55 protein-coding genes, 2 pseudogenes and 1 riboswitch (2 of these 58 cut by a window edge) are annotated in these 54,907 nt (G+C 65.3%); of the genes and pseudogenes, 25 read left to right on the forward strand and 32 right to left on the reverse strand.

Annotation, left to right across the window (positions count from 1 at the left end; translation table 11 throughout):
- Together KSS93_RS05940 and KSS93_RS05945 are read right to left on the reverse strand one after the other, a co-directional pair.
- Positions 1-919, reverse strand: partial view of an asparaginase gene (locus KSS93_RS05940; protein ID WP_217887517.1) — the 5' portion only. It extends 71 nt beyond the left edge of the window; the window shows 919 of its 990 coding nt (coding positions 1-919); it begins with the start codon at positions 917-919; its stop codon lies beyond the left edge, outside the window.
- A 150-nt stretch (positions 920-1,069) separates the two neighbouring features.
- Positions 1,070-2,512 (reverse strand): alanine/glycine:cation symporter family protein, encoded by a 1,443-nt coding sequence (locus KSS93_RS05945; protein ID WP_217887518.1) that lies wholly within the window; start codon positions 2,510-2,512, stop codon positions 1,070-1,072.
- Between the two features lie 179 nt (positions 2,513-2,691).
- Between KSS93_RS05945 and KSS93_RS05950 the strand changes: the two genes are divergently transcribed.
- Positions 2,692-3,504: a helix-turn-helix domain-containing protein gene (locus tag KSS93_RS05950; protein ID WP_217887519.1), complete on the forward strand. Its 813-nt coding sequence runs from the start codon at positions 2,692-2,694 to the stop codon at positions 3,502-3,504.
- Between the two features lie 88 nt (positions 3,505-3,592).
- Here the strand turns inward: KSS93_RS05950 and KSS93_RS05955 are convergent, their stop codons facing one another.
- Together KSS93_RS05955 and KSS93_RS05960 are read right to left on the reverse strand one after the other, a co-directional pair.
- Complete coding sequence (locus KSS93_RS05955) at positions 3,593-4,432, reverse strand: alpha/beta hydrolase (RefSeq protein WP_217887520.1); 840 nt, start codon at positions 4,430-4,432, stop codon at positions 3,593-3,595.
- 372 nt (positions 4,433-4,804) lie between these two features.
- Positions 4,805-5,599 carry a TSUP family transporter gene (locus KSS93_RS05960; RefSeq protein ID WP_217887521.1) on the reverse strand — a complete coding sequence of 265 codons (795 nt, stop codon included), beginning with the start codon at positions 5,597-5,599 and terminating at the stop codon, positions 4,805-4,807.
- Positions 5,600-5,879: 280 nt separating this feature from the next.
- Here KSS93_RS05960 and KSS93_RS05965 point away from each other — a divergent pair, with 280 nt between their 5' ends.
- Positions 5,880-6,764, forward strand: coding sequence for a sugar nucleotide-binding protein (locus KSS93_RS05965; RefSeq protein ID WP_217887522.1), 885 nt, complete (start codon positions 5,880-5,882; stop codon positions 6,762-6,764).
- A complete protein-coding gene (locus KSS93_RS05970; protein ID WP_217887523.1) occupies positions 6,757-7,689 on the forward strand; it encodes an NAD-dependent epimerase/dehydratase family protein in 933 nt (310 codons plus the stop codon). The genes KSS93_RS05965 and KSS93_RS05970 overlap by 8 nt, the downstream gene beginning before the upstream one ends.
- A gap of 51 nt (positions 7,690-7,740) precedes the next feature.
- On the opposite strand, the gene KSS93_RS05975 is transcribed toward KSS93_RS05970, so the two are convergent.
- Positions 7,741-8,181, reverse strand: coding sequence for a winged helix-turn-helix transcriptional regulator (locus KSS93_RS05975; protein WP_217887524.1), 441 nt, complete (start codon positions 8,179-8,181; stop codon positions 7,741-7,743).
- 101 nt (positions 8,182-8,282) lie between these two features.
- Between KSS93_RS05975 and KSS93_RS05980 the strand changes: the two genes are divergently transcribed.
- Positions 8,283-9,503, forward strand: a complete 1,221-nt coding sequence (locus KSS93_RS05980; RefSeq protein ID WP_225917294.1) for an MFS transporter — start codon at positions 8,283-8,285, stop codon at positions 9,501-9,503.
- On the opposite strand, the gene KSS93_RS05985 is transcribed toward KSS93_RS05980, so the two are convergent.
- The 5 genes from KSS93_RS05985 to KSS93_RS06005 form a co-directional block, all read right to left on the reverse strand.
- The gene (locus tag KSS93_RS05985) at positions 9,500-10,183 is read right to left on the reverse strand and encodes an OmpW/AlkL family protein (protein WP_217887526.1); all 684 of its coding nucleotides are present in this window, start codon (positions 10,181-10,183) and stop codon (positions 9,500-9,502) included. The genes KSS93_RS05980 and KSS93_RS05985 overlap by 4 nt on opposite strands.
- A gap of 109 nt (positions 10,184-10,292) precedes the next feature.
- On the reverse strand, positions 10,293-10,772 hold the full coding sequence (locus KSS93_RS05990) for a DUF3299 domain-containing protein (protein WP_217888686.1): 480 nt from the start codon (positions 10,770-10,772) through the stop codon (positions 10,293-10,295).
- 179 nt (positions 10,773-10,951) lie between these two features.
- Positions 10,952-12,217 (reverse strand): ABC transporter permease, encoded by a 1,266-nt coding sequence (locus KSS93_RS05995; protein ID WP_217887527.1) that lies wholly within the window; start codon positions 12,215-12,217, stop codon positions 10,952-10,954.
- A complete protein-coding gene (locus KSS93_RS06000; protein WP_217887528.1) occupies positions 12,217-12,927 on the reverse strand; it encodes an ABC transporter ATP-binding protein in 711 nt (236 codons plus the stop codon). Before KSS93_RS06000 ends, KSS93_RS05995 begins: the two co-directional genes overlap by 1 nt.
- Positions 12,928-13,509, reverse strand: coding sequence for a DUF2796 domain-containing protein (locus KSS93_RS06005; RefSeq protein WP_217887529.1), 582 nt, complete (start codon positions 13,507-13,509; stop codon positions 12,928-12,930). It abuts the gene before it with no gap.
- 132 nt (positions 13,510-13,641) lie between these two features.
- Here KSS93_RS06005 and KSS93_RS06010 point away from each other — a divergent pair, with 132 nt between their 5' ends.
- The gene (locus KSS93_RS06010; RefSeq protein WP_217887530.1) at positions 13,642-13,989 is read left to right on the forward strand and encodes a hypothetical protein; all 348 of its coding nucleotides are present in this window, start codon (positions 13,642-13,644) and stop codon (positions 13,987-13,989) included.
- A 72-nt stretch (positions 13,990-14,061) separates the two neighbouring features.
- Here the strand turns inward: KSS93_RS06010 and trxA are convergent, their stop codons facing one another.
- From trxA to KSS93_RS06025, 3 genes are read right to left on the reverse strand one after another with little or no spacing between them, the layout of a single operon-like run.
- Positions 14,062-14,934 carry a thioredoxin gene (gene trxA / locus KSS93_RS06015; RefSeq protein ID WP_217887531.1) on the reverse strand — a complete coding sequence of 291 codons (873 nt, stop codon included), beginning with the start codon at positions 14,932-14,934 and terminating at the stop codon, positions 14,062-14,064.
- Between the two features lie 31 nt (positions 14,935-14,965).
- Positions 14,966-15,625, reverse strand: a complete 660-nt coding sequence (locus KSS93_RS06020; RefSeq protein ID WP_217887532.1) for a class I SAM-dependent methyltransferase — start codon at positions 15,623-15,625, stop codon at positions 14,966-14,968.
- Positions 15,626-16,078: a YbaY family lipoprotein gene (locus tag KSS93_RS06025; protein ID WP_217887533.1), complete on the reverse strand. Its 453-nt coding sequence runs from the start codon at positions 16,076-16,078 to the stop codon at positions 15,626-15,628.
- A gap of 106 nt (positions 16,079-16,184) precedes the next feature.
- Between KSS93_RS06025 and nrdR the strand changes: the two genes are divergently transcribed.
- The 12 genes from nrdR (at position 16,185) to KSS93_RS06085 (ending at position 25,032) form a co-directional block, all read left to right on the forward strand.
- A complete protein-coding gene (nrdR, locus tag KSS93_RS06030; protein ID WP_009685710.1) occupies positions 16,185-16,649 on the forward strand; it encodes a transcriptional regulator NrdR in 465 nt (154 codons plus the stop codon).
- Positions 16,650-16,651: 2 nt separating this feature from the next.
- Positions 16,652-17,782 carry a bifunctional diaminohydroxyphosphoribosylaminopyrimidine deaminase/5-amino-6-(5-phosphoribosylamino)uracil reductase RibD gene (gene ribD, locus KSS93_RS06035; RefSeq protein ID WP_217887534.1) on the forward strand — a complete coding sequence of 377 codons (1,131 nt, stop codon included), beginning with the start codon at positions 16,652-16,654 and terminating at the stop codon, positions 17,780-17,782.
- Between the two features lie 41 nt (positions 17,783-17,823).
- A complete protein-coding gene (locus KSS93_RS06040; protein ID WP_217887535.1) occupies positions 17,824-18,489 on the forward strand; it encodes a riboflavin synthase in 666 nt (221 codons plus the stop codon).
- Positions 18,490-18,507: 18 nt separating this feature from the next.
- Positions 18,508-19,599, forward strand: a complete 1,092-nt coding sequence (gene ribBA / locus KSS93_RS06045) for a bifunctional 3,4-dihydroxy-2-butanone-4-phosphate synthase/GTP cyclohydrolase II (RefSeq protein WP_217841566.1) — start codon at positions 18,508-18,510, stop codon at positions 19,597-19,599.
- 91 nt (positions 19,600-19,690) lie between these two features.
- Complete coding sequence (gene ribH / locus KSS93_RS06050) at positions 19,691-20,167, forward strand: 6,7-dimethyl-8-ribityllumazine synthase (protein ID WP_217841567.1); 477 nt, start codon at positions 19,691-19,693, stop codon at positions 20,165-20,167.
- Positions 20,164-20,664, forward strand: a complete 501-nt coding sequence (nusB, locus tag KSS93_RS06055) for a transcription antitermination factor NusB (RefSeq protein ID WP_217841568.1) — start codon at positions 20,164-20,166, stop codon at positions 20,662-20,664. Before ribH ends, nusB begins: the two co-directional genes overlap by 4 nt.
- Positions 20,665-20,682: 18 nt before the next feature.
- Positions 20,683-21,639: a thiamine-phosphate kinase gene (gene thiL / locus KSS93_RS06060; protein WP_217887536.1), complete on the forward strand. Its 957-nt coding sequence runs from the start codon at positions 20,683-20,685 to the stop codon at positions 21,637-21,639.
- The gene (locus KSS93_RS06065) at positions 21,636-22,139 is read left to right on the forward strand and encodes a phosphatidylglycerophosphatase A family protein (RefSeq protein WP_217841570.1); all 504 of its coding nucleotides are present in this window, start codon (positions 21,636-21,638) and stop codon (positions 22,137-22,139) included. The genes thiL and KSS93_RS06065 overlap by 4 nt, the downstream gene beginning before the upstream one ends.
- Positions 22,140-22,155: 16 nt before the next feature.
- Positions 22,156-22,899 (forward strand): substrate-binding periplasmic protein, encoded by a 744-nt coding sequence (locus KSS93_RS06070; RefSeq protein ID WP_217887537.1) that lies wholly within the window; start codon positions 22,156-22,158, stop codon positions 22,897-22,899.
- 293 nt (positions 22,900-23,192) lie between these two features.
- Positions 23,193-23,810, forward strand: coding sequence for a GTP cyclohydrolase II (gene ribA / locus KSS93_RS06075; protein WP_217887538.1), 618 nt, complete (start codon positions 23,193-23,195; stop codon positions 23,808-23,810).
- Positions 23,807-24,226, forward strand: a complete 420-nt coding sequence (locus KSS93_RS06080) for an MFS transporter (RefSeq protein WP_217887539.1) — start codon at positions 23,807-23,809, stop codon at positions 24,224-24,226. Before ribA ends, KSS93_RS06080 begins: the two co-directional genes overlap by 4 nt.
- Complete coding sequence (locus KSS93_RS06085) at positions 24,226-25,032, forward strand: cobalamin-binding protein (RefSeq protein WP_217887540.1); 807 nt, start codon at positions 24,226-24,228, stop codon at positions 25,030-25,032. Before KSS93_RS06080 ends, KSS93_RS06085 begins: the two co-directional genes overlap by 1 nt.
- On the opposite strand, the gene KSS93_RS06090 is transcribed toward KSS93_RS06085, so the two are convergent.
- The 4 genes from KSS93_RS06090 to KSS93_RS06105 all read right to left on the reverse strand — a co-directional run bounded on the left by KSS93_RS06090 (position 25,010) and on the right by KSS93_RS06105 (position 30,220).
- Positions 25,010-26,884: a TonB-dependent receptor plug domain-containing protein gene (locus KSS93_RS06090; RefSeq protein WP_217887541.1), complete on the reverse strand. Its 1,875-nt coding sequence runs from the start codon at positions 26,882-26,884 to the stop codon at positions 25,010-25,012. The two genes, KSS93_RS06085 and KSS93_RS06090, sit on opposite strands and share 23 nt — an antisense overlap.
- Positions 26,885-26,964: 80 nt before the next feature.
- On the reverse strand, positions 26,965-28,860 hold the full coding sequence (dxs, locus tag KSS93_RS06095; protein ID WP_217887542.1) for a 1-deoxy-D-xylulose-5-phosphate synthase: 1,896 nt from the start codon (positions 28,858-28,860) through the stop codon (positions 26,965-26,967).
- A gap of 233 nt (positions 28,861-29,093) precedes the next feature.
- The gene (gene ispA / locus KSS93_RS06100) at positions 29,094-29,981 is read right to left on the reverse strand and encodes a (2E,6E)-farnesyl diphosphate synthase (protein WP_217887543.1); all 888 of its coding nucleotides are present in this window, start codon (positions 29,979-29,981) and stop codon (positions 29,094-29,096) included.
- Positions 29,978-30,220, reverse strand: coding sequence for an exodeoxyribonuclease VII small subunit (locus tag KSS93_RS06105; protein WP_217841578.1), 243 nt, complete (start codon positions 30,218-30,220; stop codon positions 29,978-29,980). The genes ispA and KSS93_RS06105 overlap by 4 nt, the downstream gene beginning before the upstream one ends.
- Before the next feature lie 240 nt (positions 30,221-30,460).
- Between KSS93_RS06105 and KSS93_RS06110 the strand changes: the two genes are divergently transcribed.
- The 3 genes from KSS93_RS06110 to KSS93_RS06120 are packed head-to-tail and all read left to right on the forward strand — an operon-like array spanning position 30,461 to position 34,206.
- Positions 30,461-31,864, forward strand: coding sequence for an MBOAT family O-acyltransferase (locus KSS93_RS06110; protein ID WP_217887544.1), 1,404 nt, complete (start codon positions 30,461-30,463; stop codon positions 31,862-31,864).
- On the forward strand, positions 31,851-33,014 hold the full coding sequence (locus KSS93_RS06115) for an SGNH/GDSL hydrolase family protein (RefSeq protein ID WP_217887545.1): 1,164 nt from the start codon (positions 31,851-31,853) through the stop codon (positions 33,012-33,014). The genes KSS93_RS06110 and KSS93_RS06115 overlap by 14 nt, the downstream gene beginning before the upstream one ends.
- 1 nt (position 33,015) lies before the next feature.
- On the forward strand, positions 33,016-34,206 hold the full coding sequence (locus KSS93_RS06120; RefSeq protein WP_217887546.1) for an SGNH/GDSL hydrolase family protein: 1,191 nt from the start codon (positions 33,016-33,018) through the stop codon (positions 34,204-34,206).
- 313 nt (positions 34,207-34,519) lie between these two features.
- Here KSS93_RS06120 and KSS93_RS06125 read toward each other — a convergent pair whose 3' ends face one another.
- The 7 genes from KSS93_RS06125 to rtcR all read right to left on the reverse strand — a co-directional run bounded on the left by KSS93_RS06125 (position 34,520) and on the right by rtcR (position 40,532).
- Entirely contained in the window at positions 34,520-35,005 is a 486-nt protein-coding gene (locus tag KSS93_RS06125) for a hypothetical protein (RefSeq protein WP_217887547.1), read from the reverse strand.
- 70 nt (positions 35,006-35,075) lie between these two features.
- Positions 35,076-35,681: a hypothetical protein gene (locus tag KSS93_RS06130; RefSeq protein ID WP_225917296.1), complete on the reverse strand. Its 606-nt coding sequence runs from the start codon at positions 35,679-35,681 to the stop codon at positions 35,076-35,078.
- Positions 35,682-35,707: 26 nt separating this feature from the next.
- Positions 35,708-36,286 (reverse strand): hypothetical protein, encoded by a 579-nt coding sequence (locus tag KSS93_RS06135; protein ID WP_217887548.1) that lies wholly within the window; start codon positions 36,284-36,286, stop codon positions 35,708-35,710.
- Entirely contained in the window at positions 36,267-37,529 is a 1,263-nt protein-coding gene (locus KSS93_RS06140; protein WP_217887549.1) for a PAAR domain-containing protein, read from the reverse strand. The genes KSS93_RS06135 and KSS93_RS06140 overlap by 20 nt, the downstream gene beginning before the upstream one ends.
- Before the next feature lie 288 nt (positions 37,530-37,817).
- Positions 37,818-38,468 carry a 3,4-dihydroxy-2-butanone-4-phosphate synthase gene (ribB, locus tag KSS93_RS06145; protein WP_217887550.1) on the reverse strand — a complete coding sequence of 217 codons (651 nt, stop codon included), beginning with the start codon at positions 38,466-38,468 and terminating at the stop codon, positions 37,818-37,820.
- An 80-nt stretch (positions 38,469-38,548) separates the two neighbouring features.
- Positions 38,549-38,690, reverse strand: a riboswitch (FMN riboswitch).
- A gap of 62 nt (positions 38,691-38,752) precedes the next feature.
- Positions 38,753-38,887 carry a hypothetical protein gene (locus tag KSS93_RS26630; RefSeq protein WP_263975042.1) on the reverse strand — a complete coding sequence of 45 codons (135 nt, stop codon included), beginning with the start codon at positions 38,885-38,887 and terminating at the stop codon, positions 38,753-38,755.
- Positions 38,888-38,954: 67 nt separating this feature from the next.
- Positions 38,955-40,532 (reverse strand): RNA repair transcriptional activator RtcR, encoded by a 1,578-nt coding sequence (rtcR, locus tag KSS93_RS06150; RefSeq protein WP_217887551.1) that lies wholly within the window; start codon positions 40,530-40,532, stop codon positions 38,955-38,957.
- A gap of 1,225 nt (positions 40,533-41,757) precedes the next feature.
- Here rtcR and KSS93_RS06155 point away from each other — a divergent pair.
- The 5 genes and pseudogenes from KSS93_RS06155 to KSS93_RS06170 form a co-directional block, all read left to right on the forward strand.
- Positions 41,758-42,675: pseudogene (locus KSS93_RS06155) on the forward strand (slipin family protein); the annotation flags it as partial.
- A 76-nt stretch (positions 42,676-42,751) separates the two neighbouring features.
- Positions 42,752-43,957: an RtcB family protein gene (locus KSS93_RS06160; RefSeq protein WP_217887552.1), complete on the forward strand. Its 1,206-nt coding sequence runs from the start codon at positions 42,752-42,754 to the stop codon at positions 43,955-43,957.
- 18 nt (positions 43,958-43,975) lie between these two features.
- Positions 43,976-44,782 (forward strand): nucleotidyltransferase domain-containing protein, encoded by an 807-nt coding sequence (locus tag KSS93_RS06165; RefSeq protein ID WP_217887553.1) that lies wholly within the window; start codon positions 43,976-43,978, stop codon positions 44,780-44,782.
- A gap of 112 nt (positions 44,783-44,894) precedes the next feature.
- Positions 44,895-45,179 (forward strand): annotated as a pseudogene (locus KSS93_RS26635) (transposase); the annotation flags it as partial.
- A complete protein-coding gene (locus KSS93_RS06170; protein WP_263975038.1) occupies positions 45,179-46,249 on the forward strand; it encodes an IS3 family transposase in 1,071 nt (356 codons plus the stop codon). The pseudogene KSS93_RS26635 and the gene KSS93_RS06170, both read left to right, overlap by 1 nt.
- A gap of 392 nt (positions 46,250-46,641) precedes the next feature.
- On the opposite strand, the gene KSS93_RS06175 is transcribed toward KSS93_RS06170, so the two are convergent.
- The 8 genes from KSS93_RS06175 to KSS93_RS06210 form a co-directional block, all read right to left on the reverse strand.
- Entirely contained in the window at positions 46,642-47,529 is an 888-nt protein-coding gene (locus tag KSS93_RS06175; RefSeq protein ID WP_217887554.1) for an alpha/beta hydrolase, read from the reverse strand.
- Between the two features lie 66 nt (positions 47,530-47,595).
- The gene (locus tag KSS93_RS06180) at positions 47,596-49,824 is read right to left on the reverse strand and encodes a TonB-dependent siderophore receptor (RefSeq protein ID WP_217887555.1); all 2,229 of its coding nucleotides are present in this window, start codon (positions 49,822-49,824) and stop codon (positions 47,596-47,598) included.
- Between the two features lie 75 nt (positions 49,825-49,899).
- The gene (locus KSS93_RS06185; protein ID WP_217887556.1) at positions 49,900-51,246 is read right to left on the reverse strand and encodes a HAMP domain-containing sensor histidine kinase; all 1,347 of its coding nucleotides are present in this window, start codon (positions 51,244-51,246) and stop codon (positions 49,900-49,902) included.
- Complete coding sequence (locus KSS93_RS06190) at positions 51,246-51,938, reverse strand: response regulator transcription factor (RefSeq protein ID WP_217887557.1); 693 nt, start codon at positions 51,936-51,938, stop codon at positions 51,246-51,248. Before KSS93_RS06190 ends, KSS93_RS06185 begins: the two co-directional genes overlap by 1 nt.
- A gap of 430 nt (positions 51,939-52,368) precedes the next feature.
- Entirely contained in the window at positions 52,369-53,070 is a 702-nt protein-coding gene (locus KSS93_RS06195) for a LexA family transcriptional regulator (RefSeq protein WP_217887558.1), read from the reverse strand.
- 161 nt (positions 53,071-53,231) lie between these two features.
- On the reverse strand, positions 53,232-53,759 hold the full coding sequence (ppa, locus tag KSS93_RS06200; RefSeq protein WP_003255365.1) for an inorganic diphosphatase: 528 nt from the start codon (positions 53,757-53,759) through the stop codon (positions 53,232-53,234).
- A gap of 93 nt (positions 53,760-53,852) precedes the next feature.
- The gene (locus KSS93_RS06205) at positions 53,853-54,668 is read right to left on the reverse strand and encodes a M90 family metallopeptidase (protein WP_217887559.1); all 816 of its coding nucleotides are present in this window, start codon (positions 54,666-54,668) and stop codon (positions 53,853-53,855) included.
- Positions 54,669-54,675: 7 nt separating this feature from the next.
- On the reverse strand, positions 54,676-54,907 hold the 3' end of the coding sequence (locus tag KSS93_RS06210; RefSeq protein ID WP_217841597.1) for a DedA family protein. 416 nt of this gene lie beyond the right edge of the window; the window shows 232 of its 648 coding nt (coding positions 417-648); its start codon lies off the right edge, out of view — the gene reads right to left on this strand; it ends in the stop codon at positions 54,676-54,678.

A 54,907-nucleotide genomic window follows, 5' to 3' on the forward strand; every position in this document is an offset into this window, starting at 1 on the left:
ACAGCGCGAACAACTTGCCCAGCGCCGCCTCACGGGTCATGCCACCACCACTGACCAGCCCGGTATCGCGCAGCCGGCTACCGGCAGCATAGGTGTCGAACACCACCGAACCTTCCGCGCACTGGCTGATGGCGACGATCACCACTCCACGCTGGCGCGCCCCGTGCAGGGCATCCAGCAGCGCCTGGTCGTCCGACGGCCCGGTGCCGCTGCCGTAGCATTCCAGCACCAAGCCCTGGATGCCGCTGGCCAACAGCCCGTTCAGGTGCTCGGCCGCAAGCCCTGGGAACACTGGCAGCACCGCCAGCTTCACCGGCTGGCGCACCTGGCGGTAGCTCAGCACCGCCGGCAGTTCAGCAGCCCGCTCGCCTTCGCGGTGACGGGCCGGGGCGGTAAAGGCATCGAACGCTTCGCTGCGCAGCTTGGAGGCGCGGCAGCCATGCAGCAACTGGCCATGGAAGTACAGCTGCACGCCGTCGGCCAGGCCCTGTTCGAACTGGCGCAGGGCGCCCACCAGGTTGTCCCAGGCGTCGCTGTCCGGTGCGCCGGCCGGCAGCATCGAGCCGGTCAGCACTACCGGCACCGGCAGGCCCAGCAGCAGGAACGACAGCGCCGCAGCGCTGTAGGCCAGGGTGTCGGTACCGTGCAGCACCAGCACACCGTCGTGGCCGCCGTGCACCACGGCGTCGACGATGGCATCGCGCATCGCCAGCCAGTTGGCTTGTTGCATGTTGGCGCTGTCGATCAGCGGGTTGAGTTCGCGCAGCTGCCATTGCAGTTGGGGTGCATCGCTGCACTGGGCCAGGTGTTCACGCATGCGCGCATCGAAACCACCGGCCGGCGCCAGGCCTTGCGGGGTTTCCAGCATGCCGATGGTGCCACCGGTGTAGAGGACGAGGAGATTCTTGACTGCACGCATGGAAGCATTCCGAAGCGATGTCAGGCCCTGTCGCAGCGTATGCCCGAGGCGACGGGTAACCCTGCAGGAGCCGGCTTGCCGGCGATAGGGCCCGAAGACGAAGAAAGAGTCAGCCGCCCACGAACGGGGCGGCTGCGGCAGCGCAGAATATCAGCGCTGGGTCTGCGCTTGGGCAGCGCTATTGTCAGCGGCTGTTTCAACCTGCGGGTTGGTCGGCCAGGCGGCGCGGTCCAGGTCCAGGTCGGCGAACTTGCTCGAGTCGAACACCGGCTGCTTGATGCCGGCCTTGCGCTGTTCGTCGTAGTCGCGCATTACCCGCAGGCCGACCTTGAACAGCAGGGCCAGGGCCACCAGGTTGACGAACGCCAGGCAAGTCATGGTGATGTCGGCGAAGGCGAATACGGTCGACAGGTCCTGCATCGAACCCCACACCACCAGTGCCAGCACCAGGCCACGGAAGCCCATCAGCACCGCACGGTTGCGGCTCAGGAACTGCAGGCTGTTCTCGCCCAGGTAGTAGTTGTAGAGGATGCAGGTGAACACGAACAGCGACAGCGCGACACTGACGAACAGGCGGCCCCAGTCACCGACCACGGCGGCCAGCGAGTTCTGGGTCAGCACGATGCCGTCACCTTCGAAGCCCGGGGTGTAGAAGCCCGACAGCAGAATCAGCAACGCGGTGCAGGTGCAGATCACGAAGGTGTCGAGGAACACGCTGAACGCCTGAACCACGCCCTGGGCGCCCGGGTGCTTCACGGCAGCCACGGCGGCCACGTTCGGTGCACTGCCCAGGCCCGCTTCGTTGGCGAACACGCCACGCTTCACGCCCATCACGATGGCGCTGCCGAGCAGGCCGCCGAACGCAGGGTCAAGGCCGAAGGCGCTCTTGAAGATGGTTTCCAGCATGGCCGGCACGTGTTCGATCTGGGTGCCGATCACGTACAGGGTGACGCCGATGTAGGCCAGGGTCTTGATCGGTACCAGCAGGTCCGATACTGCCGCGATACGCTTGATGCCACCGATGAAGGTGATCGCCAGCAGCACGGCCAGGACGATGCCGGTGTGTTGCGGGTCGAAGGCAAAGGCGTTCTGCAGCGAGTGGGTCACGGTGTACGACTGCAGGCCGATGAAGGCGAAGCCGTATGTGACCAGCAGCAGGATCGAGAACACGATCGCCATGCTCTTGTTCTTCAGGCCGTGCAGGATGTAGTACGCCGGGCCGCCGCGGTACAGGCCATCGCCATCGGCGCGCTTGTAGACCTGGGCCAGGGTGCACTCGAAGAACGAGCTGGACATGCCCACCAGTGCGGTGACCCACATCCAGAACACAGCACCCGGGCCACCCAGGGTAACGGCAATGCCGACACCTGCGATGTTACCGGCGCCGACGCGCCCGGCCAGGCTCAGCATAAGGGCCTGGAACGAGCTCAGTTGGCCTGCCTGGCCGCGAAGGGATTCCTTGAAGACACCGAACATGTGGCCGAAGTGGCGGAACTGCACGAACCGCGAGCGGAGGGTGAAGTAGCTGCCGAGTCCGACGATCAGCACGATGAGGACCTTCCCCGAGAGGAAGTCGTTGATTAATTCGAGCATTGGAAATGACCTCGATTCTTATTCTTCGTATGGAATGACCAGCGGACGGCAGGCGCACCGCTATTCGTTAGCGCGCATGGTTGGCGATGACACCCGTAGTTACAATTTCGCGGGTTGCTCCATTTTGGTGCGACTTGATGCTACACTGGCATCACTCGCATCATCTGGAACCCGGCATAATGGGCGATCACTTCGCTACCAACCTCAAATTGGCCTGCAGCCACTACCGCTCTATCTCCGAGGTTTGCCGGCAGCTGTCGATCAACCGGGCGCAGTTCAACAAGTACCTGAGCGGGCAAAGCCGTCCGACGGCCTACAACATGAAGCGCATCGGCGACTTTTTTGGCGTTGAGGACTACGAGCTGGGTTTGCCGCCCGAGCAGTTCGCCCGCCTGATCGGCGCACGTACCCCCAGCGAGCAGCCAGGGCAAGCCAACGACCCGATCAGCGAGCTGTTCAAGCCACTGCACAAGGAAGCCGGCAACCTGTCGCGCTACTGCGGCTACTACTTCGAATATTCCAACTGCATGTCGGTGCCGGGCTCGATCCTGGTGTCGCTGGTGCACCTGCGCGAGGAGCGCGGCAGCTTCCTGTTCGAGCGCCAGGAGCGCCAGGAACGCAGCAGCGCCAACGACGTGCACGCCGAGGTGCGCTGCCGCTACCTGGGGGCGGCGTTCCAGTTGCAGGACCGCATGTTCCTGATCGACTACGAGTCGCTGACCCTCAACGAGATGAGCCAGACCGTGCTCATCCCCAGCTTCAAGAGCCGCATCAGCCGCCTCAACGGCCTTAAGACCGGCGTGTCCAGCGGCGACCGGCGCAACCCTGCGTGTACCCGGGTGGTGTGGGAGTACCTGGGTGAGGAGATCAACCGCATCAACGCCTACCGCCAGGTGCGCCTGTACCGCCCGGACGACCCGCGCATCGACGACGACATCCGCGACCGCCTGAGCGCCGGCATGGTCAGCAACGGCCTGTTCGAGATCGAATAGCGCGCGCAATTTCTAAAAGCTGGTGCGATCCCTGTAGGAGCGGGCTTGCCCGCGATCACCGGCGCAGCCGGTGCCACGCCCATCAACCTCACCCCAGGATAAACGCCCCCACCGCCTGCGCCACCTGGTCCGCCACCGCCGGCCGCTCGCGCAGATGCGCGGCAATCCCATGGTCGCAGTCGGTCAGCATCAGGCATTCCACATCCGCCGCCGGCACCGAGCGCAGCAAGCTGTGGGTCACTTCTTCAGGGATCGGGCTATACCGCTCCACCCCCGCCATGCGCCGCACCCCGGCCGAGGTCCCGGCGCCCTGGCCATGCACTTTGGAGTTGAGCCCGTCGTACTCGCCGATCACCAGCAGCACCCGCCCCTGGAACTGGCGCAAAAAGGCATAGCTGTCGCAATCCAGAAAGGCGAAGGGCTTGCGAATGGCCGCCGTGAACGCCGGCCCGAACGGCGCACTGTGCGCTGCATCCGGGTACACCGCCGGGCAGATCAGCACCAGCTTGCGCACGCTCGGGCGCTGCGCCGCCAGCTTCAAGGCGATGGCTCCGCCCAGGCTATGCCCGACCAAGGTGTCGCTGCGCGCATCCAGGTGCCGGTGAAAACGCAGCGCTTCGGCCAGGTTGCTCGCCAGCGAGGCATCCGGTGCCCCAGGCTCAGCGGCCTGGCTGTGCCCCGACAGGTTGCCGGTCAGCGACCCGATGCCTTGTTGCTGCAGGCGGTACAGCAAGGGGTTGAGCCGGGTGAAGTCCGAACGCGCCCCGCCCACCACGAACACCGGCGCCGCACGCTCCTTCCCCGGCACCAGCAGCCGGGCCTGCTGGCGGTAGCCGCCAAAGCTTTCCTCGATGAAACGCTCCGCGCCAGGCGCGGGTTCGTCGTACTGCCATAGCCCGCGTTGCGCGGAGTCCGAGCCCAGCTCCATCCGTACTCTCCCGAAACAGCACATCAATAGTCGATTTGGCGGGCACCTGTAGGAGATCACCCAGCCCTTTGGGCTGCGCTGTCGCGCAGAGAACTAGTCTCGCAGATGCACTGCGGCCCCTGTGGGAAGCGGCCTTGTGTCGCGATGGGCTGCGCAGCAGCCCCGGCAATTTTGCATGAAGCCGAGATCTTGGGGCTGCTGCGCAGCCCATCGCGACACAAGGCCGCTTCCCACGGGGACCTTGTTAAATCAATGAGTTGCAGTTTGTTCTATGAGAGCAGGCTTGCCTGCGATGAGGCCAGCACAGGCAGCAAAGAGCTCGGCTCCACACTGCATGTGACGTGCTCAAGCCCCCGGTTTTTTCGCAACGCCTCAGGAGAAAACGTTCTTCAACCACTCCCCCAACGGATTGCCAGCCGTACCCAGCAGTTTTACCGCCATCACACAGCACACGACCACCAGCATAGGCCGGATCAGCCCTGGCCCGAAACGCACGGCGCAGCGGGCGCCCAATTGCGCCCCGACAATGGCCGCTGCAGCCATGGCCAGCGCCAACGGCCAGATGATCGCACCGCCCAGCGCGAACACCGACAGCGCACCAAGGTTGCAGGCCGCATTGAGCAGCTTGCTGGTGCACACCGCAGCCATCAACTGCTGGCCCAGCAGAAGCACGCAGGCGAGCATGAAGAACGAGCCGACGCCCGGGCCGAAAATGCCATCATAAAAGCCGATCAGCGGCGCTGCCGTCAGACAGAACAGGCTGCGGCTGACCCGGGCCCTGCGCGGCATATCCTGCAACTTGGGCGTGAAGGCAAACCAGGCCGCAACCGCTATCAGCAGTACCGGCACGCAGGCCTGCAACAGCACCTGCGGCACCAAACTGACAGACAACGCCCCGGCTGCACCACCGACAAAGGCCAAGGCTGCCATGGGCAGGCCGCTGCGCCACTCGATCATGCCCTTGCGGGCAAACGCTGCAGTGGCAGAAACCGTGGCCGAGGCGGCCTGGAACTTGTTGGTGGCGATCGCGGCCACCGGCTCGAGCCCCGCAATGAACAGCACAGGCAACGTGAGCAAGCCACCGCCGCCGGCGATCGCATCGAAAAAGCCTGCCAGCAGCGCGACTGCAGCAAGGGCGAGCAGCAGCTCGAGGCCGGGTTCCAGCATGGTGAAATCTCCTGTTCAGCCGCGTACCAGCAGCGGGTCATCGTTGAGCACCACAGGGCGCCTTGGCGCCAGGCATCGAACGCTATTGGAGGGATATGTGGGCGAGCCGAATAGTCAGACCGTTCCGACACTGCTATCAGCAGTTTCCTAAGAGGTGCCAGGCATTACCCGGGCGTGAGAGGGCCGCAAACACAGCGACAGCGGCCCCGGTTGCACTTCCCCCCGCACAAACCGCAAAATGCCCCTTTCCCCAATCGACCAGACCGGACCTTCTGACTCTATGCGTATGCGCCTGATGCTGTTGGGTGGTGGCAATGCCCTCGGGCAAGCGCTGATTCGCCTCGGGGCCGAGGAAGACATCGCCTTCCTGGCGCCGCGCCCGCCGGAAGGCGGCTGGGACGCGGCCAGCCTGACCTTGCTGCTCGACGAGCAGCGCCCGGATGCGCTGGTCAATCTGGCCTACTACTTCGACTGGTTCCAGGCCGAGTCGGTCAGCGAACCGCGTCTGGCGCAGCAGGAACGGGCGGTGGAGCGGTTGGCCGAACTGTGCCAGCACCACGAGATCGTTCTGGTGCAGCCCTCCAGCTACCGGGTGTTCGACGGCTCGCGGGCCACCGCCTACAGCGAAAAGGACGAACCTGTGCCGCTGGGCCTGCGTGGCCAGGCGCTGTGGCGCATAGAGCAGAGCGTGCGCGCCACCTGCCCGCAGCACGTGCTGCTGCGCTTTGGCTGGCTGCTCGACGAAAGCCGCGACGGCTCGCTGGGGCGTTTCCTCACCCGCGCCGAGCAACCCCAGGAACTGCTGCTGGCCGATGACCGGCGCGGCAACCCGACCCCGGTGGATGACGCTGCGCGGGTGATCCTCTCGGTGCTCAAGCAGCTCGACTGCAAGGCGCCGCTCTGGGGTACCTACCACTACGCCGGCAACGAGGCGACCACGCCGTTGGCGCTGGGCCAGGCGATCCTCACCGAGGCTGCGCAGTGGCACCAGTTGGCCGTGCAGCAACCCACCGCCCAGGCCCACGCCGCGCGCCCCGACGCCAGCGAAGAGCCGCAGCACGCGGTGCTGGCCTGCAAGAAAATCCTTCACACTTTCGGCATCAAGCCACGCGCCTGGCGCGCCGGCTTGCCGCCCCTACTGGACCGTTTCTACCGACATGGCTGATGCCCCCATCCTGATCACCGGCGGCGCCGGCTTCATCGGCTCCCACCTGTGCGATGCGTTGCTGGAAAAAGGCTACGCGGTACGTATTCTCGACGACCTGTCCACCGGCAAGCGCAGCAACTTGCAGTTGGGCAACCCGCGGTTGCAACTGATCGAAGGCGATGTCGCCGACGCAGCGCTGGTGGTGCGCGCCACCGAAGGTTGCCAGGCAGTGGTGCACCTGGCCGCCGTGGCCTCGGTGCAGGCCTCGGTCGAAGACCCGGTGAAAACCCACCAGAGCAACTTCATCGGCACCCTCAACCTGTGCGAGGCCATGCGCCTGAACGGTGTGCGCCGGGTGCTGTTCGCCTCCAGTGCGGCGGTGTACGGCAACAACGGCGAAGGCCAGTCGGTCCATGAGGACTCCCCGAAAGCGCCGCTGACCCCTTACGCGGTGGACAAGCTGGCCAGCGAGCAGTATCTGGACTTCTACCGCCGCCAGCACGGCCTGGAGCCGGTGGTGTTCCGCTTCTTCAACATCTTCGGCCCGCGCCAGGACCCGTCCTCGCCGTATTCCGGGGTGATCAGCATCTTTGCCGAGCGCGCGCTCAACGGCCAGCCGATCATGCTGTTCGGCGATGGCGAGCAGACCCGCGACTTCCTCTATGTGGGCGACCTGGTCCAGGTGATGGTGCAGGCCATCGAAATGCCGCAGGTGGAGGAGGGCGCGGTGAACATCGGCCTGAACCAGGCCACCTCGCTGAACCAGTTGCTCAAGGCTATCGAGCAGGTGGTCGGCAGCCTGCCCCCCGTTAGCCACGGCCCGGCGCGTTCGGGCGACATCCGCCACTCGCGGGCCGACAACAGCCGCTTGCTGGCGCGCTTCGATTTCCCCGAGCCGACGCCGTTCGTGGACGGCGTGGCGCGGTTGCTGGGCAAGGCCTGACGTGTCGTGACGCCTGTACCGGCCTCATCGCCGGTGCAAGGTTTCGGGCCATCACGAATGCCGAATCACCCGCCGCTGGCAATCCCCAGCCTGCAGCACCCGCCCATCAATGGCCTGCACCTGCAGGGCCGCCAGCGCCTGCCCACGCTCATCCACCAGCTCTGAACGCGCCTCGCCTGCGCTGAACAGAAATCGCTCCCCCCACTGGCGCAAGCCGATCACCACCGGGAACAGCGCCTGGCCCTTTTCTGTCAGCACATACTCCTTGTAGGCACTGCCATCAGAGGCCGGTTGCTGCGCCAGCAACCCGGCCTCCACCAGCAGTTTCAGGCGTGAGGCGAGGATGTTCTTCGCCAGCCCCAGGTTTTTTTGCCATTCGCTGAAGCGCCGCGCGCCGTCGAAGGCATCGCGCAGGATCATCAGCGCCCAGCGATCACCGATCACGTCAAGGGCGCGGGCCACGGGGCATTGCAGGTTGTTGTCATCGAGCATGGGCGGTATCCGCAAGTAGTCTGGTTGCAGATTAAAACCACATTTGCTAGAAAGCCAACATGTGGTTTCAATTCGAAACCAGATTGATTGAGGATGTTGCCATGACCGGTACTGCCGAACCGCTCGGCCGCGGCCTGACCTGCCTGCTCGCCGCTGCCTGCGCCCTGGCCGTGGCCACGGTGTACCTTGCCCAGCCGCTGCTGGCCGCAATGGCCTTGAGCCTGGGCGTGCCCCAGGCGCAGGTGGGCCTGGTCGTCGGCGCCACCCAGGCCGGCTATGCGGCGGGGCTGTTGTTGATCGTGCCGTTGGGCGACTTGCTCGACCGCCGGCGGCTGATCGTCACGCAACTGCTGCTTGGCGCCGCTGCGTTGCTGGCCGTGGCCCTGGCCCCGGGTTGGGCCGCGCTGCTGGCGGCCATGGCCATGGTCGGGCTGATGGCGGTGGTGGTGCAGGTGATGGTGGCCCATGCCGCCACCCTGGCCACGCCGGCCCGGCAGGGGCAGGTGGTGGGCACGGTAACCAGCGGCGTGGTGCTGGGCATTCTGTTGGCGCGGCTGGTGTCGGGCTTGGTGGCCGACCTGCTGGGCTGGCGCGGGGTGTATGCCGGGGCGGCGGGGGCAGCGCTGCTGATGGCCCTGCTGCTCGCCTGGCAGTTGCCTGCGGCGCAGCCACGGGCCGGCGGTGACGGGTATCGGGCGTTGTTGCTGTCGACCTTGCGCCTGTACCGCGATGACCGCCTGTTACGCCAGCGGGGCGTGTTGGCGCTGTTGATATTCGCCGCGTTCAGCGTGCTGTGGAGCGCAATGGTGCTGCCGCTCAGTGCCCCGCCCCATGGGCTTGGGCCGACCCAGGTCGGGCTGTTCGGCTTGGCTGGCATCGCCGGCGCCCTCGCCGCCGCACACGCGGGCCGCTGGGCCGACCAGGGGCGCGGCCAGCGCACCACGGGGTGGGCATTGGCGCTGCTGACGCTGTCATGGCTGGCCAGTGCGATGCCTGGCGCTTCGCTGCTGGCGCTGGTGGCCGGCGTATTGCTGCTGGATTTTGCGGTGCAGGCGGTGCACGTCACCAACCAGAGCCTGTTACTGGCCGGGCGCGGGGCAATGGCCAGCCGGCTGATCGGCGCCTACATGTGCTGTTATTCGCTGGGTAGCGGGCTGGGCGCGGTGGCCGCGAGCTGGGTGTACGGGCAATGGGGGTGGGAGGCGGTGTGTGCGTTGGGAACTGCAATCAGTGCTGGCGCCTGGGGTTGCTGGCGCTGGCAGCAAGTGCGGGGCAAGCCCGCCCCCACGCATGGGGAGCAGGCTGCTGGCGGGAGGGCTTAGAACTTGTAGCCGATACCGACCATGTACACCCATGGGTCTACTTCCACATCCACCTTGGTTTTGCCCACGCCCAGGGCGCTCGGGCCGTCGATGGTGGCCTTGGTGTCGATGTCGACGTACCAGACCGCGGCGTTCACCAGCAGGTTCTCGGTGAGCATGTAGTCCATGCCCAGCTGGCCGGCGATACCGACAGAGTCCTGCAGCTTCATGTTGCTGAAGCCTTGCGCCTTGCGGTTGCTGCTCAGGTCTTCATCGAAGAACAGGGTGTAGTTGATGCCCACGCCTGCGTACGGCTGGAACTTCGAGTTCGGCTCCATCGGGTAGTACTGCAGCGACAGGGTCGGTGGCAGTTGCTTGATGTCGGCCAGCTTGCCGTCCAGGCCAGGGCCGAGGCCTTTCACGCCGACGGTGTGCTGGAACGGCGTGGCGGCCAGCAGCTCCAGGCCGATGTGGTCGGTGAGCATGTAGGCGAAGGCCAGGCCCAGTTGGGTGTCGCTGTCCAGGGTTGCCTTGGTGCCCGAGGCCTTGGCGCCGTCGAGCTTGATCTCGCCGCTGTCTTCGTTTGGCGCGGTGGTGATGGCGCCGGCGCGCAGGATGAAATCACCCGCCTGGTGGGCGTGGGCAACGGGCGCTGCGAGCGCCAGGGCAACGAGCGAGGCGCCGAGCAAGGACTTGTTCATGGAAGCTCCCAAAGGACGTGAGTAATCGAGTAGTCCAATGGTACGGAGCTGTCTAAACCGAAAGTTTGACCCAGCTCAACGAAGCAGTTTCATTCCGCGCAATCAGATTTTACTGAAGTTCATACGCGTAAATTTTCTCGGCTTCCATCTGGTAGCCGGCATCGGCCAGCTCGCTGCTGCTGGCTTTTACCTGCATCGTGCCTTCGATCCAGTAGGGCTGGTACAGGTCCTCAACGCGCACACCCATCTCGCTGAAAATATGCACGATCTGGTTCGACGGTGGCGGCGGCACGTGGATGCACGCGCCGTAGTAGGGCACCAGCAAGAACTCCGTGGTACGGCCTTCCTCGCTTACCTCCAGCGGCACGATGTAGCCGGGGATCTTCACCTGCTGGCCATTGAGCGCCTTCACCACCGGTGCATCGGGTGCTTGCTGGCGAGCGGCGGGGGCCGACTCGGCCGCCAGCGCATTGCCGATCTGCGACAGGTCGTGCAGCGGCACCAGTTGCGGTGGGATCACCGGCGCGCCCTCGGGGATCAGCGCCGGCCAGTCCAGCTCGCGCGGTTCGCCAGCCCAGGCAGCAGGCATGATCAACAGCAAGGCGGCCAGCACCGCAGCCCCTGTGGGAGCGGCTTTAGCCGCGAAGCAGACGGCGCGGTGGATGACACCAGCGTTGCTGGTGTTCGCGGCTAAAGCCGCTCCTGCACGGGCCGATGAAGCTTGCCGGCGAAGGCGGGCGAAGCTGAAACAACGCAACATGAACACCCTCACAGATGAATCGACAAACCATCGGCCAGCGACTGCCGGTAGGCGCGCCAGGCCGGCACGCTGCCCATCAGCAGCGCCGCGCCGAGGATGATAGCCAGCAAGGTCCATTCGTGCGCGCTCGGCCAGGCCAGCGGCAGGTACAGCCCGTAGTTGGCCTGCACATAGCCCTGGGCCAGCGCGATACCCGCATACAGCAAGCCCAGCCCGGCAGCGATGCCGGCCACGGCCAGGGCCAGCGCCTCGAGCACCAGCAGCCCGCCGATATGCCAGGGCCGCGCGCCCACCGAGCGCAAGATGGCCATTTCGCGGCGGCGCTCGTTGAGGCTGGTGAGGATGGCCGTGAGCATGCCGATCAACCCGGTCAGCACCACGAACAACGACACCACGAACAGCGCCTGCTCAGCCGTGCCCATCAGGCTCCACAGCTCCTGCAGGGCAACGCCGGGCAAGATCGCCAGCAATGGCTCGCTGCGGTACTCGTTGATTTCGCGCTGCAGGCTGAAGGTGGCGATCTTGTTGTTCAGGCCCAGCATGAAGGCAGTGATGGTCGTGGGTTGCAGGTCCATGGTGCGCGCCTGCTCGGCGCTGATGCGCCCGGCGCCGCGGGCCGGCACGCCGTTGTGCCAGTCAATGTGGATCGCCTCCATGCCGCCCAGGCTGATGTGCAGGGTGCGGTCCACCGGGGTGCCGGTGCGCTTGAGCACGCCGACCACAGTGAACGGCTTGTCGTCATGCTTGACCAGGCTGATGGCGGCCACGCCGTGGGCCAGCACCAGCTTGTCGCCCAGCTTGTAGTGCAGCGCCTCGGCTACCTCGGCGCCCAGCACCACCTCGAACGGGTCGCTTTCGAACGGGCGGCCCTGGCTCAGCGCCAGCTGCTGCTTGCGGCCGTACTGGTAGTGGTCGAAGTAAGCGCTGGTGGTGCCCATTACCCGGTAGCCGCGGTGCGAGTCACCCAGCGAAATGGGGATCGCCCATTTCACCCGCGGGTCCTGGGCGTAGTGCTGGTAGCTGTCCCAGCGGATGTTGTTGGTGGCGTTGCCGATGCGAAACACCGAATACAGCAGCAGGTTCACCGAACCCGAGCGGGCGCCGACGATCAGGTCGGTGCCGCTGATGGTGCTGGCGAAGCTGGCGCGGGCCTCGGTGCGTACCCGCTCGACAGCCAGCAGCAGGCACACCGACAGGGCGATGGCAAAGGCGGTCAGCAGGGCGGTGAAGCGGCGGTTGGCAAGGCTTGCCAGGGCAAGGCGGAGCAGGTACATCAGGCCTCCCGGGGCTTGGCGGCGCGGTTGAGTTCGGCCAGGGACAGGTTGCGGTCGAACAGCGGTGCCAGGCTCTGGTCGTGGCTGACGAACAACAGGCTGGAGCCGGCGGCGCGGCATTCGTCGAACAGCAGGCGGATGAACGCTTCGCGGGTGTCGGCATCCAGCGCCGAGGTGGGCTCGTCGGCGATCACCAGCTCCGGCTGGCCGATCAGCGCGCGGGCGGCGGCCACCCGTTGCTGCTGGCCGATTGACAGGCTGCCGGCGCGCCGCGCCAGCAGGTCGGGGTCATTCAGGCCCAGGTGCGCCAGCAGGTGTGCGGCGGCCTGGTCGATGCTGCCATGACGCTGGCTGGCGCGTTCGGCACGGGACTTCGAGAAGCGGCAGGGCAGCTCGACGTTTTCGCGTACCGACAAAAACGGCAGCAGGTTGAACTGCTGGAAAATGTAGCCGGTATGGTCGACCCGAAAACGGTCACGGGCGCCCTGGCTCAAGCTGGCCAGGTCCTGGCCAAGCAGCTGGATACGCCCCTGGCCCGGGCGGTTGACCCCGCCCAGCAGACCCAGCAGGGTGGTCTTGCCACTGCCGCTGGGGCCCTTGAGGAACAGCGCCTCGCCGGCCTCCAGGCGAAAGCTCGGGATATCCAGCAGCGGCGCCTGCCCGGGCCAGGCGAACACCAGGTCATGCAGCTCGATCAGCGCCTGGCTCATTCAGAACGCGACCACGGCCTTGGCCGCAGAGGCCTCCACGCCTTTCTGGCCATTCGGGCCGATCAACTGCACGTTGACCTTTTGCGTTTGCGGGAAAGTCTTGAACAGCGGGCCGAGGTCGAGCTGAGTCAGCTTGCCTGGGGTGGCGCAGGTGAACTGGTAGTGGGCGTTCACATCGGCGTGCTGGTGGCCGTGCTCATGTTCGTGCTCGTCAGCATCGTCGTCGGCGTGGGCGGCGTCGCCGAACAGCGGGCTCTCTAGCTCCTGGGCGTCATCCTTGCAGCCGGCAGCCTGGGCCAGGCCAAACAGCTTCTGCGGTTGCTCGAGCAGCTGGCGCGCGGCGGCGACCTTGGCCTTGTCGGCGTCAGTGCTGGCGGCGTGCTCGAAGCCGACGATGTTCATCGCCGGGCTGTCCAGCTCAAGCTCCAGGGTGTTGCCGTCGAGTACCACGTTGAGCTTGGCCACGCCATGCTCGTGGGCGCCGAGGGTGCCATGGGCGTGATCGTGGTCATGGTCGTCGTGGGCATGGGCCACGGCCAGGGGCAGCAGGGCGAAGGGCAGGGCGAGCAGCAGACGACGCATGGACGGCTCCAGAAGCGGCTTTGAATGATTTGGTAATGTTATAACAACTTTTCTTTGTGCCGCCAGACGTTCCCGTGCAGGTTTCATGTTGCGGTAGCATGGCCTGATTGACCTGCGTGCAAGGAAAACATCGTGAGAATTCGTGGACAGATTGGTGATTGGCCGGTGGACCTGACCGTTGAACTGGAGCCCCATGAGTGGGCGCAGTTGGGCCGTCAGGTGGTGTTGCCGGTGGCCGCCGAGGCCGCACAACCCGTTACCGCCAGCGCGGCGCCGCGTCAGGATGACGGGCAGTGGGCAGCGGCGCGCGAGGTGCTGCGCACGGCAGGGCAGATGAGCGGGCCGCAGTTGCTCGACCGGCTGGAAGCGTTGGCGGGCAGTACCGCTGCCGGCAAGCGGCTGCTGGTGCGGTTGCGCCACAGCAGTGAGGTGAAGGTGGAGAGCGGCGTGGATGCGCCGGTGTATCACTGGGTGGGGTGAAGCAGGCATCGCGGGGCAAGCCCGCTCCCACGCTGTGACTCTGCGTGGGAGCGGGCTTGCCCCGCGATAGCGTCAGAACATCGCCGAAGACAGGCGACGGCGGTAAACGCCCACCAACGGGTGCTCGTTGCCGAGCAACTCGAACACCTGCAGCAGCGCTTTTTGCGGCAAACCGTTCTCGTACGCGCGGTTACGCTGGAACAGCTTGAGCAGCCCGTCCAGCGCTGCTTCGTACTGCTGGCGCGCCAGTTGCTGGATGCACAACTGGTAGTTGGCCTCGTCATCCTGCGGGTTTTGCGCCAGGCGGCTCTTGAGCTCGGCGGCCTCCGGCAGGCTGGCGGCCTGGCGCAGGAAGGTCAGCTGGGCCTTGGCACCGGCCAGGGCGGCCTTGTGCTCGTCGGTCTTGACCGCGTCCAGCACCACCTGGGCCTCACCCAGCTCGCCGCGTTCGGCCAGGCAGCGGGCGTACAGGATCAACGCCTCGGCGTTGCTGTTGTCTTCGCCCAGCAGCACCTGCAGCAGCGCTTCGGCCTCGCTGAAACGGCTCTCGGCAAACAGCGCCTTGGCCTGCTCCAGCGGCGCGGCGGCGGGCGGGGCGGGCATCTGTACATGGGGTTCGAGCATGGCGCGAATGGCCGATTCCGGTTGCGCGCCGGCAAAGCCGTCCACCGGCTGGCCGTCCTTGAACAACACCACGGTCGGCAGGCTGCGGATGCCGAACTGGGCCACCACCTGCTGCTCTACGTCGCAGTTGATCTTGGCCAGCAGCAATTCGCCCTGGTAGCCCTCGGCGATTTTCGCCAGCAGCGGCATCAGCGCCTTGCACGGCGCGCACCATTCAGCCCAGAAGTCCACCAGCACCGGCTTGTGGAAGGAGTTCTCGATCACCAGTTGCTGGAAGGTGGCATCGGTGGCGTCGAAGATAAACGGGGTTTCCTGACTCATTACGACTCTCGCAAAACCGTGAATGGCACCACTATAAAGGCTCGCGACTGGCGTGGTACAGGCTGACCCGGCGGAATTCGTGGGGCTCGGCCAGGTCTGGCAAGGTCAAGGCGTCGAGCACCCCCAACGGGCGGTACAGCGGGTGGCTGAAGTCGCGCACCCGCGAGTCGGCCACCAGCGCCTGGCGGGCGCGGCTGAGGAAGTGGTCGAGCAGCGGCAGGTTGGCGCGGTCGTAAAGCACGTCGGCTACCAGAACCAGGTCGAAGCGGTCGGCCTCGGCGAAAAAATCGTTGCTGTAGTTCAGTGCCACATCGTTCAGCGCGGCATTGGCGCGGCAGGCATCCAGTGCCAGCGGGTCGAGGTCGCAGGCCACCACCTCCAGCGCACCGGCCCGGGCTGCGGCGATGCCGGCAATGCCGGAGCCTGCGCCGAAGTCCAGCACGCGCTTGCCGCGTACCCACTCGGGGTGCTGCGCCAGGTAGCGGGCCATGGCCAGGCCGCTGGCCCAGCAGAAGCTCCAGTAGGGCGGATCTTCAAGAATGCGCCGGGTTTCTTCGCTGCTGAAGGCGCGGTCCATGTTGTGTTCATCGATCAGCCACAGCTTGAGGTCGCATTCGGGCAGTTCGCTGACGGTAAGCCGCGCTTCGCCGATCAGGCCGCTCAGGGCCTGTTGCAGGGCTTGCACTGGCATTTACGGGGCCTTTTCGAAGCGCAGCGGGCCGGTGGCCTGGGTCTGTGGCTGGGCGATACGTTGCGCCGGAAGGTGCATGATCAGTTGGCCGGACTGGCTGGCGCGGCCGCGCAGCTCCACCCGGGCGCCGGCCGGGAAGGCCTCGGGGTTGAAGCGCAACTGGTAGGGCAGGGCCTGGCCGGTGCCGGTCAGGGTGCTGCTGGCCAGCAGTTGTTGCGGGCGGCCGCGTTCGTCGATCACCAGCAGCGCCAGTTCCACGCTGGCGCCGGCCGGCACTTCCAGCAGGGTGCCGCTGAGTTCACGCTGGTAGGCCGGTAGCGGGCCCAGCGGTTCGGCTTTTTTCGCGACCGGCGATGCTTTGGGCGCGGGCGCCGCTTCGGGCTTGGGGCGGTCGCTGCCGCAGGCGGCGAGCAGGGCGGCGCAGCACAGCACGAGGAGCGCTCGAGGTTGCATGGGGTAATCCTTCGCGGGCAGATTTCCCATGGATGTTAACCCCTTTGGCTTGTCTTGCCAGTGCAATGCGCTACCATGGCCCTCCCTTTTTTTGTTGCCTGCCACCATGCACTGTCCGTTTTGCGGTGCCAACGACACCAAGGTCATCGACTCGCGTCTGGTCGCCGAGGGCGAACAGGTGCGCCGCCGCCGTGAGTGCGTCGCCTGCGGCGAGCGCTTCACCACCTTCGAAACCGCCGAACTGGTCCTGCCCCGGCTGATCAAGCAGGACGGCACCCGCCAGCCTTTCGACGAAGACAAACTGCGTGCCGGCATGCAGCGCGCGCTGGAAAAGCGCCCGGTCAGCGTCGAGCGGCTGGAGGCGGCGCTGGCGCATATCAAAAGCCGCCTGCGCGCCACCGGCGAGCGCGAGGTGAAGTCGCTGGTGGTGGGTGAAATGGTCATGGCCGAGCTGCGCAAGCTCGATGAAGTCGCCTACATCCGCTTCGCTTCGGTGTACCGGCGCTTCCAGGACCTTGACGAGTTCCGCGAAGAAATCGACCGCCTGGCCCGCGAGCCAGCCAAAGAGTAAGCATGCCCAGCCAAGCCGCCATTCTCGACGCCCACTACATGGCCCGGGCCGTGGAACTGGCCCGCAAGGGCCTCTACACCACCCACCCCAACCCGCGCGTAGGCTGCGTGATCGTGCGTGACGGCAAGGTGGTCGGCGAAGGCTGGCACGTGCGCGCCGGCGAACCCCATGCCGAGGTCCACGCCCTGCGCCAGGCCGGCGAGCTTGCCCGCGGCGCCTGCGCTTACGTCACCCTCGAGCCCTGCAGCCACCATGGCCGCACCCCGCCGTGCGCCGAGGCGCTGGTCAAGGCCGGGGTGGCGCGGGTGGTGGCGGCCATGCAGGACCCTAACCCGCAAGTGGCCGGCAACGGCCTGCGCCGCCTGCAGCAGGCCGGCATCGAGGTGGCCAGCGGTGTGCTCGAGGCCGAAGCCCGTGCCCTCAACCCGGGCTTTCTCAAGCGCATGGAGTACGGCCTGCCTTATGTGCGCGCCAAGCTGGCCATGAGCCTGGACGGGCGCACCGCCATGGCCAGCGGCGAAAGCCAGTGGATCACCGGCCCCGCCGCCCGCTCGGCGGTGCAGCGCCTGCGCGCCCGCTCCAGCGTGGTACTGACCAGCGCCGCCAGCGTGCTGCAGGACAACGCCCGCATGACCGTGCGCAGCAGCGAGCTTGGCCTGGACGCCGACACCACCGCCCTGGCCCTGTCCCGCCCGCCACTGCGGGTGCTGGTCGACGGGCGCCTGCGCCTGCCGCTGGAGGCGCCGTTCTTCCAGGCAGGCCCTGCGCTGGTGGTCACTGCGGCAGGGGATGACCCGCGCTACGCCGCCGCCGGCCATGAGCTGCTGGTGCTGCCAGGCACTAATGGCCAGGTCGATCTGGGCAGGCTGCTGGCGGTACTGGCCGAGCGCGGCGTCAACGAAATCCTGCTGGAGGCCGGCGCCGGCCTGGTCGGCGCCTTCGCCCGCCAGGGCCTGGTAGACGAGTTCCAGCTGTTCGTCGCCGGCACCTTCCTCGGCTCCGCTGCCCGCCCGTTGCTGGACTGGCCGCTGGCGCACATGAGCGAAGCGCCGCGGCTGAAAATTATCGAAATGCGCGCAGTCGGCGATGACTGGCGAGTCACAGCCATCCCCCTGCCGGCCCCCGGCGTATAATGCCCGGCTTGCACCGCGCAGCCCGTATTGAGGAGAACAGCATGTTCACCGGCATCATCGAATCCATCGGCACCATCCGCAGCATGACCCCCAAGGGCGGCGACGTGCGCCTGTACGTCGAAACCGGCAAGCTCGACCTGGGCGACGTCAAGCTCGGTGACAGCATCGCGGTCAACGGCGTGTGCCTGACTGCCGTCGAGCTGCCCGGCGACGGCTTCTGGGCCGACGTCAGCGTAGAAACCCTCAAGCGCACCGCCATGGTCGAGCTCAAGAGCGGCAGCCGGGTCAACCTGGAAAAGGCCCTGACCCCCACCACCCGCCTGGGCGGCCACCTGGTCAGCGGCCACGTCGATGGCGTCGGCGAGATCGTCTCGCGCGCCGATAACGCCCGCGCCATCCAGTTCCGCGTGCGCGCCCCGAAAGAGCTGGCCAAGTACATCGCCCACAAGGGCTCGATCACCGTCGACGGCACCAGCCTGACGGTCAACGAAGTCGATGGCGCCGAGTTCGAGCTGACCATCGTCCCGCACACCCTGTCCGAAACCATCATGGCCGACTACCGCCCCGGGCGTCGGGTAAACCTTGAGGTCGACCTGCTGGCACGTTACCTGGAGCGTTTGCTGCTGGGCGACAAGGCCGCCGAGCCGAGCAAGGGCAGTGGCATTACCGAAAGCTTCCTGGCCGCCAACGGCTTCTTGAAATCCTGATTGAGAAGGGGGTGCCGCGTGGCGCTCAACAGCATCGAAGAACTGGTCGAAGACATCCGCCAGGGCAAAATGGTCATCCTCATGGATGACGAAGATCGCGAGAACGAAGGCGACATCATCATGGCAGCCGAATGCTGCCTGCCTGAGCACATCAACTTCATGGCCAAGCACGCCCGTGGCCTGATCTGCATGCCGATGACCCGCGAGCGCTGCGAAACGCTCAAGCTGCCGCTGATGGCGCCGCGCAACGGCTCGGGCTTCGGCACCAAGTTCACCGTGTCGATCGAAGCCGCCGAAGGTGTCACCACCGGCATCTCCGCCGCCGACCGCGCGCGCACCGTGCAGGCTGCCGCCGCCAAGGACGCCAAGGCCGAAGACATCGTCAGCCCCGGCCATATCTTCCCGCTGATGGCCCAGCCCGGCGGTACCCTGGCCCGCGCCGGCCACACCGAAGCTGCCTGCGACCTGGCGCGCATGGCCGGTTTCGAACCCAGCGGCGTGATCTGCGAGGTGATGAACGACGACGGCACCATGTCGCGCCGCGCCGAGCTGGAAGTGTTCGCCGCCCAGCACAACCTCAAGATCGGCACCATCGCCGACCTGATCCACTACCGCATGATCCACGAGCGCACCGTACAGCGCGTCTCGGAGCAGCCGGTGGAGAGCGAACTGGGCGAGTTCAACCTGGTCACCTACCGTGACGCGGTCGAAGGCGACGTGCACATGGCGCTCACCCTCGGCAAGATCTGCGCCGAAGAGCCGACGCTGGTGCGCGTGCACAACATGGACCCGCTGCGCGACCTGCTGCTGGTCAAGCAACCGGGCCGCTGGAGCCTGCGCGCAGCCATGGCTGCGGTTGCCGAAGCCGGCAGCGGCGTGGTGCTGCTGCTGGGCCACCCGCTGGACGGTGACGTGCTGCTGGCGCACATCCGCGAAAGCGCAGGCGATGCCCCGGCCAAGGCGCCGACCACCTACAGCACCGTGGGTGCCGGTTCGCAGATCCTGCGCGACCTCGGCGTGCGCAAGATGCGCCTGATGAGTTCGCCGATGAAGTTCAATGCGATATCCGGATTCGATCTGGAAGTTGTAGAATACGTGCCCTCCGAGTGACTTGAAGCGTCTTTGTCGCCCTCAAGCTCGAGTCCAAACCCTCCCGAGGCCGCCACAGCGCGGCCTCGCTCTTGAAGATGAGAACATCGGAATGACCCTGAAGACCATCGAAGGTACCTTCATCGCCCCCAAAGGTCGCTATGCTTTGGTGGTTGGCCGCTTCAACAGCTTCGTCGTCGAAAGCCTGGTCAGCGGCGCTGTCGACACCCTGGTTCGCCACGGTGTCAGCGAAAGCGAGATCACCATCATTCGTGCCCCGGGCGCGTTTGAAATCCCGCTGGTTGCGCAGAAAGTCGCGCAAAAGGGTGAATACGACGCGATCATCGCCTTGGGCGCAGTGATCCGTGGCGGTACCCCGCACTTCGAATACGTGGCGGGCGAATGCACCAAGGGCCTGGCCCAGGTGTCCATGGAGTTCGGTGTACCGGTGGCCTTCGGCGTACTGACCGTCGATTCCATCGAGCAAGCCATCGAGCGTTCCGGCACCAAGGCTGGCAACAAAGGCGGTGAAGCAGCCCTGTCCGCCCTGGAAATGGTCAGCCTGCTGGCGCAGTTGGAGGCCAAGTGATTAGCGACGAAAGCGATCGTTTCAACCCGCGCGATCCAAAACCTGCGGATGCTGGCAAGCCGTCCAAGAGCGCCAAGCGTCGCGAAGCCCGCAAGCTCGCAACCCAGGCGCTCTACCAGTGGCACATGGCCCAGCACTCGCTGAACGAGGTCGAGGCGCAGTTCCGGGTCGATAACGATTTCACCGATGTCGACGGTGCCTACTTCCGCGAGATCCTGCACGGGGTCCCGGCGAAAAAGGGCGAAATCGACGAGGCCCTCAAGCCTTGCCTGGACACCCCGCTGGATGAGCTCGACCCGGTCGAGCTGGCCGTGCTGCGCCTGTCCACCTGGGAGTTCATGATGCGGGTTGACGTACCGTACCGCGTGGTCATCAACGAAGGTGTGGAGCTGGCCAAAGTGTTTGGCGCCACCGACGGCCACAAGTTCGTCAACGGCGTGCTGGACAAGCTGGCGCCGCGACTGCGTGAAGCGGAAGTCAAGGCGAACAAGCGCTGATTGCGGCGCTGACAAGCCATGGGTGAGTTCGAGCTGATCAGCCATTACTTCGCCGCCGCGCCCTGTGCGCAGGGCGGCGAAGGCGTGGCCCTGGGTATCGGCGACGACTGTGCCCTGCTGGACCTCCCCGCCGGCGAGCAATTGGCGATCTCCACCGACACCCTGGTGGCCGGTGTGCATTTCCCCACAGTTTGCGACCCCCGGCTGCTCGGCCAGCGAGCGCTGGCCGTGGCGGTCAGCGATTTGGCGGCCATGGGCGCCACAGCCATCGGTTTCACCCTCGCCCTCACCCTACCCGATGTCGGCCGCGACTGGCTCGCAGGTTTCGCCGACGGCCTTGGCCGCATGGCCCGGCGCTGCGCCATCAGCCTGATCGGCGGCGACACCACCCGCGGCCCCTTGAGCATCACCGTCACCGTGTTCGGCCGCGTACCGGCCGGCCAGGCCCTGCGCCGCAGCGGCGCGCGGCCGGGCGATTTGTTGTGTGTGGGTGGCCCGCTGGGCAATGCCGCTGGCGCCTTGGCGCTGGTGCTTGGCGAGCGTGAAGCCCCTGGCGAGCTGGCCGCGCCGCTGCTGGAGCACTACTGGGCGCCGCTGCCGCAGCTGCGTCTGGGCGAGCTGCTGCGCGGCCGGGCCACGGCCGCGCTGGATATCTCCGACGGCCTGCTGGCCGATTGCGGGCATATCGCCAAGGCTTCAGGGGTGGCGCTGCAGGTGAACCTGGCGCAGGTGCCGGTGTCTGCCGCACTGCAGGCGTTTCTCGGGCACGAGGCGGCGCTGCACGCAGCGCTCACCGGTGGCGACGACTACTTACTGGCGTTCACCGCGCCAGCCGCCGCACTGTCTGGCCTGGCCGAGACCGTGCATGTGATCGGCCGCGTGTGCGAGGGCCAGGGCGTGACCCTGCTCGATGCGCAGGGCCAGGACATCACCCCGCAGCAGCGGGGCTATCAACATTTCAGGGAGACACCGTGACCGACCACCCCAACCAGGTGCCTGCGGAGTTCGTTCCGCCTTCGGTCTGGCGCAACCCGTGGCACTTCCTCGCCTTCGGCTTTGGCTCCGGCACCCTGCCCAAGGCGCCGGGTACCTGGGGCTCGCTGGTGGCGCTGCCGTTCATCCCGCTGTGGCAGATGCTGCCCGACTGGGGTTACTGGCTGCTCCTGGGCGTGACCATGGTGTTCGGCGTATGGCTGTGCGGCAAGGTGGCCAACGACTTGCGCGTGCACGACCACGAAGGCATCGTCTGGGACGAGATGGTCGGCATGTGGATCACCCTGTGGCTGGTGCCGGAAGGCTGGCAGTGGCTGCTGGCGGGCTTCTTGATGTTCCGCTTCTTCGACATCCTCAAGCCCTGGCCGATCCGCTGGATCGACCGCCATGTGCACGGTGGCTTCGGCATCATGCTCGACGATATCCTGGCTGGCGTGTTCGCCTGGCTGGGCATGCAGGTGCTGGTGTGGGCCGTGGCCTGAGACGGGGAGTTCGCTGATGGGTGCAAGGACGCTGTTGCTGGCATTGATGCTGATGGTTGCGGGGCAGGGCGCCATGGCCCAGACCGCACCGACCCAGGTGCGCCTGGTCAGCGAAGCCTGGCTCGACTACACCAACGCCGACGGTACCGGGCTGGCCTGGGATGTGCTGCGCAAGGTGTTCGAGCCGGCCGGGGTCAAGGTGCGCACGCAGAGCGCGCCGTACAGCCGCGCGGTCGGGCTGGTCAAGCGTGACGAGGCCGATGCCTGGGTTGGCTCGTACAAGGAAGAGAACGACGACAACCTCTACCCGCGCTGGCACTTCGACCTCGACCACATCTACGCCCTGGGCCTTGCCAGCGAGCCGGTGCCGACCCTTGAATCCCTGGGCCGTTACCGCCTGGCCTGGGTGCGCGGCTACGACTACGCCAGCTACCTGCCCAACGTGCGCAACTTCCGCGAGGTGCAGCGCCGCGAAGGCATCCTGCCGATGCTCGAGCACGACCGGGTGGACTTCTACATCGACGCCCTCACCGAGATCGACTACGTGATCGGCCAGGCGCCCAACCCCGAGCGTTTTCGCAAGACCCACGTCGCCGAGCTGCCGCTGTACCTGGCGTTTTCCCGCAGCGAGCGCGGCAAGGCCCTGCGCGATGTGTTCGACCAGCGCATGCAGGTGCTGGTGCGCAGCGGCGAGCTGAAGCCGATTTTCGAGCACTGGAAGCAGCCATACCCCTTCACCGCCAACAGCCAGCCCCATTGACGCCGGCTGGTGCTTTCCACCGTTGACTCGGACCCTGTAGGAGCGGCTTTAGCCGCGAACACCGGCGAAGCCGGTGCCAGGCACTGCGTTGCCTGCTTCGCGGCTAAAGCCGCTTACAGGGATCGCGCCAGCGTCCAGAAAATCCGCAGGGCAGTTGGACCCAGGTGGATGCACTGCGGGTTCCCATAAGCATCGAACTTTTCGATCTTGATCCACGGTATTCAGCCTGCGCACCTGTGCCGGGCTGCTGATACAATCGGCCGATCTGAAATGTCTATCACCAGGAGCACAACGTGCCCGTCGTCTTTGTCGCCGCCTCCAAACTCCCGACTCCCTTTGCGATTTTCACCATGCATGGCTTCCTCGACGAAGACACTGGCCGCGAGCACGTGGTGCTCAGCCTGGGTGACATCGCCGACGGCGAGCCGGTGCTGGGGCGCCTGCACTCCGAGTGCCTGACCGGCGATGCCCTGTTCAGCCAGCGCTGTGACTGCGGCTCGCAACTGGAAGCCGCGCTGCAGGCCATTGCCCGCGAAGGCCGCGGCGTGCTGCTGTACCTGCGCCAGGAAGGCCGTGGCATTGGCCTTCTGAACAAAATCCGCGCCTACGAGCTGCAGGACGGCGGCGCCGACACCGTCGAGGCCAACGAGCGCCTGGGCTTTGCCGCTGACCAGCGCGACTACGCCATATGCCTGCCGATGCTCGAGCACCTGGGCGTCAGCGCGCTGCGCCTGATGACCAACAACCCGCGCAAGGTCAAGGCGCTGACCGACATGAACATCAAGGTCGCCGAGCGTGTGCCGCTGCACACCGGGCACAACCCGCACAACCGCCTGTACCTGGCCACCAAGGCCGACAAGCTCGGCCACATGATGGGCAACAAGCACCAGGGCGAGGTCCCGCAGGCTTGACCCGCAGCGAGGTGAAGCGCCGGCTGGCCCTGGCCTGGTGGCAGTACCTGGCCGTGGGCCTGGTGCCGCTGCCGGTGATGGCCTGGGCCTTTGGCGGCGGCGAGCCGCTGATCCCGGTGTTGGCCATGCCGCTGTTCATTGCTGGCGCTGCCACCATGTTCCTTAGCCTGCCGCGCTTCGGCGCCTACAAGTGCGCGCTGATCGCCACTGACAAGGCGCTGGGCAGTGCCGAAGAGCCTGGCGCGTGGATCACCTTGGCGCAGGTAAGGCGCATGGCCATGCTGTTCGCCTGCCTGCCGGCTTGGGTAGCAGCGTTGTCGGTGCTGGTGGGGCTTGAAGCGATTGCGCAGATCCTTCTGACGCTTTCCACCGTGGTGCTGCTGTACCTCTACCGTATCCCGCGCCAGCTCGGCTGATGCGGGCGCTGCTGGCCGTCCTGCTGCTCTGCTGCGCCGCCGCCCAGGCCGCGCCCCGGGTGGTCAGCCTGGCGCCGTCGATGACTGAAATCGTTCTTGAGCTGAGCGCCGGCGACCTGCTGGTGGGCCTGCTCGACGGCGGCGAACGCCCGGCGCAGTTGCAGGGCCTGCCCAGTGTCGGGCGCCACGGCCAGCTCGACATGGAGCGCTTGCTCAGCCTCAAGCCCGACCTGCTGCTGCTCTGGCCCGGCAGCGTGGCGCCGGCCCAGCGCGACCAGCTGCGGCGCCTGGGCATCGCCACCTTCACGGGCGAACCCGGCAACCTCGACCAACTGATCGGGCAGATTGACGCCATTGCCCAGCGCCTGGGGCGGGAGCAGCAGGGCCAGCACTACACCGCCGGCCTGCGCCAGCGTCTCGCCGAACTGCGCGCACGCTACCGGCGGGCGACGCCGCTGCGGGTGTTCTACCAGGTGTGGGACAAACCGCTGTACACCCTCGGCGGGCAGCAGGTGGTCAGTGACGCCTTGCGCGTCTGCGGCGCGCGCAACGTGTTCGACGACCAGGCCCTGCCGGCGCCGCAGGTGAGCGTGGAGTCGGTGCTGCTGCGTGACCCGCAGGTGATCCTGGCCGGTGACCCGGCGCAGCTGGCAGCCTGGCGCAGCTGGCCGAAGCTCAGCGCAGTGGCCGGCGACGGTTTGCTGGTGGTGCCGGACAAGGGCCTGGAGCGGCCCAGCGGGCAGATGATCGAAGCCACCGCGCGGCTGTGCGCGTTGCTCGACGCTACAGTGCCGGCGTCCAGGTAAGGCTCAGCAGCCAGGTACGGCCCTCTTCGCGGTAGCCCTGGTTGCTGCCCTCATAGCTGTACAGCGTGCGCCTGTAGCCTTTGTCCAGCAGGTTGTCGAGCTTGAGGTCCAGGCGCAGCTCATCGCTCATCGCCCAGCCGCCACGTAGCCCGAACAGGCCGTAGCCTGCCAGTGGCGCGTTGTTGGCCTCATCGTTGTAGCTGCTGCTGACGGCCTGCCAGCTGGCCCCCAGGTTGAACTGCCCGAACGTACGGTCGAGGTCCAGGCTCAGGGTGCGCCGGGCGCGGCGGGCGAGGGTGTGGCCGGTGTTGCGGTCGCGCGGGTCGATGACCGCCAGGCCCAGCTGCGAGGTCCAGCCGGCCCAGGTTTGGGTCAGGGCCAGCTCCAGGCCGTCGATGCGCGCGGCGTCGATATTGCCCGGGCGGTTGCGGCTGGCGTCGTAGCTGATGGCATCGCGCAGCTCGGTGCGGTACAGCGAGGCCTCCAGCCGGCTGCTGTCGCCGAGCTGGCTGCGCCATTGCAGCTCGTAGCTTTTTGAATGCTCGGGGCGCAGGCTCGGGTTGCCGTATTGCACGTCGTACAGGTCGTTGAAGGTTGGCGCGCGAAAGCCCTCGCTGTAGGACAGCAACAGGTCGTCGCGAGGCGTCAGCGGCACGCTCAGGCCGGCGTTCCAGGTGGTCTGGCTGCCGTACTGCTGGTTGTGGTCCTGGCGCAGGCCCAATTCGGTGGCAAAGCCCTCGCCGCTGAAGCGGTGCTGGGCGAATGCGGCGCGGTTCCAGCGGCTGTTCTCGGCGAAGTTGGCGCTGCCGTGGTAGCGGTCCTGGTACCAGTCGCCTCCCAGCATCAGCTGGTTGCGTTCATCGAGGGCCAGCTCGTTCTGCCAGGTCAGCTGGTCGCGGTAGGTGTTGTAGACGAAGCGCTCGGCGCTGAGCTTGTCGCGCTTGTCGTCGCGGTTTTCGCTGTGGCCCAGCTCCAGCCGGGAATGCCAGGTGTCGTTGAGCTGGGCGTCGAACCAGGTGCCCAGGCTGCTGACGCTGAAATCGGTATAGGGCGCCTGTGGATAACTTTGCCAGGTAGTTGTGTCGAGCCGTCCGTAAGGGTTGTCGTATTCGCTGCGCCCACGGCTGTCGAGCAGGTTCAGGCCGGCTTCGAAGCGCTCGTCGAACACATGGCTCAGGCTCAGGTTCAGCGAACGGTTGCGGTAGGCGTCGTGGTCGCCGTCGCTGGCATACGAAGGGCCTGTGGAATCTATGCCGGCGGTCTCGTCCAGGCTGGCGCCCAGGTTGAAGCGGGTGCCGCCCTGGCCCCCGGAGAGCCCCAGACTGCGCTGGAAGGTCTGGTTGCTGCCGGCGGCCAGGCGCAGGCGTGCCTGCAGGTTCTGGCCGTTGCCGCGGCGGGTGAAAATCTGGATCACCCCGCCGATGGCATCGCTGCCGTAGATGGCCGAGCGCGAGCCGCGCAGTACCTCCACCCGTTCGATCTGGTCGATGTCGATAAACTGCAGGCCGCTGTCGCCGGAGGTGGTATTGGCGATGCGCACGCCGTCCACCAGCACCAGCGCCTGGGCGGCCTTGGTGCCGCGGATGAAGATCCCGGGCAGGCTGCCACGCCCGCCGGTGGGCGCCACTTGTACACCCGGCACGCGGGTCAGCAGGTCGCTGACGCTGGCCGGTTGCAGGCGGTCGATGTCGCTGCGGGTGAACACGCTGTTGGCGGCGCTGGTGGCCGTGCGCGACTCCACCTGGCGGTTGGCGCTGATCAGTACGTCGGGGAGCTTGAGGGCGTCGTCGCGTTCGGCGGCCAGCAGGGTGGCGGGGAGGTAGAGCAGGGTGGCAAGGGCTGAGTGTTTCATTGGGGCTCCAAAAGCAATCGCCGGCAAGCCGGCTCCTACAGGGTGTCCCATGCAGGAGCCGGCTTGCCGGCGATAGGGCCTTACAGGCCGAGCTTGGCGATACGCGCCTGGACCGCAGCCTCGATACCCGCTGCATCCAGCCCGCACTCGGCGAGCATCTGTGCAGGCTTGGCGTGCTCGACGTAGATATCCGGCAGGCCCAGGTGCAGCAGCGGCTTGGTCACTGCCTCGCGGGCGAGGAACTCACCCACCGCAGCGCCGGCGCCGCCCATGATGGCGTTCTCTTCGATGGTCACCAGCAGGTCATGGCTGGCGGCCATTTCCAGCACCAAGGCTTCATCCAGCGGCTTGACGAAGCGCATGTCGACCACCGTGGCGTCGAGCTTCTCGGCCACTTGCAGCGCTTCGGCCAGTTGCACGCCGAACACCAGCAGGGCGACCCTGCTGCCCTGGCGGCGCACCACGCCCTTGCCGATTTCCAGCGGCTCGAGGTCGCCGCTGATCGGTGCGTTGGGGCCGGTGCCGCGCGGGTAGCGCACGGCCGCCGGGCCTTTGTAGTGGTGCCCGGTGCTGAGCATCTTGCGCAGCTCGTTTTCGTCGCTCGGGGTCATCACCAGCATGCCGGGGATGCAGCGCAGGTACGACAGGTCGTAGGCGCCGGCGTGGGTCGGGCCGTCCTCGCCCACCAGGCCTGCGCGGTCGATGGCGAACAGCACGTCCAGGTCCTGCACCGCCACGTCGTGGATCAACTGGTCATAGGCGCGCTGCAGAAAGGTGGAGTAGATCGCCACCACCGGCTTGGCGCCTTCGCAGGCCATGCCTGCGGCCAGCGTCACCGCGTGCTGCTCGGCGATGGCCACGTCGAAGTAGCGCTCCGGGTAGCGTTCGCTGAATTCGATCAGGTCCGAGCCTTCCTTCATCGCCGGGGTGATGCCCACCAGGCGGTTGTCGGCGGCGGCCATGTCGCACAGCCACTGGCCGAACACCGAGGCGTACTTGGGGCCACTCGGTTTTTTCGGCGCCACCGGCTTGTCGGCCGGTTCCAGCTTGGTGATGGCGTGGTAGCCGATCGGGTCGACCTCGGCCGGGGCGAAGCCCTTGCCCTTTTTGGTGACCACGTGCAGGAACTGCGGGCCTTTGAGGTCACGCATGTTGCGCAGGGTGGCGATCAGCGTCGGCAGGTCGTGGCCGTCGATCGGGCCGATGTAGTTCCAGCCGAGCTCTTCGAACAGCGTGCCGGGCACCAGCATGCCCTTGGCGTACTCTTCGGTGCGCCGGGCGATTTCCCAGGCGCCGGGCAGGCGCGACAGCACCTTCTTGCTGCCTTCGCGCATGCTCGCGTAGGTGCGGCTGGAGAGAATCTTGGCCAGGTAGTTGGACAGCCCGCCGACGTTGCGCGAGATCGACATGTCGTTGTCATTGAGAATGACGAGCATGTCGGCATTGACTTCTTGCGCATGGTTCAGTGCCTCGAAGGCCATGCCGGCGGTCAGTGCGCCGTCGCCGATCACGGCGATCGACTTGCGCGCCTCGTTTTGCAGGCGGGCGGCAATGGCCATGCCCAGCGCTGCGCTGATCGAGGTGCTGGAATGGCCGACGCCGAAGGTGTCGTACTCGCTCTCGCTGCGCCGCGGGAAGGCGGCGATGCCGTCCTTCTGGCGCAGGCTGAGCATGCGCTCGCGGCGCCCGGTGAGGATCTTGTGCGGGTAGGCCTGGTGGCCGACGTCCCACACCAGCCGGTCATCCGGGGTGTCGAATACGTAGTGCAGGGCAATCGTCAGCTCGATGACGCCCAGGCCTGCACCAAAATGCCCACCGGTCTGACCAACGGTATAGAGCAGCTCCTGGCGCAGCTCGTCAGCCAGGGTCTCCAGGTCGGCTTCAGCCAGGCGGCGCAGGCCGGCTGGCGTGTCGGCGCGGTCCAGCAACGGCGTGACCGGGCGTTCGCGGGGGATCTCTTGAAACGTCGTGGGCATCAGGCGAGTCGTTATAGGTTTGAAGACGCGGCAGTTTACCCCATTGTGGGAAAAGCTGCCCATTCAGGCGGGTGTGCGAGAAGCCGCCGCAGGTCTTGGTTTTATCGAAAACTGAATGCTGGTGCGGTTCTTGTGGGAGCGGGCTTGCCCGCGAACACCGGCAAAGCCGGTGCCATACAACGCGTTGCATGCTTCGCGGGCAAGCCCGCTCCCACAGGGATTGTTGTCAAGGCTTAATGGCGGCGTTCGACGATATACCGGGCCAGCGCCCGCAGCGGTTCGGCGTGCTCGCCAAAGCCCTGCAACGCCGCCAGCGCCTGGTCGCGCAGCTCGATTGCATAGGCCTTGGCCGCGTCCAGCCCGAGCAGCGCCGGGTAGGTCGGTTTGTCGCGGGCGATATCGGCACCCTGGCGTTTGCCCAGGGTGGCGGTATCGCTCTCCACATCGAGAATGTCGTCCTGCACCTGGAACGCCAGGCCGATGGCCTGTGCATAAGCCTGCAGGGCGTCCAGCTGGGCCTGATCGGCGCGGCCGCTGGCCAGGGCGCCCAGGCGCACGCTGGCCTCGATCAGCGCACCGGTCTTGTGCCGGTGCATGAACTCGAGGGCCTTCTGGTCGAGCTTCAGGCCCACCGAGCCCAGGTCGATGGCCTGGCCGCCGACCATGCCAGCCGGGCCTGCGGCCTTGGCCAGGGCCTGGACCATGGCCAGGCGCAGGGCGTCTGGCTGCGGGCTCAGGCGCGGGTCGAGCAGGGCGCTGAAGGCCAGGCTTTGCAGGCCGTCGCCGGCCAGAATGGCACAGGCTTCATCAAAGGCCTTGTGGGTGGTCGGCTGGCCGCGGCGCAGGTCGTCGTCGTCCATGGCCGGCAGGTCGTCGTGCACCAGCGAGTAGGCGTGGATCAGCTCCACCGCGCAGGCGGCACCGTTGGCCTGCTCGGCCGGCGCGCCCAGGGCTTCGCAGGCGGCGTAGGCGAGCAGCGGGCGCACCCGCTTGCCGCCGTTCATCACGCTGTAGCGCATGGCGGCGTAAAGCCGTTCGAGCTCTTTGGACGGCGCCTGGAACAGCGGTTCGAGGGCGGCGTCGACCCGTGCCTGACAGCTGGCCTGGTACGCGCTGATCATGCCTCGGGCTCCGCGTCGAATGGCTGGGCAGCCAGTTCGCCGTCACGCTCCAGCAAAATTTGCACCTTCTGCTCGGCCTGGGCCAGGGCGCCCTGGCAATCGCGGGTCAGGGCGATGCCCTGCTCGAAGGCGGCCAGCGAGTCTTCCAGCGACAGTTCGCCGTTCTCCAGGCGCTCGACCAGGGTTTGCAGGTCGGCGAGGGATTGTTCGAAATCGATGGAGGTTTTTTTGCGGGCCATGGCGACTGTCTCGGTGGCGTTCAGAACGGCGCGACACTAGCAGAGCGGGGCAGGGGGAGCAAATCAGCGCGGCTTTCGTCTTATTTTGTTGCATTTGAGGCGTGAGTGCTGGCTTGCAAATGTTGCTGTGTTGCGATTGTGAGGGGGTGGGCCCTCTGCCATAATCCGCGCGCTTGCGCCTGCGGCCCCCTGTGCCGGCAGGCTTCACCCCCTCCTCGATGTCACGTAACGGACTACGTTGTGAGCTTCCTTTCGATCGAATTCGGCCTCTGTTTCACGCTGTTCTTCATTCTTTACTGGAGCCTGTGCTGGAGTGTGCGGCTGCAGAACCTGCTGTTGCTGGCAGCCAGCTATGCCCTGGTGGCCAGCTTCAGCCTGCAATCGCTGTGCATCCTGCTGGGCTACAGCGCGCTGGTGTACCTGCTCGGGCTGCTGGCTGGGCGCTACCCGGGGCGCTGGTTCATCAGCGGGTTGCTGCTGACCCTGGTGCTGGGCTGCTTCTACCTGTTCAAGTACCAGGTGTTCTTCGTCGAGGGCGCGCAGAACGCCCTGGCGGCAGCCGGGCTGAACGTTTCGTTGCCGCTGCTGGAAGTGCTGGTGCCGATCGGCCTGTCGTTCTATGCCTTCCACTCGGTCAGCTACCTGGTGTCGATCAACCGCGGCGAGCTGAAGCCGGTCGGCCCGCTGGACCTGGCGCTGTACCTGGCGTTCTTCCCAAGCCTGGTGGCGGGCCCGGTGAACCGCGCGCTGCACATGCTGCCGCAGATTCGCCCCGAGGGCCTGCGCCAGGTGCTGGAGCCGCAGCGGGCCATGGGGTTGATCGCCCTGGCGGTGGTGAAATTGTTCTTCCTCAGTGCCTGGCTGGGCAGTGAGTGGGGTGACCCGGTGTTCGACACCCCGGGCGGTTACACGCCCGAGCAGGTGCTGCTGAGCGTGTACGGTTACAGCTTCCTGATTTATTTCAACTTCAGCGGCTACACCAACCTGGTCACCGGCATCGCCCTGTTGCTGGGGTTCCGCCTGCCGGAGAACTTCAACGCACCCTATGGCGCACACAACCTCAAGGAATTCTGGGGGCGCTGGCATATCAGCCTGTCGCGGTTCATCCGTGACTACGTGTACATCCCCTTGGGCGGCAACCGCCAGGGCGTGTGGCGCGGCAACCTGAACATGCTGCTGGCGATGCTGGTGTCCGGCCTGTGGCACGGGGCGAGCCTGAACTTCATCATCTGGGGTGCGCTGCATGGCGTGGGCCTGGCCATCTCCAAGCTGTTCGCGCAACTGCTGCCAGGCTTTGCGCACATGCCCGGGGCCGGCCTGCTGGCGCGCTTGATGACCTTCCACTACGTGGCCTTTGCCTGGATTTTCTTCCGCAGTTCCACCCTCGATGGCGCCCTGGAAATGCTCGGTGACATCGCCGGGCTGAGCCTGGCCGGCCTGAACAGCAGCACCGGCCTGATGCTGCTGGCCTGCGTGCTGTTCGTGGCCAGTTACCCGCAGTGGCTGGTGCTGTTGCGCCAGGGCTTTGCCGCCAGCCAGCGATTGCCGTGGCAGCTGTACCCGATCCCGCTGGGGATCGGCGTGTCGCTGGTGATCTTCGCTTCGCAATCGGGTGTGCCGGGGTTCATCTATGCAAGCTTCTGATAGCAAACAGCTGTTGCAGGTGCAATGGGGGGCGCTGCGTGCGCTGTACGCCATCGTGGTGACCACTGCGTTGCTGTTCTGGCTGAACCAGGACTCGATCAAGCTCTACTGCCAGCAGAAATACCACCAGGGCTGCGAGATCCCGCTGCTCGGGCAACTGCCGGCCTGGCGCTACGGCGCGCAACTGACCCTGGCCCTGGAAGAGGGCCGTGACAGCTTTGTCGAGCGCCTGCGCCAGGCGCCGCTGCTGGCCAGCGCGCCGGCACCGCAAGTGCTGCCGGAGCCCGCGCCAGTGGTCACGGTCAACCTGGAAACCCCGGCCGCGCTGGCCAAACCGTTGCCGGTGGCCGCGGTGGTCGAACCGGTGCATGCCGTAGAGCCTGTGCACGTGCCGGTTCATGTTGCGCCGCCAGCACCTGTGCATGCCGAGCCCGTGCAGCCTGCGGTGGTGACCCAGCCGGTGCAGCCTGCAGTGCTGCAGCCGGGCACGGTGGCCGCGCTGGCCTCGGGCGACGAGGTGTTTCTGGTGGGCGATTCGCTGATGCAGGGGGTGGCCCCGCACCTGGCCAACAGCCTGCGCAAGCGCTACCAGATCCGCACCGTCAACTTGAGCAAGCAGAGCACCGGCCTTGCCTACCCGGGCTTCTTCAACTGGCCGAAAACCGTCGCCGACACCTTGCAGCACGAACCGAACATCCGCCTGATGGTGGTGTTCCTCGGCCCCAACGACCCCTGGGACATGCCCCAGGGCAAGGGCAAGCCGTTCCTGCGCTTCAAGTCGCCGGACTGGGAGTTGGCCTACCGCGCGCGCATCGACTCGATCCTCGAACAGGCCCGGGCACACAACGTGCAAGTGCTGTGGGTCGGCCCGCCGAACATGGAGAAGACGCGGTTGTCTGCGGCCATGAATTACCTCAGCGGCCTGTACCAGGAGCAGACCGCGCTGTACGGCCAGCACTTTGTTTCGGCCAACCCGATCCTCGGCTACGCCGACGACGCCTTCTCGTACACGATGCAGACGCCTGAGGGCAAACGGGTCAAGGTGCGGGTCGACGACGGCATTCATTTCACCATCACGGGCCAGAAGCTGATCGCCGAGCAGGTCATGTCGCTGATCAGCTTCCCGGGCCTGACCGTTACAGGACATTGAGATGCGCCAATGGCATCACCTGCTGGGCCTGGCCCTGCTGATCAGCGCCGCCGGGTGCAGCTCCGGCGCCACCAGCGCTGCTGCCCAGCCTGCGGCACGCCCGGCGCCCGCGCCCGCCGCCAAACAGGATGGCAACCTCACCGTGCTGGCCGGCAAGCTGCGCAATGCCAACCGCGCACCGGTGGCGATCGTCCAGCTGGGCGACTCGCACACCGCCGCCGACCTGTTCAGCGGCGAGCTGCGCCGCCTGCTGCAAGCCCGCTACGGTGACGGCGGCATCGGCCTGGTGCCGGCCTCGCCGGTGCCGGGCATCCGTAACGACCGGGTGATCATCAAGAGCGAGAAGCGCCAGTGGGAGCTGGTGTCGGCGCGCAACCAGCAGAGCAGCCAGTTCCCGCTGGGCGGCTACCTGTCGTTGCCCCAGGCCAACCGCTCAAGCGTGGTGTTGCAGGCCCGTGACGAGGACCGCCAGCGCTACAAGATTTCGGCGCTTTATCAGTCCACCAGCAATGCCGCGTTGCTGGCCAACGGCGGCCAGCGCCGCCCGCTGGCCATCAGCAACGGCCAGTGGCGTTTCAGCCCGGCGTTCGCCAATGTCGGCCTGCCGGTGCAGTTGAGCGTCGAAGGTGGCCGTGGCATCGCCCTCGGCGGCTGGTACATCCAGGGGCACAAAAACGCCGGGGTGACCTACTCGACCCTCGGCATCAATGGCGCGCGCCTGGAAGTGGTGGACAAGTGGCAACCCGGCTGGCAGGACAGCCTCAAGGCGGTCAAGCCGGACCTTGTGATCCTCGCCTACGGCACCAACGAGGCGTTCGACGACAAGCTCGACCTGGCGCTTTACCAGTCGCAGCTGGACGCCACCCTGACGCGCCTGCGCCAGGACCTGCCGCGCACGGCAATCCTGCTGGTGGGCCCGCCGGACTCGATCAAGCAGCGCAAGGCGCGCACCTGCGCCGCGCGCCAACCGCAGCCGCTGGCTTCGGTGATCCGCATCCAGAAGCAGGTGGCGCAAAAGCACAAGGCGCTGTTCTGGGACTGGCAGGGGTTCATGGGCGGGCCGTGCTCGATCGCCGGCTGGCAGGTCAGCGGGCTGGCGCGCCCGGACCTGGTGCATTTGACTGCCGATGGGTATCGCAAGAGTGCGGCGGGGTTGTATGAATTCCTGAAGGGGCCGTTGGGGTTGCGTTGAGGGGCCAGCTCTCGGTGCATTGCTTCACTGGGGTGTAGGGCAGCTTTTCAGGGCTGCCTCCAGACTTTTCGCGTAATCCATGTAGGTGTGCGGGTCGTAATAGAGAGCACGGGTGCTGAAACTGGATGTTCCATCATATTCAATGTATTGCATCACCCTGAGCGCCCAAGTTTTATCTGCGTGATGTGCTATCAGGTCGAATTCGTGGATGCGCAGTTCACTGCTTTCACTGAGTCCTGAGGAGTGGTAGCGCAAGTCCTTCGCAACAGCGCCACATGCTCGCCCAGGTATTCTTGGTCGCTGGATGGGTATTTTACTGCGGAACGGGGCAGCTTCTGGCAGCGGCTTGGAGGGCTTTTGCGTAGTCCACGTAAGTATCAGGATTGTACGGCTCGGCATCGACCATGAAATTGTATTCACCGCCATACAGAACCTGCTGTACCACCCTCAAAGCCCACGTGCGTCCTTCATGCTCTGTCAGCAAGTCAAATAGATGAGCGCTCACCGTACTGCTCTCGCCAAGTACTGAGTACAAGTAGCGCAGATGCTTGTACCAGTCCTGCTTTGCAGTCGCAGCCCTGATTGCAGCTTTCGCCAGTTCTTGTTCTGAAGCATCCAGGTAAATATCGCCGATCGTAAGCTGATTGGCCTGTTCCAAATCTGCAATTGGAGCGGGCAGCGGCCGCCGGCTGATCAAGCGTGAATATTTGCAGTCGTAAACCCACTGACCACTCTTCACATATTCATCGGCGTAGATAACGACACCGTTGCCACGGTCTTTTTTATACACGCTCGTCATGAGCTTTACTCCATGGTTGACTGCAAGCAGTAGCATGGGAAATGCGACTAACAGGAAAAACCAGAAGCCTTTATTTCGGTAGAAACTCAAAGTACCCCCTAGGTACGCCAATCGGTGTATCGCCCGACATCACAGAATGGATGGCCCCCATCGTCTGATACGTATAATCGTGGCTGGCATCATTCAAGTCACGTTCCGCTGCCAGGCGCTTCCATTTTCTGCACCATGGTTCTCCGGGTGCTGCGTTATCGCTTAGCCCACACAACTTGCCGAATTGACGCTCCTCGAACGACCCCCAGGTGTTCTTGTAGTCCGACCGACGAATGTACGCACGGACCTTGACGCGCAAATGATCGGCAAGCAACTGCGCCAGGCTCTGGTTGGTCTGTGGAAAGAACTGGATGCCATCCTCGATCGGAAACTCCGAACGATTGCCCATCCCGGTCCGACACGCGTAGCTGTCGATCTGCGCTGAAGGTGCGAACGCCTGGGGCGAGATCTGTTCGTAGTTCAACACATTGAGCGCCATGTTGTAGTTGCTGGTTAAGTGGTAACCGAAGGCGATCCGATGCGGGACGCCATGGCTGAACAGCGACAGATGCTCGATGGGGGACTCGGTCCGATCCTTGCCTCGGTTCAGGTAATCGACCAGCTCTTGAAGGGTGGTGACGTTCACCAGCTCTTGGTCGCTGGATGGGTATTTTACTGGGGAACGGGGCAACTTTTGGCAGCGCTTTCCAAGACCTTTGCATAGTCCATGTAAGTATCCGGATCGTAGGGCTTGGCAACTATCTTGAAATGCGATTCATTGCTGGATCTGACATGCTGCCACACGATAAAAGCCCATTGGCGGCCTTCATGCTCTGCCAGAAAATCGAAGACATGCATGGTAAGGCGGCTATTCTCGTTCAGTCCCGAATACAGATAGCGCAAGTTCTTGTACCATCCTGGCGCCGCAGTAATGGCTTTGATTGCAGCTTTGGCGATGATATTTTCACGCTTATCCAAGTCATATGTACTACCAATGGTCAGCGTATTTGCCTGTTCCAACTCCGCCAATGGCGCAGGTAGCGGATGCCGACTGATGAGGCGCGAGTATCTGCAGTCGAATACCCATATCCCACTTTTCACATAATCATCGGCATAGATCACTACCCCGTTTCCACGGTCTTTTTTATACACGCTCGTCATGACCTTTACTCCATGGTTAGCCGCAATCAGTACCAAGGGAGAGATGATAATCAGAAAAAACCAGAATCCTTTATTTCGGTAGAAAGTCAAAGCAGCCTCCAGGTGCGCCAATCGGTGTATCACCTGACATTACAGAATGAATCGCACCCATTGTCTGGTACGTGAAGTCGTGGTTAGCCTCATTCGAATCACGCTCTTCTACCAGCCTTATCCATTTTTCGCACCATGCCCTATCAGGCGCCGCGTTATCGCTCAACTCACACAGTTTGCCCAACTGGCGTTCCTCAAAAGTCCCCCAGGTGTTCTTGTAATCCGACCTGCGAATGTAGGCACGCACCTTGACGCGTAAATGATCGGCCAGCAACTGCGCCAGGCTCTGGTTGGTCTGTGGATAGAACTGGATACCATCCTCGATCGGAAACTCCGAACGATTGCCCATCCCGGTCCGACACGCGTAGCTGTCGATCTGCGCTGAAGGTGCGAACGCCTGGGGCGAGATCTGTTCGTAGTTCAACACATTGAGCGCCATGTTGTAGTCGCTGGTTAACTGGTAACCGAAGGCGATCCGATGCGGGACGCCATGGCTGAACAGCGACAGATGCTCGATGGGGGACTCGGTCCGATCCTTGCCCCGGTTCAGGTAATCGACCAGCTCCTGAAAGGTATTGACTTTCACCAGTTCAGCACCGTAAGCGTCGGCAGATTCGCCCGCTGCATAGAGCATCTTTTCGTTGTAAGACGGCGTGAACACGATCAGCGTCCGCGCAGTGTCAGGCTTGCTGCGCCTGAATTCGGCCAGCTCACGCACGGCCTGGGCGATGAACATCATCTTGTTGCCCGAGCCCTCGTCGTGTTGGCTGCCAGCGACGGCGATCAACTCAGGCGTCAATGGCGCCGCCGAGGCGCTGCCGCCCGGACTGACCAGAGCCCTGGCCAGCAAGGCGCGGTGCTGCAGGTCCGGGTCGGCCAGCAGTTCGGCCAGGCGCGCGTCATCCACCGAACCGTCCGGGCGAATCGCGCCGAGCTTGGCGAAGTCGATGATCACCTGGGTTGCACCACCCGCGAACTGCATGCCACCAAAGACGTCCGGGCTGCCGCTGATAATGCTGCCGCCGTGGCTGGTCGGGGCGCCCAGGTAGGCCATTGGCCGGTATTCGACCGTAATGCTGGGGAAGCCTGCGGTGATGACCGCGCCGCAGCCACAGACATCGCCGACGCGGGCGATACCCAGCGAGTTGACCAATGTGTTGGGTGCGGCCGAGACGATGGGCGAGGTGCCGTGGCCGGGGATGGGGCAGGCGTGCAGGTCGCCAAGCCGAGCGATAGGGATCATGCCGTTCCTTGGTATCAACGAAGTATCGGAAAAGGCCACGGCCAGGCCGCGGACGAGCCCTGAAAGGGCGAGCGAAGACGGTATCCCCGGGGGGATTTCCGCTACAACGCGGCCATTTCCGATAGATACGTAGGAAGGTTCTGAGGTGTTTTTGAGATTGAAATATTGGGTATCAGCTTGCAAACCTGATCGCAGGCTTCGCCAGTACCCACAAGATCAATAGAGACATGATCACCGTGCATGCTGGCGGCAGCCTGTGATAGGGCCGCGCAGCGGCCCCTGAGAGGCTCAGGCAGGCTCTGCCTGCAGCGCCTCCTGCGCCTGGCGATAGCGCGCCAGTTCCTCGATGGTCAGCACCGGCAGGTTGTACTGCCGGGCGTACACCGCCACTTCTTCGCCCCGGGCCATGCTGCCGTCGGGGTTCATCAGTTCGCACAGCACCGCCGCCGGGCGCAGGCCGGCCAGGCGCGCCAGGTCTACCGAGCCTTCGGTGTGGCCGCGGCGGGCCAGTACGCCGCCGTCGCGGGCGCGTAGCGGGAACACATGCCCGGGGCTGACGATGTGGCGCTGCTCGGCGGTGGAGCGCAGCGCCGCCTCGATGGTGGTGATGCGGTCACGGGCCGACACGCCGGTGCTCACGCCTTCGGCAGCTTCGATGGTGACGGTGAAGCCGGTGCCATGGCGGGCCTGGTTGTTCTGCACCATCGGCGCTAGTTGCAGGGCGTCGACCGTGGCTTCGTCCAGGCACAGGCAGACGATGCCGCTGCAGTCGCGGATCATCATGGCCATGGTTTCAAGCGAGAGGTTTTCGGCGGCGGCGACGATATCGGCTTCGTCCTCGCGGTCGTCGTCGTCGAGCAGCAGCACCGGGCGCCCAGCCTTGAAGGCGGCGATGGCGGCAGTGACGTTGGGGTATTGCGAGTTGAACGGGGTAGGCATGAAACGCTCCTCGTGAATGATCGATGAACGTCTCGGGGCGAACACAATGCGCGCGCAGGGGCGCCCGGGCGGCCCCTGCCAAACGCCTTCTTTCATCCGGACTATGACCGTCGGCTCTGGAGTCGCACCAGATCTGCTGACCCCCGGCATGGCCGGGGCGCTCGCGGGCTCATCTTTCGATTTACCGCCGGTGGGGACTTTCACCCCGCCCTGAAGACCGCGCAAGCATACCCCGGAATGCCATCCGTGGGACAAGCCTGAGGTGTGCGACCTAAGTCGCAGCCTCAGATCCCGAGCGCGAAACGCACATAGCCCGGGTAGGCGCTTTCCCAGTCTTCCTGAAAGGTGTGGCCCTCGGCGTGTTCATGGCTCTGCACCTGGTTGCCCTCGGCGAAAGCCTGCTCGGTGGCGCTGGCCATCGTTGGCCGAAGCGGGAGCGGATTCTAATGGCGGGCAATGTCAATTGGCCGGCTTACGGTGTGTTGTTCAGCCCTTGATGCGCTTCCAGTCCAGGTCGAAGCGCGCCAGGTACTTGCGCAGGCGGTCGGCGTCGTTGGGCGTTTGCTTTTCCTGGCGCGACACCGCGAACAGCTGGCGCCCGGCCTCAGACAGGCTGGCCGCGCCCCGGCACACCTGCAGCACCGCCTGCAATTGCAACTGGTCGAACAGGTCCAGTTCGCGCTCGGCCAGCAGCGGCTCGGCCACCGGCTCCAGCCCCCAGGCATGGCGTAGCCGGCCGATTTCTTCCTCTACCAGCGCCTCGTCGATACGCCCGCTGTCGGCCAGGGTGGCCATGCGCGTGACCGAGGCCGACAGCTCGCGGAAGTTGCCGGCCCAGCGCGCTTCGCTGGCGTGGGCGAAGGCCAGGTAGCGGCGCTTGGCCTCGAGGTTGAAGCGCACCTGGCGGTTCTGCTCGCGGGCGTGGCGCTGCAACTCGAAGTCCAGGTTCGGCTCGATGTCTTCGCGCCGCTGCGCCAGGCCCGGCAGGGCGAAGGTCCACAGGTTGATACGGGCGAACAGGTCTTCGCGGAAGGTGCCGTCGGCCACCTTGGCGCGCAGGTCGCGGTGGGTGCCGGCAATCAGCTGGAAGTCGCTTTGCACCTCGCGGTCGGCGCCCAGCGGGAAAAAGCGCTTTTCTTCGATGGCCTTGAGCAGCATGGCCTGTTCATCAGCGCCCAGCTCGCCGATTTCGTCGAGGAACAGCATGCCGCCGTCGGCGGCGCGCAGCAGACCGTCGCGGGCGTTCTGCGCGCCGGTAAAGGCGCCTTTGGCATGGCCGAACAGCGCCGACATGGCGCCGTCGCCGCGCAGGGTGGCGCAGTTCACCTCGATGAAGCGCCCGGCCAGCTGGTGGCGGCCACGCTTGAGCTCGTGCACGCGGCGGGCGAGGAACGACTTGCCGGCGCCGGTCGGCCCCACCAGCAGCATCGGCGCCTTGGAGCGCAGGGCCACCCGCTCGATCTGCTCGATGGTGCGGTTGAAGCCTGCGTTACGCGTTGCGATGCCGGCCTTGAGCAGCGACTGGGCTTCGGCCTGCTCGCGGCGAAAACGCGAGGCGATCGGGTCGTAGCGCGACAGGTCGAGGTCGATCAGCGTGGCCTGGCCGGCCGGGTCGCCTTCCGGCTCGCGGCGGGGGGCAGTTTGCACCAGCCGCGCCGGCAGGTAGCGCGCCTCGGTCAGCAGGAACCAGCAGATCTGCGCCACGTGGGTGCCGGTGGTGATGTGTACCAGGTAGTCCTCGGCCTCGGTGTCGAACGGGTAGCCGCTGGCGAAGTCGTGCAGGGCGCCGTAGACCTCCTCGAAGTCCCAGGGGTTGGCCAGGGGCAGGCTGTGCAGGCGTACTTCGGTGCGTGGCGAGAGGCTGCGGATATCGTCGCGGATGCGCTCGGCCAGGCCCATGTCGCGCGCGGTGGTGCCGTGCAGCAGCTCCAGGCGGTCGATGGGCAGGTCGGGCTGCTGGCATAGCGCGACGCTGGGGCGCCAGTGGTTCCAGCGGTTCGCGCCCTTGCCTTTGCGGTCGAGGGTAGTGCCGAGAAAACCGATGGCGACGGTGGGCTTGCTCATCCGTAATTATCCGAAAATATAAAGTGCTAGCGCAGAATATAGGAATTCTCAGGGCCTGTTTTCAGCAGGGAGCTTCAATTTGAACCATTCGAGATAAATTAATCGTTATAAATCAATAAGTTGATTATTTATTTCATCTCGTTTTGAAAACCTGGCACGCCGCTCGCTATATCCCTTTCGACCGCATCGCCAGGCTGGCCCTCGGGACAGGGGTTATCGAAACCCCGCCGGTGCACGAACCCACGCAAGTGTCGGTGTCGTGCATGCCGCCACCGCAACGAACGGTCGCCGCCGTGCGCTCTGGTGAAAAGGGGCGTGCGGACACTGCTTCGGCCTCAAGCCGATCCATACCCTCCAAGGTAGTTACACCCATAGGCAATACCCGCCGGTGGGGTGCAGGCAACGCGAACAGGGCCAGGCTGGCCCGCTAAAGCGAATGGATGCCTGAACCCACCGCTGGCCCACCCGGCCCGCCGGCCGGGCCTGGCGCAACGAAGCTGGCCGCAGGGGCAACGCCCCCGGCCGCTGACTCCGCCAGGCTTCGCCCACGGCGCTCGGTGCTTCGGCGAACACCGGCACTCAAGGACAACGAGAAAGGATGAACACGATGAAACTGTTGAAACGCTTTGTGGTGAAGAAGAACGAACATGGCCTGCTGCTCAAGGACGGCGAGTTCGCCGGCATCCTCAAGCCTGGGCCACACCAGCGTTTTGACTGGCAGGGCCGGCTGACACTGGTGGCCTGCCCACAACATTCCCCGCTGTGCGACGAGCCGCTGGAGCGCTACCTGCGCCAATACGAGCCGGCGCTGGTCGAGCAGCATTTCGACACCCTGGACATGGCCGAGCATGAAGCCGGCCTGCTGCATGAGGATGGCAAGCTCAAGGAGCTGCTGGCCGCAGACAGCCGCCGCCTGCAATGGAAAGGGCCACAGGCGCTGCGTGTGGAGCGGGTTGATTTGACCCAGGGCCGGCGCCTGGATGCCGCGCTGCTGGCGCGCCTGCAACAGCCGGGCATCGAGGGCATGGGCAACGTGCTGCTGGTCAGCGTGCCCACCTTCAACGCCGGCGTGCTGCGCATCGACGGCGTGGTCAGCGCGTTGCTGCCGGTGGGCCAGCACGGCTTCTGGCGCTGCGGCGCCAAGGTCGAGGTGCAGACCGTCGATACACGCCGGCCGGTGTCCGAGCTGGACGCCGAGGAGTTTCACGCCCAAGGCATGGGTGAGCATTTCGTGGCCATGGACCTGGCCGCCGATGAAGTCGGCCTGCGCTTCGAGGACGGCAAGCTGGCCGAGATCCTGCCACCGGACACCCGCCGCCAGTACTGGAAGGCCCAGGCTCGCCAGGAGCTGCAGCGCGTCGACCTGAAGCAAGGCCTGCGCCTGGACGCCGGGCAGGTGGCGCGGCTGAACCGCCCGGGCGTCGCCGGCATGGAGCATGTGCTGCTGGCGCTGGTGCCGGCGTTTCATGTGGGTGTGCTGAAGATCGACGGCGTGGTGGTCGGTTTGCTCGAGCCCGGGCAGCATGGTTACTGGCGTTGTGGCAGCCAGGTCGAGGTGGAGATGGTCGACACCCGCCTGCAGGCGCTGGAGGTGAGCGGGCAGGAGATCCTCACCCGCGACAAGGTCAGCCTGCGCCTGAGCCTGGTGGCCAACTGGCGTTACCTGGATGTACTGGGGGCCCATGCGCGCATGAGCAAGCCGGTGGAGCACCTGTACCGCGAGCTGCAGTTCGGCCTGCGGGCAGCGGTGGGTACCCGCACCTTGGACGAGCTGCTGGAAGACAAGCAACTGATCGACGACAGCGTCACCGGTCACCTGCGTACGCAACTGCAGGGCAGTGGCCTGGAAGTGGGCAGCCTGGGGGTGCGTGACATCATCCTGCCGGGCGAGATGAAGACCCTGCTGGCGCAGGTGGTGGAAGCCGAGAAATCGGCCCAGGCCAACGTGATCCGCCGCCGCGAGGAAACCCAGGCGACCCGCTCGTTGCTGAACACCGCCAAGGTGATGGAAGGCAACCCCACGGCGCTGCGGCTCAAGGAGCTGGAAACCCTGGAGCGGGTGGCCGAGCGCATCGACCGGATCTCGGTGGTCGGCGGGCTGGACCAGGTATTGAACGGGTTGGTCAGCCTGAAGACCGGTTGAGCCGCCCGGCGAGCACTGCTCCAAAGGACCTACATCGATTTCGTGGGCTGGAACAGAACAAACAAGGAACAGCGTAATGAACATTCTCGAAGTCGCCGGCGGCAAGCCGATCAAACTGTGGACCGACGGCGTCCCCGTCGATGACGGCGCCCGTCGCCAGCTCAGCAACACCGCCCAAATGCCATTCATCTTCAAGCACCTGGCGGTCATGCCCGATGTGCACCTGGGCAAGGGCTCGACCATCGGCAGCGTGATCCCCACCGTGGGCGCGATCATCCCGGCGGCTGTAGGCGTGGACATCGGCTGCGGCATGATCGCCGCGCGCACCTCGCTGCATGCCCGCGACCTGCCGGATCACCTGCATGGCCTGCGCAGTGCGATCGAAAAGGCCGTGCCCCATGGCAAGACCTTCGGCCGCCGCGACCAGGGTGCCTGGGGCGATGTGCCAAACCACGCCGACCAGGCCTGGAGCGCCCTGGCCGGGCGCTTCAAGGCAATCACCGACAAGTACCCGCAACTGGAGAAGACCAACAACCGCCAGCACCTGGGCACCCTGGGCGGGGGCAACCACTTCATCGAGGTGTGCCTGGACGAGGCCGACCGGGTCTGGTTCATGCTGCACAGCGGCTCGCGCGGGGTGGGCAATGCCATCGGCAACCTGTTCATTCAACTGGCCCAGGCCGACATGCGCCAGCACATCGCCAACCTGCCCGACAAGGACCTGGCGTATTTCGAGGAAGGCAGCCGGCATTTTGCCGACTACGTCGAGGCGGTGGAGTGGGCCCAGGATTTCGCCCGGCAAAACCGCGAACTGATGATGCTGGCGGTGGTGGAGGCGACCCGCAAGGTGCTGGGCCGGCCATTCGAAGCGCGGCTGGAGGCGGTCAACTGCCACCACAACTATGTGCAGAAAGAGCAGCATTTTGGCCGCGAAGTCCTGGTGACGCGCAAGGGGGCGGTGTCGGCGCAGAAGGGCGAACTGGGCATCATCCCCGGCTCCATGGGGGCCAAGAGTTTCATCGTGCGCGGCCTGGGCAACGAGGAATCGTTCTGCTCGTGCAGCCACGGCGCTGGCCGGGTGATGAGCCGGACCCAGGCCAAGAGCCGATTCACCGTCGAGGACCAGCAGCGCGCCACCGCCCATGTGGAATGCCGCAAGGACAGCGCGGTGATCGACGAGATCCCCATGGCCTACAAGGATATCGACGCGGTGATGCAGGCCCAGCGCGAGCTGGTGGAAGTGGTGCACACCCTGCGTCAGGTGGTGTGCGTGAAAGGATGAAGGCAAGGAGCGATGACGATGCAACAGCAAGACCCCCACCCATTACCCGCTGCCATGCGTGCGTGGGTACTCGATGAACTGCAGCGTATCGAGGCCGAGCACCAGGTGACGGTGCTGTATGCCTGCGAGTCCGGCAGCCGGGCCTGGGGCTTCGCCTCGCCGGACAGCGACTTCGATGTGCGCTTTGTCTATGTGCCACGCACCGAGTGGTACCTGCGGGTGGACGAGCCGCGCGATGTGATCGAGCGGCCGCTGACCGATGAGCTGGACATCAGCGGCTGGGAGCTGCGCAAGGCCCTGCGGTTGATGCGCGGGGCCAACCCCAGCCTGCTCGAGTGGCTGGGCTCGCCGCTGGTTTACCGCGCTGACCCGCAGGCGCTGGCCAGCCTGCGTGAACTGGGGCAGGCGTTCTATTCACCGCGGGCGGTGCGCCATCACTACCTGTCGATGGCGCGCAAGAACCTGCGCGGCTACCTGTTGGGCGATACCGTGCGGCTGAAGAAGTACCTGTACGTGATCCGCCCGCTGCTGGCGGTGCGCTGGATCGACCAGGGCCTGGGCATGCCGCCGACGGCCTTCGCCGAACTGCTGGCAGGCACCGTGAGCGAGCCGCGGTTGCAGGCGGCTATCGATGCATTGCTGGCGGTCAAACGGCGTAGCGGCGAGGCGGCGCACGGGCCTCGGGATGAGGTGTTGCATGCTTTCATCGAGGCCGAGCTGGTGCGTGCCGAAGGCGTTCGGGAGGCGCCGGTGGCGCGAGGCGATAGCGCAAGGCTTGATGCCCTGTTGCGTGAGACGGTGCTGCGACATGGGTGCCAGCCGTAACAGCAACCGCAGGGCTTGGCACGGGCTTCGCCCGTGTTCGCGGGCAAGCCCGCTCCCACAGGGTGGACTGCCCCCAAGAAGTTGGACAAAAAATCCAACCCTTGGGGGACCTATGAGCAAATACACAGAGCAGTTCAAGCTCACAGCCATCTCAGCGTACCTGGATGGCAATAATGGCTTCCGCAAGGTGGCCCAGCTTTTCGGTGTCGACTACAGCTTGCTACGCCGGTGGGTTTCAAGCCATCAGAGCAAGTTCAGCCTTTCTCCGCGCTCTAACGGGCAGCGCTATGACGACGACTTCAAGCGGCAGGTGCTGAGCTTTATGCACGAGCATCGTCTTTCCATGCGTCAAACCGCAGCGCATTTTGGCCTCGGCCAATCGTCGCAGATAGGCAATTGGCAGCGGCAGTACTACAGTGGTGGCGTTGTAGCTCCTGTGGACCGCCAGAAAAAGCCGATCAAAGTGCCGAAGAAGATCAAACCAGCAAAACCCACAGATACCGACGACTCGCAAAAGCCCCGAGACCAGCTGTTGGCGGAGCTCGAATACCTGCGGATGGAGAATGCTGTCTTAAAGGAGCTCAAGGCTTTGCGGGAGGAAAAGGAACGAATACCAGGCAAAAAGTCCTGATCGCTTCCAAGCTCAAGCCTAGGTTCCCTTTGCCTGATCTGCTGCGGCTGATCGGGCTGGCTCGCAGCACCTTTTACTATCAGGTGCAGAGCCAGCAGAAGCCGGACAAGCATGCCGAGCTAAAAGAGAAGATTCAGCAGGTCTATCACAAAGAGAAAGGGCGCTACGGCTATCGACGCGTTGCACTCGTGATCAGGAAAGGTGGGGTGCTGGTCAACAAGAAGGTCATCGAGAAGCTGATGGTTACCCTGGGTCTGAAATCACTGGTGCGGCCCAAAAAATATAAGTCGTACCGAGGTACTGTTGGCAAGATAGCGACGAATCTGCTGGAGCGAAATTTCGTCGCCCAGCGTCCTAACCAGAAATGGGTGAGTGACGTAACCGAGTTCAAGGTGGCTCAACAGAAGCTCTACCTTTCGCCAGTGATGGATTTGTACAACGGGGAAATCATCGCCTACGAGACGGCTACTCGCCCTCAGTACAGCCTGGTTGGAAACATGCTCGACAAGGCGCTCAAGACCTTGGGAGAGAAGCCCAGGCTAGTGCTCCACACCGACCAGGGGTGGCAGTACCAGCAGGCTCAGTATCGCCACACGCTCCGCAGTCGCGGCGTGAAACAGAGCATGTCTCGCAAAGGCAATTGCCTGGACAATGCAGCTATGGAAAGCTTCTTCGGCACGCTCAAGTCAGAGTTTTTCTACCTCAAGCGTTTCGAGAGTATTGATGAATTGAAAGCGGGCTTGGATGAGTACATTCACTACTACAACCATGACCGCATCAAGCTACGGCTTAATGGCCTGAGCCCTGTCGATTACAGGACCCAGGCGGCAGCTTAAAACTGTCCAACTTTTGGGGGGCAGTCCAGGGATCGCGCCAGCTTTTAGAAATTGAGCAAGACAGTTGCTCCCACAGGGATTGCATGAGCCTCAGACCAGTGCCGTACCTGTAGGAGATCACCCAGCCCTCGGGGCTGCGCGGTCGCGCAGAGAACTGGGCACGAACCCGCCGCGGCCCCTGTGGGAGCGGGCTTGCCCGCGAACACCGGCGTAGCCGGTGCCACACACTGTGTCGCCTGCTTCGCGGTGGTTCGGCACCCCGACAAGCCCGCTCCCGCAGGTCCCTGCTAAACCAATGAGTTATGTGCAGTTCTATGAGAGCCGGCTTGCCGGCGATGAGGCCGGAACAGGCAGCACAAGACAGATGTTCCCACGCTGTATTCCCTATGCGACTACTGCGACAGGGTGTCGAGCACATGCGCCAGTGAGGCCGGCAACATCGGGCCGTGGCCCAGCCCGGCAAAATGCTGGTAGCGCACCTGCAGGCCGTCGACCTTGGCCAGCTTGGCAACCAGCTCGCGCATCGGCTTGCCGCTGTCCGGGCCGGGGGCGCCGCGTGGGTTGGACGGTTCGTCATCACCACGCATCAACAGCAGGTGCGGGCGGCTGTCACCGAGCCGCTGGGCCAAGCCGGGCAGATCGCGGTCGATGGCGCCGTCATGCCACCACAACGACGGGCTGGCCGCTGCATAGTCGCTGAACATGCCCGGGCGGGTGAGCAGGGTGTGCAGCACCGCCAGGCCACCGTAGGAGTGCCCCCACAGGGTCTGGCGTTGCGGGTCCAGTGGTGCGACGCCAGCCACCAGCGGGCGCATGCGCTGTTGCAGCAGGTCAAGGAAGGCATCCACACCACCACTCGGTTGGCCGGTCAGCGGGTCGCGTTGTTCGGCAAGGCCGGGCACTGACGGGGTGTAGTCCAAGGTGCGGGCGCCGCGTTCGATACGCTGTTCGCTCTGGTAACCGATGGCTACCAGCAGTGGTGCCTGGCCGGCGGCAAGCTGGCGCAATTGTTGGGCCTGCAAGGCGCCGATGGCGGCGTTGCCGTCGAGCATCCACAGCACCGGGTAGCCAGTGGCTGGCGCCGGGCGCTCGGGTTTGCCGACCCACAGACGGTAACGGCGCTGGCCATCGGCCGAGTCCAGGTCGATGTGGCTGAAGTGGTAGGGCAAATCCTGGCGTTGCAGCAGCGTTGTGTCCATCTGCTGTTCAGGCTGCGGCTGGGCATGGGCGCTGGCGGCCAACGCCAGCGCCAAGGCCAGGCCGAGGGCGATCTTGTTCATCAGGGTTCTCGTCGTGTCGTGCGTTACAACACCGCCGCGCCGTGGTTCGCGGCGCGGCGGGGGGCCTCAGAACGAGGCGGTGAGGCTGGTGTAGAGGGTGCGGCCCGGTTCGTTGTAGGTGGCCGCGCCGGCGCCAGCGATGTTGTTCACGCCCTGGGCGTTGCCGGCGCGGTACAGGCGTTTGTCGAACAGGTTGTCGACCCCGGCGGTGACGCTCAGGTTCTTGCTGATCGCATAGGTGCCGCTGGCACCGACCAGCGCGTAGGGCGCCAGTTGGTCGTTAGCCGAGCCGGTCACGCGGTCGCCGTGGTAGTCGTACTTTTTCGGCTTTTGCTTGCCGTACCAGGCCACGCTCAGTTGCAGCGACAGGTCATCGGTGGCTTGCCAATCGAGCATCGAATTGAGGGTGTAGGCCGGGGTCACCGACAGGGTGTCGCCGGTCTCCTTGTTTTTCGACTGCAGCATGTAGGTGAGGTTGTTGCTCCACTTCAGTTGCTCGTTCAGCGGGATGGTCAGGGTGCCCTCCAGGCCCTCGACCAGCGCCTTGGGGATGTTCTCCCACTGGTAGATCGCAGCGTTGGCGTAGCTGCCGGTACCGCCGGTGGCGTTGCCGATTTTGCTGAGGCCCGAGTCGATCTTGTTCTTGTAGTCGTTACGGAAGTACGTAAGCCCGGCCACCCAGCCGTCACGCTGGAATTCGATGCCCAGTTCCTTGTTGACGCTGGTCTCGGCCTTGAGGTTTTCGTTGCCTTGCAGGTAGCAGCTGGTGCTCTGCCCATAGCAGCCCTGGCCGCGGCTGTAGAGCAGGTAGTCGGGGTTCAGCTGGTACAGGTTCGGCGCCTTGTAGGCCCGGGCGATGCCGGCCTTGAGGGTGAGGCTGTCGGTCAGCGCGTGGGACAGGTTGAGCGACGGGCTCCAGTTGTCGCCGACGATGCTGTGGTGGTCGAAGCGCAGCGCCGGGGTGAGCATGGTGCCGGGCAGCAGCTCGATGTTGTCCTCGGCGAACAGCGAGAAGATCTGCGCCTGGGAGGTGGTGCTGCGGTTAGTGCTGGTCAGGCCGGCAACGCTGCCGCCCTCGCTGGTGGTCTGGGTGTTGGCGCTGGGGTCGTCGAGTTTCTGCTGGCTCCATTCGCTGCCCAGGGTCAGGGTCTGGTCGCGCCAGGCGTGCAGCGGCAGGTTGAGCTCGCCGTGGGCGGTGAGGTCGCGCAGGGTCGAGGTGTAGAAGTCGCTGTTGCTGAAAATGCCCTCGGTGCCGCCGGCCAGGCCCTCGTTGATGCGGCTGTTGCGGGTCTTGGCGTATTGCAGGTAGGCCATCGAGCTGCCGAAGTCCCAGTCGCCACGGTGGGTGATGGCGTAGTTCTCGCGGTACATGATGTTGGTTTCGCGGCCCAGCATGTTCTTCACGGTGCTGTTGGAGTTGGTGTTTTGCGTATCGCCGCTGTAGATGTTGCCCTGGCGGCTGAAGCCGGCCTCGACGTCCAGGGTCTGTTGCGGGGTCAGGTGCCAGCTGAGCAGGCCGTTGACGTCCTTGTTGCGCACGCCCTCGCGGCCGGCCGGCAGGGTGCCGACCTGGTTGCCGGTACGCGCCGATTCATGGCCCTGGTTGATGTCGGCATCGTCCGAATCGGTCTTGGCGACGTTGCCGTACACCCGGTAGCTGAGGCTGTCGGTGAGCGGGCCGTTGAGGCCGAAGCTCACGCGCTTGGTGGCGCCCTCGTCGCCGTGCTGCGGGAAGTTCTGGTACACCGTCATGTTGCCGTGGGTCTGGCTGCCGGCCTGCTTGGTGATGATGTTGATCACCCCGCCCATGGCCCCCGAGCCATAGCGCGCGGCGGCCGGGCCGCGGATCACCTCGATGCGCTCGACCTGGTCGGCCGGCACCCAGTTGGTGTCGCCACGGCTGTCGCGCTCGCCGCGCCAGCCGTAGCGCACGGCGTTGCGGCTGGCCACCGGTTTGCCGTCGACCAGGATCAGGGTGTTTTCCGGGCCCATGCCACGGATGTCAATCTGCCGGTTGTTGCCACGCTGGCCGCTGGTGGAGTTGCCGGTGAGGTTGACCCCCGGCATGGTGCGGATGATCTGCGACAGGTCGTTGGCCGGGGGGCGCTTCTTGATGTCTTCGGCGGTGATCACCGACACGCCCGGCGCCTGCTTGGTCTCTTCCAGTGCGGTGGCCACCACGTTCTGGCTTTCCAGTTCGATAGGTTCGGGCTGGTTGGCGGCCTGCACGGCACTGGCCAGCAAGCAGCTGGAAAGCAGCAGGAAGGGGGCGAAGGGGAGCGGGCGGGGCGACATGTGGGATCTCCGGCATGGCGGGCTGAATTCAAGAGATCACAGATGGTAATTACTCTTATTTGAGAGTAAAGCTCATTAACTTTCTAAACACTTCTCGCCTGTCGGCAGCAGCAGGTGCTGCACCAGCCCGGGGTTGGCGTTGCTCGCCCACAGCCTGCCGCCTTGCAGCTCGACGGCGCGCCGGGCGATGGCCAGGCCCAGGCCAAAACCCGCGCCGCTGTTCGGCAGGCGCCGGTAGGGCTGGAAGATCTGCTCCAGTTCATCTTCCGGCACACCGGGCCCCTGGTCGCGCAGGCACAGGTGCCAGTGTTCGCCTTCGCGCCAGCCGCCCAGCACCACTTGGCCTGCGGGCGGCGAATGGCGGATGGCGTTGCGCAGCAGGTTCTCCAGGGCTTGGGCCAGGCTGTCCAGGTGCGCCTGCACCACGCAGTCGATGCTCAGGGTGCAGGGCAGGCGCTCGGCGTCCCAGCCGCTTTCGAAGCTGCAGTCCTGCACCAGCGCCTCCCACACCGACAGCACCTGCACAGGTTCTGTGGGCAGGTGCGGGCGCTCGGTGTCCATCCAGGCAAGGTCCAGGGTGTCCTCCAGCAGCTTTTGCATGTCGTCCACCTCGCGCTCCAGGCGCTGGCGCAGTTGCTCTGGCGGCAACTGGCTGTCGTGGGCGATGCGCAGGCGTGCCAGTGGCGTGCGCAGTTCGTGGGACAGGGTGCGCAGCAGCAGGCGCTGCTGCTCGAGGCTGCGGCGCAGGCGCACGGCCATGTGCTCGAAGGCCTGGGCCAGCTCGCCCAGCTCGTCGTGGCGGGTTTGCAGGGCCAGGCCGGGGCTGTCGAGGTCGTCGGCGCGCAAGGCATCGGCGCGGTCGCGCAGGCGGTTGAGCGGGGCGACCAGGTGGCGGTACAGCGCCAGGCCCAGCAGCAGCGCCAGCAGCGCTGGCGCCACGCCGTGGGTGACCACGTGGGTCCAGGGCGTGAGGCCGGTGGGCAGCAGGTGTTCGGGCAACTGGATCACCAGGCGGCCGTCTTGCGGGCGCTCGGGGAACGCGATGCTGACGTATGGCAGCTCGTCCTGCAGGCGCCGGCTCATCGGCCAGTCGAGCTTGCGCATGAAGGTCAGGCGGCCGGCTTCGTCGGCGCTCAAGGGGGTGGTGCCGAGGCTTTCCAGGCGTGGGCCGACCACGGCCACCCAGGTGTCTTCTTCACGTTGCAACTGGTGGCGGAAGTTTTCCACAGCAGTGGCGCCACCGCTGCGCCAGGCCTGTTCGGCCTGGCCGGCGAAGCGTGCCAGGTAGAGCCGTTCGGCGGGGGCAAGAAAGTACGTGCTGCGCTCTACCGACAGGCCCCAGGTCCAGATGATCCAGGTCAGCAGCAGGCAGAAGCACACCTGCAGCAGGGCCAGTTTCCACAGCAATGGGTGGCGGCGCATCAGGCGTTACCGCTGTCGACCAGGATGTAGCCCTGGCCGCGCACCGCCTGGATTTGCAGGTGCCCGGCGCCGATGGCGGCGAGCTTGCGGCGCAGGTTGCACACATGCACGTCCAGGCCGCGGTCCAGGCGGGTATAGGCCCGGTGCAACACGCTCTGGTAGAGAAACGGCTTGCTCAGCGCCTCGCCCGGGTGCGCCTGCAGGGTGGCCAGCAGGCGGTACTCCGAGCCGGTCAGCCCGGCGCTACGGCCCTGGTGGGCGACGTCCTGGTTGGCCTCATCGAAGTTCAGTGTGCCGCTGGCCTGTGGCGGGTTGGGGCGCCGGTCCAGCGCTACCCGGCGCAGCAGCGCGTCGACCCGGGCATCCAGTTCGGCCAGGCTGAACGGCTTGGGCAGGTAGTCGTCGGCGCCACGGGTGAAGCCGCTGATGCGGTCCTGTTCGGCGCCCAGGGCCGACATCAGCATCACCGGCACCGCCTGGTGGCGGCGCAGCTCGTCGAGCAGGGTCAGGCCGTCGATGCCCGGCAGCATGATGTCCAGCAGGATCAGGTCGAATTGGCCCTGGGGCAGGGCGGCCAGGGCCTGGGTGCCGTTCTCGCAGGCCTGCACGCTGAAACCGCGGCGCTGGAAGTGCTGCAAGAGGTCTTGGCGCAGGCTGGGGTCGTCTTCGGCGAGGAGGAGCTTGAAGGGCACGGAGAGGAAGCCTTGAATGGGAATGCATTGCAAATGCGAATAATCCCACTTGAGGGCGGTGGGGGGCAATGGCCAAGGGCTGGCATTTCGTCGCGGGGGATAGTGCTTTGAAGTAGCTTGCGTCACGGCGAACACCTGTCCGCCATCACGCGATCCTTCGCAATAACAGGCGCCAAGCAACCGCTAAAGGCAAACAACAGGCATTAAAAAGCCGGCTTGTGGCCGGCTTTCGGGGACGATCTTGGCTCATTTTTGATAAGCCGCAATCGCCTTAAACGGTTGGCAACATGGCCTGAAAAAGATGGCGGACGGCTGTGTGAGGCGTCGCCAGGCCCTCTGGAATGCGGCTTGCACCATCAGGGGGCGTGATGTGCGGCGTAGCATACTAGGGCTTGCCGGGGATGCCCAGCAAAAATTGGTGCCAGGTGTTTCAGGCCGGGCGCACGGGTCGCAGACACGACCACCAGAACACCCAGCCGACAATTTCCAGCCGCTGCGCCTTGCGGCGCTGGGCGGTGTAGCGCTCCATCGGGTAGTTGAGGCGGTCGTGGCTGTGCAGGCACAGGGTGCCGTTGTGGCCGTGGCTGAGCTGGTGCACCCGCAGACGACCGTTGTGCAGCAGGGCGTAATACTCGCCCTTGATCACCTGGGTGAAGTTGCGGTCGATGGCCAGCAGCGTGCCCTGGGGCAGCAGCGGCGCCATGTTGTCGGCCGGCATGCCGATGCAGATACAGCGCCCGGCGGCCACGCCGAGGCTGTCCAGTGCCTGCGCAGGTATCGCCTGGTAGAGGCCGGGAACCGGCACAAGCTTGCCCTGGCTGACCTGGTGCAGCGCAATGGGTACCCCGGCCGGCGCCAGGTCGAGCAGGGGCGCGGGCGGCGGTAGCTGGCGGGGGGCCGGGGGGCGTGCCGGAATCAGCGGGTCGGGGTGCTTGGGGCCTTCGCCGGTACGCAGCCAGCGGCGGTGCACGCAGAACAGGTCGGCGAATTCGTCGAGCCGGGCCTGGGGCACGCCACGTTTGAACCAGTTGTTGACGTGCTGGGGCGTGATCTTGCGTTGGGCGGCAAAATCGGAAGGGGTCAGGTTGCACTCCTGCAGGAGCGCTTTGAAGCGGTCACCGGATGTATTCATGCCGGTGAGTCTATCGCCCCGCATTCTGTAGGGAAATGAACCTGATGTAGAGGCGAACTGTGGGAAAAGTCGCTATTTGTAGGCTGTTTCTTAAGGGGCTGTAGGAGCTTTCTTTCGGGCAGAAAAAAGCCCCGCCGAAGCAGGGCTTTTCGTGGTCAGGCTCAGCCCTTGTAGGCAGCAACCGACTTGGTGATCGCGGCGCGGGCGGCGTCGGCGCCTTCCCAGCCTTCGATCTTGACCCACTTGCCCTTCTCCAGATCCTTGTAGTTGGCGAAGAAGTGCTCGATCTGCTGGATCAGCAGCGCTGGCAGGTCGGTGTATTCCTTCACGTCAACGTACAGCTGGCTCAGCTTGTCGTGCGGTACGGCGATGACCTTGGCGTCGCCGCCGCCGTCGTCGGTCATGTTCAGCACGCCGACCGGGCGGGCGCGGATCACCGAGCCTGGGGCTACCGGGTACGGGGTCACTACCAGCACGTCCAGCGGGTCACCGTCGTCGGCCAGGGTGTTGGGGATGAAGCCGTAGTTGGCCGGGTAGAACATCGGGGTGGCCATGAAGCGGTCGACGAACAGGGTGTCGCTGTCCTTGTCGATCTCGTACTTGATCGGCGCGTGGTTGGCCGGGATCTCGATAGCGACGTAGATGTCGTTCGGCAGGTCTTTGCCAGCCGGGATCTTGCTGTAGCTCATTGGGCAGTGCCCCCGTGTTTGATCAAAAAAGTGGCGGCGATTATAGGCACATTCCACCTGTGCATGCCACGCCCGGCCTGATGTGCGGGGCGCTCAGGCGGGCTGCTGGCGATAGTCGGGGTGCTCGCGTTGCAGGCGTGCCAGACGGGTCAGCGGGTCCTGGCGGTAGAACAGCGCCAGTTGCTGGTAGACCTTTGGATAAGCCTCGTGCAAAAGGTCAGGGGCGCTGAAGAAGTACTCGCTGGTAACGGCGAAGAACTCCGCCGGGTTTTCCGCAGCGTAAGGGTCGATGGCGGTTTCTAGGTCGGGGTCGGCGTCGAGCTGGCGGTTCAGGTCGTCATAGGCCTGTTGCATGGCCTCGGCCCAGTCCTGCGTGCGCATGCCGGCGTGCAGCGGCGGCAGGCCATTGGCGTCGCCGTTGAGCATGTCGAGCTTGTGCGCCAGTTCGTGGATCACCAGGTTGTAGGCCTCCCAGCCGCCGCCGGCCAGCACCCCGTCCCAGGCCATGATCACCGGGCCCTGTTGCCAGGCCTCGCCGCTGTGTTCGGCATCCCACACGTGCTCCACGCCGCTGGCGTCGCGGTGGCGCTGCGGGCTCTTGAAGTCGTCGGGGTAAAGGATGATCTCGTGGAAGCCCTGGTACCAGTTCAGCTCGCCCAGGTGAAGCAGCGGTAGTTGCGCCTGGGCCGCCAGCAGCAGGCGCTGGCCGTCGTCCAGGGTGACTCCGGGCAGGGTGGTCAGGTGCTTGTCGTGCAAGAACAGCACGCAGGCTTCGCGCAGCCAGCGGTCTTCGTCGTCACTGATGCCGTCAAGCAGCGGCAGCTGCTGGCGCACGGCCTGCCATAGCGGCTCGTCAACCGGGTAGCGGGCCAGGGTGCGCCGGCGCCGCCAGGCGCTGAACGACCACATGGTCGGCTTAGTGGGCCTTGGCTGCGCGGCCCAGGCGGCCCCGCAGCAGGCCGAGGATCATCGGCACCAGCGACAGCACGATGATGGCCACCACCATCAGCGACAGGTGCTGCTTGATGAACGGCACGTTGCCGAAGAAGTAGCCGAGGGTTACCAGGCCGCCGACCCACAGCAGCGAGCCGACCACGCTGAAGGTGAGAAAGCGCGGGTAGTGCATGTGGGCAATGCCGGCGACGAAC

This window comes from Pseudomonas xanthosomatis (assembly GCF_019139835.1).
GTDB classification, from domain to species: Bacteria; Pseudomonadota; Gammaproteobacteria; order Pseudomonadales; family Pseudomonadaceae; genus Aquipseudomonas; species Aquipseudomonas fakonensis.

What these genes read in the sequence shown, in the direction of transcription:
- KSS93_RS06185 (WP_217887556.1), bottom strand. Translation starts at nt 51,246, where the DNA reads ATGCGCCGCCACCCATTGCTGTGGAAACTGGCCCTGCTGCAGGTGTGC.
- KSS93_RS26630 (WP_263975042.1), bottom strand. Translation starts at nt 38,887, where the DNA reads ATGGCCAGCGCCACCGAGCAGGCTTTCGCCGAGGGCAACCAGGTGCAG.
- KSS93_RS05945 (WP_217887518.1), bottom strand. Translation starts at nt 2,512, where the DNA reads ATGCTCGAATTAATCAACGACTTCCTCTCGGGGAAGGTCCTCATCGTG.
- KSS93_RS06020 (WP_217887532.1), bottom strand. Translation starts at nt 15,625, where the DNA reads ATGCCAGTGCAAGCCCTGCAACAGGCCCTGAGCGGCCTGATCGGCGAA.
- thiL (WP_217887536.1), top strand. Translation starts at nt 20,683, where the DNA reads ATGGGTGAGTTCGAGCTGATCAGCCATTACTTCGCCGCCGCGCCCTGT.
- KSS93_RS05960 (WP_217887521.1), bottom strand. Translation starts at nt 5,599, where the DNA reads ATGCTGGAACCCGGCCTCGAGCTGCTGCTCGCCCTTGCTGCAGTCGCG.
- KSS93_RS06025 (WP_217887533.1), bottom strand. Translation starts at nt 16,078, where the DNA reads ATGCAACCTCGAGCGCTCCTCGTGCTGTGCTGCGCCGCCCTGCTCGCC.
- KSS93_RS06125 (WP_217887547.1), bottom strand. Translation starts at nt 35,005, where the DNA reads ATGACGAGCGTGTATAAAAAAGACCGTGGCAACGGTGTCGTTATCTAC.
- KSS93_RS06085 (WP_217887540.1), top strand. Translation starts at nt 24,226, where the DNA reads ATGCGGGCGCTGCTGGCCGTCCTGCTGCTCTGCTGCGCCGCCGCCCAG.
- KSS93_RS05980 (WP_225917294.1), top strand. Translation starts at nt 8,283, where the DNA reads ATGACCGGTACTGCCGAACCGCTCGGCCGCGGCCTGACCTGCCTGCTC.
- KSS93_RS05955 (WP_217887520.1), bottom strand. Translation starts at nt 4,432, where the DNA reads ATGGAGCTGGGCTCGGACTCCGCGCAACGCGGGCTATGGCAGTACGAC.
- rtcR (WP_217887551.1), bottom strand. Translation starts at nt 40,532, where the DNA reads ATGAGCAAGCCCACCGTCGCCATCGGTTTTCTCGGCACTACCCTCGAC.
- KSS93_RS06005 (WP_217887529.1), bottom strand. Translation starts at nt 13,509, where the DNA reads ATGCGTCGTCTGCTGCTCGCCCTGCCCTTCGCCCTGCTGCCCCTGGCC.
- KSS93_RS06140 (WP_217887549.1), bottom strand. Translation starts at nt 37,529, where the DNA reads ATGATCCCTATCGCTCGGCTTGGCGACCTGCACGCCTGCCCCATCCCC.
- KSS93_RS06165 (WP_217887553.1), top strand. Translation starts at nt 43,976, where the DNA reads ATGCAACAGCAAGACCCCCACCCATTACCCGCTGCCATGCGTGCGTGG.
- dxs (WP_217887542.1), bottom strand. Translation starts at nt 28,860, where the DNA reads ATGCCCACGACGTTTCAAGAGATCCCCCGCGAACGCCCGGTCACGCCG.
- ribH (WP_217841567.1), top strand. Translation starts at nt 19,691, where the DNA reads ATGACCCTGAAGACCATCGAAGGTACCTTCATCGCCCCCAAAGGTCGC.
- KSS93_RS06195 (WP_217887558.1), bottom strand. Translation starts at nt 53,070, where the DNA reads ATGAATACATCCGGTGACCGCTTCAAAGCGCTCCTGCAGGAGTGCAAC.
- trxA (WP_217887531.1), bottom strand. Translation starts at nt 14,934, where the DNA reads ATGAGTCAGGAAACCCCGTTTATCTTCGACGCCACCGATGCCACCTTC.
- KSS93_RS06175 (WP_217887554.1), bottom strand. Translation starts at nt 47,529, where the DNA reads ATGAACAAGATCGCCCTCGGCCTGGCCTTGGCGCTGGCGTTGGCCGCC.
- KSS93_RS06160 (WP_217887552.1), top strand. Translation starts at nt 42,752, where the DNA reads ATGAACATTCTCGAAGTCGCCGGCGGCAAGCCGATCAAACTGTGGACC.
- KSS93_RS06090 (WP_217887541.1), bottom strand. Translation starts at nt 26,884, where the DNA reads ATGAAACACTCAGCCCTTGCCACCCTGCTCTACCTCCCCGCCACCCTG.
- KSS93_RS05995 (WP_217887527.1), bottom strand. Translation starts at nt 12,217, where the DNA reads ATGTACCTGCTCCGCCTTGCCCTGGCAAGCCTTGCCAACCGCCGCTTC.
- KSS93_RS05975 (WP_217887524.1), bottom strand. Translation starts at nt 8,181, where the DNA reads ATGCTCGATGACAACAACCTGCAATGCCCCGTGGCCCGCGCCCTTGAC.
- ribD (WP_217887534.1), top strand. Translation starts at nt 16,652, where the DNA reads ATGCCCAGCCAAGCCGCCATTCTCGACGCCCACTACATGGCCCGGGCC.
- KSS93_RS05990 (WP_217888686.1), bottom strand. Translation starts at nt 10,772, where the DNA reads ATGCCTGCTGCCTGGGCTGGCGAACCGCGCGAGCTGGACTGGCCGGCG.
- nrdR (WP_009685710.1), top strand. Translation starts at nt 16,185, where the DNA reads ATGCACTGTCCGTTTTGCGGTGCCAACGACACCAAGGTCATCGACTCG.
- KSS93_RS05965 (WP_217887522.1), top strand. Translation starts at nt 5,880, where the DNA reads ATGCGTATGCGCCTGATGCTGTTGGGTGGTGGCAATGCCCTCGGGCAA.
- KSS93_RS06180 (WP_217887555.1), bottom strand. Translation starts at nt 49,824, where the DNA reads ATGTCGCCCCGCCCGCTCCCCTTCGCCCCCTTCCTGCTGCTTTCCAGC.
- KSS93_RS05950 (WP_217887519.1), top strand. Translation starts at nt 2,692, where the DNA reads ATGGGCGATCACTTCGCTACCAACCTCAAATTGGCCTGCAGCCACTAC.
- KSS93_RS06040 (WP_217887535.1), top strand. Translation starts at nt 17,824, where the DNA reads ATGTTCACCGGCATCATCGAATCCATCGGCACCATCCGCAGCATGACC.
- KSS93_RS06105 (WP_217841578.1), bottom strand. Translation starts at nt 30,220, where the DNA reads ATGGCCCGCAAAAAAACCTCCATCGATTTCGAACAATCCCTCGCCGAC.
- KSS93_RS06115 (WP_217887545.1), top strand. Translation starts at nt 31,851, where the DNA reads ATGCAAGCTTCTGATAGCAAACAGCTGTTGCAGGTGCAATGGGGGGCG.
- ppa (WP_003255365.1), bottom strand. Translation starts at nt 53,759, where the DNA reads ATGAGCTACAGCAAGATCCCGGCTGGCAAAGACCTGCCGAACGACATC.
- KSS93_RS06120 (WP_217887546.1), top strand. Translation starts at nt 33,016, where the DNA reads ATGCGCCAATGGCATCACCTGCTGGGCCTGGCCCTGCTGATCAGCGCC.
- KSS93_RS05985 (WP_217887526.1), bottom strand. Translation starts at nt 10,183, where the DNA reads ATGAACAAGTCCTTGCTCGGCGCCTCGCTCGTTGCCCTGGCGCTCGCA.
- KSS93_RS06000 (WP_217887528.1), bottom strand. Translation starts at nt 12,927, where the DNA reads ATGAGCCAGGCGCTGATCGAGCTGCATGACCTGGTGTTCGCCTGGCCC.
- KSS93_RS06070 (WP_217887537.1), top strand. Translation starts at nt 22,156, where the DNA reads ATGGGTGCAAGGACGCTGTTGCTGGCATTGATGCTGATGGTTGCGGGG.
- ribB (WP_217887550.1), bottom strand. Translation starts at nt 38,468, where the DNA reads ATGCCTACCCCGTTCAACTCGCAATACCCCAACGTCACTGCCGCCATC.
- KSS93_RS05970 (WP_217887523.1), top strand. Translation starts at nt 6,757, where the DNA reads ATGGCTGATGCCCCCATCCTGATCACCGGCGGCGCCGGCTTCATCGGC.
- ispA (WP_217887543.1), bottom strand. Translation starts at nt 29,981, where the DNA reads ATGATCAGCGCGTACCAGGCCAGCTGTCAGGCACGGGTCGACGCCGCC.
- KSS93_RS06205 (WP_217887559.1), bottom strand. Translation starts at nt 54,668, where the DNA reads ATGTGGTCGTTCAGCGCCTGGCGGCGCCGGCGCACCCTGGCCCGCTAC.